This window comes from Chryseobacterium sp. 2VB (assembly GCF_005503635.1).
Classification (GTDB): Bacteria; Bacteroidota; Bacteroidia; order Flavobacteriales; family Weeksellaceae; genus Chryseobacterium; species Chryseobacterium cupriresistens.
On sequence record NZ_SCNC01000004.1, the window covers coordinates 1 to 57,671 of the forward strand.

Sequence of the window (57,671 nt, forward strand, 5' to 3'; positions counted from 1 at the left end):
TTTGAAGTTTTAAACTTAAACTGTAATCCTTCTGTGTACGTTTAATGTACGTGGATGTTAATGTTTCTGCCATAACGATTCTTTTTTGTGTATCGCTATTTCAGGACGAGACAGATCCAGATAAAAAGCGACCACCTCTTCTTTTATCGCCTTATCTTTTGTTTTTTCAAATTTTAAAATCAGCATAAAAAGAGCTGTCAGCCTATGCTCGTGATATGTTGAAGAAAGTAATGAGCTGAGTTCTTTTAAGCTTATTTTTGAGTAATATTCTTTGGCCACAGAACGTTGATCCGGAACTTTTACGCCCAGAAACAAGTCACCTTCGCCATATTCTCCTTTTCCTGTTTTGAAAAATCTCGGAAAAAACTCTGCCTTTTCGGGAATGGATAAAACAGCAAGGGCTTCCTGTATTTCTTTAACGATACTCATATTTATAATTGGCTGTCAGATCTACACTTTCTCCTCTACTGCAATATTCTCCTGTTCTTCTTCCTCTTTCGCGATCTTATTCGGATTGGCCACTTTAGCAATGGTAAGTCCCTGAACAATGATTGAGAATACGACAACACAATAGGTAATACTTAAAATAATTTCACTGTATTCACTTTTAGGAACAGACATCGCCAATGCAATGGAAACTCCGCCACGAATTCCTCCCCAAACAAGCACTTTCACCGTTTGCGGACTGAAACTTCTTCTCAGGGAAGTAAATTTTGTAGGTCCCCAGATCGAAATAAATCTTGCCAGCAAAACTACCACAATGGCCACTAAGCCCGGAATCATGAAATGTCTGAGATCTTTAATCATCAAAAGTTCAAACCCAATAAACAGGAATAATACAGCATTCAGGATTTCATCAATCAATTCCCAGAATTTGATCAGATAATCCTGGGTAACAGACTTCATTTTGAAACTTCTGTTGAAATTTCCCATAAATAATCCTGCCGCCACCATAGTCAATGGTCCTGAGATATGCATCTGACGGGCAATAAGATAACCTCCCATTACCACTGAAAGCGTTACTAATACGGAAATAATATAATCATCCACTTCACGCATCAATCTTGAAGTAACCCATCCTAACAGAACCCCGAGTAAAAGACCTCCACCAGCTTCCTTAAGGAGAAGCAATCCTATCGTTTCAACACTCAGATCCACTTCTTTTCCGATCGCCAGCTGCAAAATCACTGTAAAGACCACAACTGCCATACCGTCATTGAAAAGAGACTCTCCGGCCACTTTTGTTTCCAGTGATTTGGATACATTGGCTTGCTTCAGAACACTCAGAACCGCTACCGGATCGGTAGGAGAAATCAAGGCACCGAAAACAAGACAGTAGATAAAAGGAAGTTTAACACCCACATAAGGAAGCAGATAAAACATTCCAAATCCTACTACAAAAGTAGAAATCACAACCCCTACTGTGGAAAATATTACTACAGGTCTGAACTGTTCTTTGAGGTCATTAATATTAATATGAATTCCTCCTGCAAAGAGCAGAAAATTAAGCATGGCACCCATCAGAACTTCTGTAAAATCAATTCCGTTCATCAGGTTATGAAGATGTCCGAAAGTTCTGGGAAGAACCGTTTCTCCGAAAAGGACCAGAAAAATGGAAACCACAATGGCAATGACCATAATTCCGATGGTACTCGGAAGTTTTAAAAACCTATAATTAAGATAGGCAAATATGGATGCTAATACGATTAATGCTGAAAATGAATAATATAATTCCACTAAGTGTTTTTATTTTAAGATTAATTGGTGAGTTCCAAATAGAGTATTTTGATATAAATCTGCTTCCCGTCCTTTTCCCATATATCAAACATCGCATCTTTAGAAGCTTTTGAACTCCTGGTATAATCCTGTCCTATATTCAGAATGTTGAGCAGAATATACTCATCTCCTACCGAATTGACGATATAGGCTGTTTTCTCGGATTTTCCGTCTCCGGAACTTCTTATTCCTTCGGTAAGGGTACGGAACTGGTTCAGATGGTGTACAAAGTTATTTCCATCTTTTACCGAATCATAGGCCCTAAGAAGGATCAACAGAATATCCAGGTTGGTAGGATCTTTACCATACAAAGCTTTTCCCTGCTTGATACAGTCTGCAAAATTATTTTGCTTAAAGGCTTCTACAAGACTTTTAAAGCTGTCTCCCGATGTGCTTATTTTATCGCTCCTAAAATTTCTTCCGTAATACAGATATTGAGCTTCTATACTATCCAGAGACTTTGGGTATCCTTTAAATTTGAAAATAAGCTTCTCGTAATTGTACGGAGAATCGGAAGTCCTGAGACTTTTCTCAATAGCTTTTAAATCAATTTTTGATTTCTGGCTGAACCCAAAAACCGAAAATAGGGTGAATAAAAGGAAAAAGTGATACTTCATTAATTGTTGCTTTCTTCTTCGTCGTTGTCGAAATATTCGAAAAGAAAATCGTTGTATGGAAATCTGGAAATATGAATCTTCATGACCTCATCATAGATCATTTTCTTCATTTCCGGGAAGTTTTCTTTCGTTAATGCAGAGATGAAAACTGTCGGATACTTTGACTTTGCCATCCACGTCTTTTTCCATTCCTCAAGAGAAATATTTTTACGGGTTGAAGGCGTAAGATCATCTTCATCCTTTTTCTCATAGCTGAAATCGTCAATTTTATTGAAAACCATGATCATTGGCTTCTGATGAGCGTTGATTTCCATCAGGATATGATTTACAGATTCTATATGATCTTCAAAGCTTTCGTGAGAAATATCCACCACATGAATCAAAAGATCAGCTTCACGAACCTCATCCAATGTAGATTTAAAAGATTCTACCAACTGAGTAGGAAGTTTTCTGATAAACCCAACGGTATCTGTCAACAAAAACGGTAAATTTCCAATTACTACTTTTCTTACCGTGGTATCCAGCGTAGCGAATAATTTATTTTCGGCAAAAACTTCAGATTTTGAAATGGAATTCATCAGGGTAGATTTCCCTACGTTGGTATATCCTACCAAAGCAGCACGAACCACTTTCCCACGGTTGTTACGCTGGGTAGCCATCTGCTTGTCTATCGTCTTCAGTTTCTCTTTCAGCAATGTAATTCTGTCACGGATAATACGACGGTCAGTTTCAATCTCCGTTTCTCCGGGACCTCTCATCCCGATTCCCCCTTTCTGACGCTCAAGGTGGGTCCACATTCTTGTCAGTCGTGGTAAAAGATACTGGTATTGTGCCAGCTCCACCTGAGTTCTTGCATAAGAAGTCTGTGCTCTCTGGGCAAAAATATCAAGGATAAGATTGGTACGGTCCAGGATTTTAACCTCCATTTCCCTTTCCAGGTTTTTAAGCTGTGAAGGAGAGAGTTCATCATCGAAAATTACAGTTCCGATCTCGTTTTCTTTTACATATTCTTTTATCTCGATGGCTTTTCCGCTACCGATAAAGGTTTTGGAATCAGGCTGAGTTAATTTTTGGGTAAAGCGCTTTTGTACGGTTGCTCCTGCTGTGAAAGCTAAAAACTCAAGTTCATCCAAATACTCCGTCAGTTTTTCTTCATCCTGATTCTGGGTAATAACACCCACCAGGACAGCTTTCTCATAGTTATGTTCTTTCTTTTCTAACATTAAATTCTGTCTATGTTTATGATTTTTACAAGTTAATATTTTTCAGAAAAAAAACAAAATCAATTTTTATTTAATAACATATTTTAATATAAATTTAAGTTTACTGATGAATGATTTATAAAAAATCAATAACTTTATATAATAAATTTCTGATTTTTAATTATTTAAATCAAAAACTAATCTCCGGAATATCATGGTTACCCATATCAAATGTATGATTATTGATGATGATGAACTGGACAGGCTGGTTCTTCAGCATTATATCAGGCAATATCAAAACATTGAAATTGTTGCCACTTTCGACTCTGCTGAAAAGGCAGTTCCCTATCTTGACATTCCTGTTGATCTCCTGATTACCGAAACCAATTTAAAGGGGATGAACGGTCTTGAGTTCAGAAAGCTGGCCCATAAGATCCCTGCCTGTATTTTCGTAAGCTCTCATCCCGAACTGGCTGCCGGCGCTTTTGAGATTAATACTTTAGATTTTATTACCAAACCGCTTACCGCAGAACGCTTTCATTATTCCATGGAAAAGCTTTTTGATTTTTTTGAAGTAAAAGAAAAATGTGAATGCTATGATGCCATGGTGGGAGAAAACTGCATCAAAATAAAAGAAGGTGGTCATGTTTTTCAGATTAAAATGAAAGATATTCTCTACCTGGAAGCTCTGAAAGATTACACCAGAATCATCACACTTGAAAAAAATCATTGTATTTTACATTCGCTGGGAAATCTTCTGCAAAAAAGTTTTTTTAATTCTTTTGTCAGAATACACAGAAGCTATGCTGTCCCACGTCATCTTATCCGCGGAAAAAGCTGTCACGAAATAGAACTTCCACATCGTATAAAACTTCCTATTGGCCGAACTTACAAGGACAATCTTTCCTTTTTTAATCCTTAAAAACACATCATAATAATTCACCAATGCCATTGGTCGATTATTTCTGCCGTTGGTCTATTTTCCTGCCAATCAATGGAGATAGGTGGTAATTTAGTCTTCCCAAATTCCCCAAGAAAACACATCTATTAATCACCAAAACTGTTATCCATGGAAAGAATATCTATTTACTGTATTATTCTGTCTGTCTTTTCCATCCCCATACTGCACGCACAATCTGCAGTTTTGGCAACCGGACTGGATGCATCAGCAGCTAATGGTTTTGTTTCTTACAGTGTGGGCCAGACAACCTACCTCGAAAAAGGAACAGGACAAGTTCTCGAAGGTGTTCAACAGCCTTACGAAATCATCACACTTACCACTCTGGAAAATTCCTCTGAACTCAAAGACATTTTGTTATATCCTAATCCTTTTAAAGATTATCTGTATTTGGATTTTACTTCAAATAATTTTAAAGGGTCAGAATATCAGCTATTTGATGCTCAGGGCAAGCTGGTAAAAAAAGATAAGATTTCACAATCAAAATCTGAGCTTAATTTCTCCTCACTTCCTTCTGCTATGTACATTATCAGAATTACCCAAAATGGGGAAAATATCAAAACTTTTAAAATCATTAAAAAATAAAATGCCATGAAAAAAATATTATTACTGTTTTGGATTCTGATAGGTTTCTTTATGGGACTTTCTCAGGCTCCGGAAAAAATGAGCTACCAGGCTGTCATGAGAAACGGATCCGGACAACTATTAGTCAATCAAGCCATTGCTGTAAAAGTAAGCATATTACAGGGATCTCCTGCCGGAGCCGCAGTCTACTCTGAAAGACTCACCGGAAACACAAATGCCAACGGGCTTATCAGCCTTGAAATAGGAACCGGAACTGTACTTACAGGAACATTCGCTACCATCAACTGGCCTGCAGGAAGCTATTACTTAAAAACAGAAACAGATCCTGCCGGAGGAACCAGCTATACCATAGTAGGAACCAGCCAGCTGTTAAGTGTTCCTTATGCAATGTATGCCAAATCTGCGGGTGGCGGTGGCGGAAGCTTTGCCATTCCTTACAGCACAACGGTTAATAATGCTTCGGCTCTGTTTTCATTGATCAACGATGGAGATGGTACTTCCCTGGAGGGAATAAATAATACTACCACATCCAATATTTCTGCAGTAAGAGGAATTGTAAACAGTGCTTCTCCCGGTGGATTTTCCAGTGCTGTACGCGGTATTAATAATGGAACAGGAGGACTTGGAGTCGGGGTTTACGGAAGCCAGGCCGGAAGTGGCTGGGGAGTATATGGTGTTACTCCGAATGGACTGGGTGTATATGGTAATGCCAGCGCCAACGGAACCGGGGTTTATGCCAACAGTAATACAGGAACGGGTCTTACCGCTACCAGTAATAACGGGATTCCCGCAAGTATTTCAATCTTTAATAATGCGAATAATAATGTTGCCCTTAGTGCATCCAGTGTAGGAAACGGTACGGTTATCAATGTTACCACTTCAGGAAACGGAACCGGAGTCAGAAGCTCTACAGGAGCCGGATTTGGGCTGCATGGAATAACTTCCGCACAGACTTCCGCCGGTGTTGTAGGTGATAACAACGGTGGTGGTGAAGCTGTAGTGGGCAGAACCACCAGTGATATTGCCGGAGCAGTCGTAGGCCGTAATGACGGAGGCGGATATGGAGTAAGAGGATTTGTAGCTACCAATACATCCGGAACGGGTATCGGTGTTTACGGTCAGGTAGGTTTAAATAACAGTACCGGACGTGCGGGAAGATTTGAAAATTTCAACAATACAAATACTGATGCTAATACTTTTGAAGTGGCATCTAACGGAAATGGAAACATCCCTGATAATACCAAAGGGAATGCTGCTTCTTTTGTACTCAATAATACCAATAGTGTTGGAGCTGCTGTAAGAGGGGAAGTCAATACTATTTTTGGAAATTTTGGTGCTGCTGCTATTTTTGGTGTTTCATCCGGAACCGGAGGACGAGCCGGACTATTCTACGCTTCCAATCCTGCCGGAAACGGAGCATCACTGATCGCTTTGACAGACGGTAACGGTAACGCCATTACAGCCAATGCGGGTAAAGACGGCAATGGGGTTGAAACCAATATTGACGGTGCCGGAAATGCGCTTTATGCATGGGTTCCTACTTTTGCTACAGGACGTGCCGGAAGATTTAATATTTTCAATGAATCAAACACCAGCGATGTTATCACTGTAACCACTGTTGGAAACGGTATTGCAGGTAATTTCAAGGTAGATAAAGTGACCGGAACCTCTCCTGCAGTAAGAGGAGAAGTCAATTCACAGTTTGCCAACTTCGGCACAGCAGGAATTTATGGAGTATCTTCCGGAACCGGAGGATATGCAGGCCTTTTCCACGCATCCAATCCTGCAGGAAACGGCCCTGCCTTGATTGCCATTGCAGATGGTAACGGTAATGGTATCACCGCCAATGCATCCAACACGGGAGATGGTGTAGAAACTACTGCAGACGGAACAGGAAACGCTATTTATGCCTGGGTTCCTAATTTTGGACAAGGACGAGCTGCAAGATTTGTAAATTACAATACAGCCAATACCAATCCAGCACTTACTGTTGAAACCCACAGCAACGGATCTATTGCTTTATTTAAGTCCGGAAATCCGGGTACAGTGAATGTAGCAAGAATCAATTCTGCAGGACGTGGATTTTTTAACGGCGGAACTCAAAACAGCGGTGCTGACGTTGCTGAAGCGTTTGATGTAAACGGAAGTATTGTCCAGTATGAACCCGGTGATATTCTGGTCATCTCAACCAGCACAGACAGAACCGTTGAAAAATCATCAACACCTTATTCCGGTCTTGTGGCAGGTGTATATGCTACCAAACCTGGTGTACTTCTCACAGAAGAACATATTGACACTGATATTTCTGATAAAGTTCCAATGGGCGTCATTGGTGTCATTCCGACCAAGGTATGTCTTGAGAACGGAAAAATAAAAAGAGGAGACCTTTTGGTAACTTCATCTAAAGCAGGTGTTGCCATGAAAGCAGATATCAATAAGGTAAAAATAGGACAGGTAATCGGAAAAGCGCTTCAGGATTATGACCAAAAAGAGATTGGAAAAATTCAAGTATTAGTCAACATAAAATAAACCGTCATGAAAATAGCATACATTATCCCGTTATTATTTTTAAGCACTATTATCTATGCTCAGGAAAATAAAAAGGCAGCTCAGACAGAGGAAGATCAGACATTGGTTGTAAAACAGGCACAGGAACAGCAGGCTAAACTGATGCAGGAAGCTAAGGAAAATAATGAAAAGAAAACTGTCAGCTCAGGTCTTGCTTCTGATCAAAGCCTTGAAGTAAAAAAACAGGAATCCAAAACCAAAGCAGCTGCAGACAATTCAGGCAAGCTTCTTCCCAACACAGCTAGTCTTGAAGACCTCAAAAAAACAATTCCCAACAGACAGGCATATCACAATACTACAAATTCTAGGAACACAAAAATGAATGTTACCGGGCTGCCTAACACAGCAACTCTGGAAGAAATAAAAAAAACGATTCCCAAAAACTAATAACTCTCAAAGGCTAATAACCTCAAAAAGCTGATAACCAAACTAGATTTTTCAATCAAAGAAGTCCGCTGCAAGGCGGACTTTTGTATGGTAAGGGAGCTTCATTAATCCCAATCAGCAGCTACAAATTTTATTGAATTTCCATGATCATCGGATAAACTCAAAAAATGCCCGTCAATAGAATAATGAGTCATCGTTTCTATTTTCTTCTGAAAAGACATTTCAAGATTCATATCCTGACAGGCTTTCATTGTACTCACTCCTTTTGAGATTTTCACATTTCCTCCTGTTTTAAATTCAGTCATAAAAGACATCCGGTTGCATCCCATATAAGAGCTCGCCTGAATTTTACCCTTTACCTTATTGGCTGTCAGATTGAATTCGGCTTTATTAGCCATTAATTGGTCTTTTGAAAAACCATCAAAAGAAACCAGCATCCATTGCCTTTGAAGAAAGGGATCTTTGGCGGGTACTGAAGAACAATTTAAAACAACTCCTAAAAGTAAAGCTGTAAAAAGTGGTAATAGTATCTTTTTCATGCGGATTATCATCCCATTTTCATACCATTCCGGGACAGAATCTCGTAAAAATTAGTAAATTAGCAACACAAAAATTATTTTATAAAATGAAAAGACTATTTCTACTATTCACTTTCTTACTGGGCTTTGCCCAGATGAGGGCGGATGAGGGGATGTGGCTGCTAATGCTCATCAAAAGACTTAACGGTGTTGATATGCAAAAAGAGGGTCTGCATCTTACGCCTGAAGAAATTTATTCAGTGAACAATTCAAGCTTAAAAGATGCTATCGTAAGTTTCGGTGGTTTCTGTACAGGGGAGATTGTTTCTGATAAAGGACTTATATTTACCAACCACCACTGTGGTTACGGTGCTGTTGCTGCGGCTTCTACACCAGAAAAAGATTATTTGAAGAACGGTTTCTGGGCAATGAAACAGAAAGACGAGTTCAATGCAAAGGATCTTTATGTAAGATTTTTAGTAAGAATGGATGATGCTACGCAAAGAATCAATTCTAAGCTAAACAACAATATGACCGGAGCAGAGAGAAAAGCTGTTATCGATGCTGAAACTAAGGCTATCCAGACAGAAAACTCTGAAAACGGAAAATATACGGTAGTCGTAAAAGATTTCTTCAACGGAAATGAATTCTACTATTTTGTATACCAGGATTATAAAGATATCAGATTGGTAGGTGCTCCGCCTTCATCATTAGGAAAATTCGGAGGAGATACAGATAACTGGGAATGGCCAAGACACACTGCAGACTTTACCGTTTTCAGAGTGTATGCTGATGCTGCAGGAAATCCTGCTGAATATTCTCCAAGCAATACTCCGCTGAAGCCTAAGCATTTCCTTCCGGTTTCTCTTAAAGGAATTAAGCCTGGTGACTTCTCAATGATCTTAGGATACCCTGGAAGAACAAACCGTTACCTGACTTCTTACGGAATTCAGCAGATGGTAACTAAAGATTACCCGGCATGGGTTGAAGCTTCTAAACTGGCTATGGATGTTATGAAAAAATACATGGACAAGGATAAGGCCACTCAGCTTAACTATGCTTCTCAATATGCTTCTGTAGCTAACTACTGGAAAAACAGACAGGGAACTATTGATGCCGTAGAGAAAAACGGAACTATTTCTGACAAACAAAAGATTGAGGAAACTTACAATAAGTGGGCTGCAATGCCAGGAAATGATCAGTATAATGGCGTTTTAGAAGATATTGGTATATACTATAAGCAGGTTTCTGATAGAAATGTTGAAAGAAACTATGCTACTCAGTTTACAAGAAATGCAAAATATATTACCCTTGCTGCTCAGGTCGGATCTGCTCTTAAAGCGTATGCTGCTCAGGATATGCAGGGAAGATTAGCGATGAAAGCTAAAACAGAAGCTGCTATCAAAGCTGCTTATGAAAACTTCAATCCTGCTTTGGAAGGAGAAATGCTTGCTGCTATGACCAGCCTTTACCAGGCAAGAGTTAAAAACCCGGAAGTTGCTTCTGCTACTATTTTAGGACTGGATGCTAAAACGGTTTCTAATTTGGCGTATTCTTCAATCTTTGCTAATAAGACTTCTGCAACGAACTTCTTATTGAATCCGGATGCATTGAAGCTTGATGCTGACCCACTTTGGAAGGCAGCTAACGGAATTGTTGCTGATCAAAAGATAAGCACAGACAGATTTGTAAAAATAGATGACAACTTTGCAAAAAACAACCGTCTGTTCTTAGCGGGATTAATGAAAGCTATGCCTGAGAAGAAATTCTACCCGGATGCTAACTCGACAATGAGATTAACTTACGGTACTGTAGATAAATTACCTATCAGAAATGACAGAAACTATTTCGGAATTACGGATAACTACTATACAGATATGACTGGTCTTGTTGGAAAATACAAGAAAGGTGATGAAGAATTTGATCTTCCTCAAAGAGTGATTGATCTTTACAACCTTAAAGATTTCGGTCAGTATGCTGATGCTGCAGGTTATATGCCTGTAAACTTCCTTTCTAACAACGATATTACAGGGGGTAACTCCGGTTCTCCGGTAATTGACGGAGACGGTAACCTTATCGGTATCGCTTTTGACGGAAACAGCGAAGCATTAAGCGGTGATATCGTATTCGAGCCTGAATGGCAGAAAACCATCAACGTAGACGTTCGTTTTGTTCTTTGGACAATCGATAAGTTTGCAGGTGCAAGAAGATTAGTTGACGAGCTGAAGCTTGTAAGAGATGCCAATACTCCGGCGGATACAAAAACTAAAAATTCAGGTACTACAACAATGCCTAAGAAAGTTAAAAAATAATCATCTTATCTGATATATTTTTGAAACCGTGAAATTTACTTTCACGGTTTTTTTATTTTTGATTATTAAAATATTTATCATGAATCCTGAACGTATCGAATTTACAGCCATTATCCAGCAGAACGGAGCAATGAATGCTGCGTTTGTAGAATTTCCATTCTCTACAGAGAAATTGTTTCACAAAAAAGGACAGGTAAAGATAAAAGTCCTGTTTGATGATAAAGTTGAATACCGCGGAAGTCTTGCCAAAATGAAATCCGACTGTCATATTTTAGGTTTGACACAGGAGATCAGAAAGCAACTTGGTAAAACCTTCGGAGATGAGGTTTCCGTATCCCTTATTGAAGACAAGGAGGAAAGAGTGGTTGAAATTGCAGATGATACTGCCCTTGTTTTTAAAGAAAATCCGGGAGCAAAAGCCTTATTTGATGCAATGAGCTACACCCACAGAAAGGAATACATCCGCTGGATTGAGGAAGCCAGGAAACCTGAAACCAGAGAAAACCGAAAGATAAAAATGATCCGGATGATTCTGGACGGAAAAAAGGGAATATAATTGATTTTATTTTTCATTCTAAAAAACTATACCTGAAAAAAAACTGAATTAAGAAAATATTTTTTTGTCAGGATCACAAAAAGTAGCCGACTATAGTTACAGATATCAATTATAACTATAAAAATTTACTTTTATGAACAGGTTTATTTTCAGAACATCAGTTTTAGCAGCGGCTACTCTAGCTGCATTCACTCTTTCTTCATGCCGTGATTCGGATAATGCCATGATGACGGATACGGCTTTTCAAAGAACTATTACTTTTGAAAACGTTGTAACTCCCAAAGATTTTGTGCAAAGCGGAAGTTTTCAGGGAACAGGAACCCCTCCTGTGATTATGCCCGGACAATCGGTTTCTGTTACATTCAGTGCAGGAAAAACTCAGGCTTTAATGTTTGCCACCATGTATGGAGCTTCAAAAGACTGGTTTTTTGCTTCGCAGCAGCCAGGTATCAAACTGTTTGATGCCAATGGAAATGCTATTACCGGAGATGTTTCTTCAAGCGTCCGGTTATGGGATAACGGAACTAAAAATGATACCACCGGACAAGCTGAAAGCAAGCCTGTCATGCAGGTTCCTAATGTCAATGCTTCCCAGCTTATGAAGCTCAATCTCTCTTACAATGATGTAAGTTCGGAATTTACCCTCACGATTACCAATACATCCGGCGGAACGGCCAACGAAACTCCTTTTTCTCCAGGTGTATGGGCGGTTTCCAACTATAACGGCTCTCAACTGCTGAACAGTGCTCCGTTTTTTACTCCTGATGCTTTATCAAATCCTGAGATTACAGATATTGCTCAAATGGGAAATATAAGTAAAATGATGACGAAACTGAACGCCAACACAGGAATTATGACCGGGCTTTCTCCTGCCCTGGTGGTGGTTTACCGCGGGGATAAAAATCCAATTTATGAATTAGGAAAATCAGACAGCGGAATAGGCCTGAAAGACATTGCACAGTTCGGAAACGTAACCAAGCTTCAAAATAGTCTGAAATCTCTATCTGATGTGAAAGGTGTATATGTTGCGGGGAGTGCTCCTGTAGCACCGGGAAGCAAAGTAACAACAAGTTTTAATGCTGAGCCGGGCGATAAAATTGCCTACGTAACAATGTTCGGATTTTCCAATGACTGGTTCTATGCCAATGAACAAAATATTGATGCGAATACTAAAGGAGACCTTAGTTCAAAAACTTCATTATTTGATTCCGGAACTGGTATTGATCAATATCCGGGAGCGGGAAATCACCAGGCGCTGTTTGGCGGAACTCCACAAAGTGAAAACATGAGTATTTCCAAAGTAGGAATCCAATATCCTGTTCCTGCTGTACAGAATGTGATTAAAGTAACCATCAACTAATCTTCAGATAAGAAAAGGTCAGACAATATTGTTTGACCTTTTTTATTATGCTGTTCGGAAAATAAAAGTGTATACATTTTATTATTGTTTCAGTGCTCCTTCCAGATATTGTTTTCCTCCTCCATTGGTAACGGTTATAAAGCCTTCATAATGGCTTACCTTCACTCCCAGGTCGTTATTTATTTCTTTAAAATATCCAGCATTTTCTCTGTTATAGAATGTATCTCCCTGCCATAGAAATTGTGCAGACTGTCCTGTTTTGTTTTGAAAGGTAAGAACTCCCAATGGATTTACAAATCCCCGGGATTTAATATCCACCACTGCACTTTCATTGGCAGCGAAATCTTTTGACAATACAATAACGTTATTCATCTATCCTGTTTGGTTTTCAGTTAATTAAAAAAATGAAATAAGATTTTTTCATTATCCTGATACAAATATCCTCGTCCACTGCGACAAAACCTGACGTATTTGCCGAATAAAAATTAAAAGCCCAAACATATTCTGTCTGGGCTTTTTCAATGATTCAATACTATTCAACCGGAATTCCGAGATATTTTAAGTAGGAGTCCAGCATTTTTTTATCAAATACCGGTTCCTGAATGCCTGATCCCTCCAGATACTGAATAACATTGGAACAATCCCATATATAAGTATTCTGGTAAAGTTCTACAGTGGATAAGCCTTCATGAATATTGTCCCTGAAAAGACTTGTTAATGGATACAACCTGTTCTTACTGTCATCTTCCCACTGCTTTCTCCATTCTTTATAAGGAAGATTTTCGAGTGTGAAAGGATAATATTTTTTCAGAAGTTCAAAGAATTCTTCTAAAGTGAGATCGGTTTCCGGACGGGCAATCAGATTGAATTTTTTGCCTATCGCGTCTTTATTTTTTGTGATATGAGCCATGGCTTTGGTCATATAATCTACGGTGATAAGACCTTCTCTAAGCTCTGTAAGTGCAGGGTAAGATTTGAACTCTATACAGTTTTTCACCAATCCGGACCACCATTGGTAAGATGCACTTGCTCCTGTTTCACTATGGCACATAGCATATCCGAGACGGTAAGTAATCAATGGCAGTCCTTCTTTTGCTGCTAAATCGGCAACCGCTTCCATCACCCATTTACTTCTTACGTATCCGATATCTTTGCTTACAGACATCAGGTTTTGCTCAATATCATCAGATTCAAGCACTACCTTTTTTCCGGTAAAAATGTGTCCCCAGCTGTATACGGAAATAGTTGACAGCAAGGCGAGACATTTTGTTTTTTCTGCTCCCGCCAGTTTTATAACTTCCCGTAATCCTTCTACATTGGGAGCTTTCATATAGGAATACGGTTCGATAAAGTTGACGGAACTTCCGGAATGATAAATCAGATCGGTTTGCCTGGCAAGCTTTGTAAATGTTTCCTGAGACAATCCTAAGGATGGCAAGGTCAGGTCTCCGATAACAGGAATGATCCGTGATTTCTGTTCAGGATTATGTGGAATATGGTATTGTTTAAAGCATTTGTCAATCTTTTCCATCGCATAAAATTCATCCTGAGCTCTTACAAGGCAGTAAATATCAGCATTTGTAGTATCCAGAAGTTCCTGCAACAGGTGAATTCCTACAAATCCTGTAGCTCCCGTTAAAAATATAGCGGCAGGATTTTCCACCTGCTGAGGATCAAATCCGCCGGCAAAAACAGTTCCGGGGGCGAGATACACATCTTTCTGAAGTTCTACATAGGGCTCCACATCTTCCGCGGGGATGGCTTCTCTGGTTTCTCCGGATCTCTCAATAAGAACTTCCGACAGCTGCTGCAGTACCGGATACTGATAGATATCACGCAGATACACCTTCACATCCAGCTTTCTTTGTAAAGCTACTGCAACAACTGCAACCAGCAGTGAGTTTCCTCCGATATCAAAAAAATTATCTGTAATATTAATAACAGGCCGCTCCAAAGCAGACGACCAGACATCTGTAATAATTCTCTCTGTCTCGTTAGTTGGCGGTTCAGATGAAACCAATTCTTTTACTTCTTTATCGGCCAGATCTTTTAAGACCTGAGTATCTGTTTTACCATTTGCTGTTAACGGGATTTTATCTATAAAAATAATCTGTGCAGGAACCATATACCCTGGAAGCTCTGCCTTGAGAGCATTCCGGATTGATGAAATATCTGTTGTCACGTGGGGTTTTAATACAACAAAAGCAATCAGGTATTTGGTACTTCCTTCCGTTTCCTTACCAATAACCACAGCTTCTTTAATATTTTCCTGCCGGATCAGTGAACGTTCTATCTCCCCAAGTTCAACCCTGAATCCCCGGATTTTTACCTGATTATCAATTCTTCCCAGGAATTCAATCTCACCATCCTGTTTCCATCTGGCCAGGTCTCCCGTACGGTAGATTTTCTCTGCTTCATTGAATGGATTCGTAATAAATTTGGCATCCGTAAGTTCTTTATTATTAAGATACCCTTTTGCTAAAAGATTTCCTCCAATACAGAGTTCTCCAACAGCTCCTACGGGCAGCAATTCCTTGTTTTCACCTAAAATATAGGCTTTTGCATTGGCAATGGGTCTGCCAATAGATGATACATATTTCCCGTTAATATCTTTCACTTTTTTATAAGTAGCGTATACGGTACATTCTGTGGGACCATAATAATCCACCAGCTCATAGCTTAATTCTGAAGTAAGTACCGGCTTTAGCTTCTCACCTGCTGTAAAGAGATATTTGAGCTTCAGGTCATTATAATTGCGGGTAATATCCACTGCAGAAGGAGCGAGAACAGTAGGCACAAAGCCATGGGTAATATAATTTTTTCTGTAGTAATCTACCAACGCCTGAGCTTCTGTTCTATCCTCATTGTCTGCAATAAAAACCGTTGCACCTGAAGTAAGGGCCGACCATATTTCCCACACAGAAATGTCAAATGCCAATCCCGCCACGAGAGTCAGTTTTGAACTGTGATCCACATGGAAATGATGGTTGTGCCATGTTACCAGATGTTGTATGGCCTGATGGCTAACCATTACACCTTTGGGTTTACCCGTCGAGCCTGAAGTATAAATGGTATATGCAAGGGCATTCTGATGGATATTAATTCCTGGATATTCTGATGATAACTGATTAAGATTCTCCATATTGCTCAGATCAAATACTTTTACCTTTTCGGTTTCTGATAAAAGTTCTCCAAGAATTTGATTGGTAATGATAAGATCGGCAGTGGTGTCGGAAAGAATATATTCAACTCTTTTGACAGGATAAGCAGGGTCTATTGGAACGTAGGCCGCACCTGTTTTGATAACTCCAAGTACAGCAATGATCCATTCTAAAGAGCGGTCCAGCCAGATGGGAACATATTTTCCTTCTTTGATACCATGGCTCAGTAATAAGTTGGCTACCTGATTGCTTCTCTGATCCAACTCTCCATACGTAATCTTCTGATTCTGATAAACCGCAGCAGTCTTATCAGGATGAAGGATTGCCTGTTTCCGGAAAAGAGATTCCAGGGTTTCTTCATGATGATAATCCCAACTGGTTTTATTAAATCCGTTGAGCAATTTTTCTCTGTCTTCAGAAGACAGTAATACCGCTGAACCTATCGATAAGGTTCCTGATGAGGGAATTGTGTTTGACATAATAATTTGATTTGGATTGGTTTAAAAATTTGTGAGTGGAGTTTCAACTATAGAAAGCATTTAAAAAGTAAAGACATGAGGAATAACCACCGTTTATTTACTACATGTGTTTTCTTTATTAGTTTCTCAAAACTGAATGATACAGGTTATACACCGACCTCTGTATGAGTGGATCGGCATTCTGCATTCAAACATTATGTATTTATTCAAAAAGAAGTAAGAATATATTTCTTCTATCCTTATAAATGAGGTACGCTTTCTATGCAGTATTTATGAATTTGACTTCCATAATATGATATTATAAATAATTTGGTAATCAAACTTAACATAATATTTCAACCTATGTGTTACATAATTCCTATGTTAAACTCACAGGTAAGAATTAAACTTATGAAAATAAAACTTAGTATTTAGTTTTAAATCAACGAAATAGAATAAAATCAACCATTCCAGAATTCACGGTCCAGACTTCTGTATTGTATGGCTTCAGAAATATGATGCGACAGGATATTTTCAGATCCTTCAAGATCTGCTATTGTTCTGGCGACTTTAAGAATCCTGTCATAAGCCCTTGCCGAAAGATTGAGCTTTTCCATAGCTAATTTGATAAGACCGAAAGAAGTTTCGTCCAGTTCACAATACGCTTCAATTTCCTTAGGCCCTATTTGCGCATTACTGCTGATATTGAGGTTTTGATATCTTTTATTCTGAATATCTCTTGCTTTAAGTACACGGTCTCTGATATCTTTACTCTTTTCACCTTTTCTTTTTTCGGAAAGCTGTTCAAATTCTACTTTCTGAACTTCAATATGAATGTCTATCCTATCTAAAAGAGGCCCTGAAAGTTTGTTCATGTACCGCTGCATTTCATAAACGGATGAGGTATTATTAGGGTCATCGGGAAAGAACCCGCTAGGGCTGGGATTCATAGAAGCTACCAGCATAAAACTTGCAGGATAGTTGACCGTAAACCGGGCTCTTGAAATTGTTACTTCACGATCTTCCAGAGGCTGCCTCATTACTTCCAGCACCGTTCTTTTAAATTCAGGCATTTCATCGAGAAATAAAACTCCGTTATGAGCAAGGGAAATTTCTCCGGGCTGAGGGTAACTTCCTCCTCCCACCAGGGCAACATCAGAAATAGTATGGTGCGGAGATCTGAAGGGACGAACAGTCATCAATGATGTTTCTGTTCCTATTTTCCCGGCTACAGAGTGAATTTTTGTTGTTTCCAGCGCTTCTTTCAATGTCAGAGGAGGTAAAATACTGGGAACTCTTTTGGCCAGCATTGTTTTCCCACTTCCCGGCGGGCCGATCAGAATAATATTATGTCCGCCTGCTGCAGCTACTTCCATCGCTCTTTTGGCTGTTTCCTGGCCTTTAACTTCAGAGAAATCAAAAGGAAAATCATTGATCTTTTCATGAAATTCTTTTCGGGTATCCAGTGTCACTTTTTCAAGCGCTTTTCCTTCGTTGAAAAAGTCGATAACCTCTCTGATATTTTCTACTCCGTACACGTCGAGGTCATTTACAATGGCTGCTTCTCTGGCATTTTGTTTTGGAAGAATGATTCCTTTAAACCCTTCTTCCCTAGCCTGGATCGCAATGGGCAAAACACCTTTAATCGGCTGTAAACTTCCGTCCAGGGAAAGTTCTCCCATAATAATAAAGTCTTTAACGTTCTCTGCCAATATCTGATCTGAGGCGGTTAGGATGCCAATAGCAATACTGAGATCATAAGCAGAGCCTTCTTTTCTAAGATCTGCAGGAGCCATATTAATGGTAATTTTCTTTCCGGGAATTTTAAATCCTACATTTTTCAATGCTGCAGAAATCCTGTAACTGCTTTCTTTAATGGCATTATCAGGAAGCCCCACAAGATGGTATCCTACTCCTCCGGTATCTACATTCACTTCAATAGTAATTGTCTGTGCGGCCACTCCATGAATGGCACTTCCATAAATTTTGATCAGCATGGTGTGTTTTTGAAGTAAAAGTAATGAATATACTATTTTGAAAATCCGGGTTTTATATTAACAGTATTCTAGCCAGACAGATATTTAAAAAAAGATTTTAAGAAAACAGATCCTCAGATATTTTTGTAGAAGCACGATGATGATAATAAAAAAACCGGTACAAATTTCTTTGTACCGACTCAACCATTATTAAAAACTAACGAAAAAGATTATGCCATCTGAATTACTGAACATTAAGTGTAAGTCAGGAAGCGGATGCCGGAAAGAGGAAATTCCTTTTTGGGGTAATTATGATCGTCATTAGATTAACAAGGATGAAAATGTATCTATGAGCGTAAAGTATTAAAATAAATCACTTCAGTTCTTCTTCAATACAAGGAACATCCCTCCTCAGACATCCAATCTTCCTTCCCACAATCAATATTTTAGCATCTTCAGATTTTATAATCCTATTATTTTTTTATAAATCTGTTTTTATATTCTGTTCCGTCTGTGCTCCTGGAAACAATGATATAATTCCCGGGAACCAGACCGCTTACATCGATCGGCTGATTATACCTGTGATCATTTTTCTTCAGAACAAGTTTTCCGGACATATCTATAATGATAACTTCTTTATAGATTTTATCAGATTCTTTACCGATATAAAGGTGCTGTGCCGTAGGGTTAGGATAAATTTTCAGATTATTATCTTTAATTTTTGTTTCTCCAGTTCCCAGATTGCTACAGAATTCCCAATCTCCGAAAGTCACTTCAACAAAAGCAAACGGATCTAACATCTGGCACTGATCCGGACAATATTCCGTACATGCATAAAATCCGTATTTCCCTGAGCTTGTTGCAACATAGGTGTCTCCTACTACACCTGCAATAATACAAGGATCTCCTGCTACCGGTGGATTGCTCCCTGGCACACATTTGAACCAGGTATGTTTGCCATATACTAAAGGAAATATATTGTCAAACTGTACAGAAGCTCCGTTGCAGACCTTCACTGTTCCCATATTTTCTTCATAGGTGCCTGGAGTATAAGTAGTCATCATTGCCGGCAGCCCATATACAAAGCCATCTGCAAATGCTGTAGGACTTTCCGCTGTACAGTCGCCTTGGGAAACAACTACCTTAAAATAATTCAGCTGGTCATTGCCACTAATGGTTAACTGTTGTGATGTCGCTCCCGGAATGGCTACCCATGGATTGTTATTAGGTGTCTGCCAGGTCCATTCCTGTTTATACCACTGATAACTTGCGTAAGTCTGTGTCGTGGAAAGAACTTCATCTTCCGTATCACAGAATAAGATCGTTCCCGGATATTTTTGTCCGAGTCTCGCACTGGTAATTGTAGGCGTGCATTGTGCTTTTATATCCAAAACGGAGAATAATAAAACCACTAAAAAAATTAGTTTTGTTTTCATATATCAATTATTAAGTTTGGTGTTTTAAAATGGGCTGCATTAATCCAGCAGCACTCTGATTCCGAATTTCATATTAAAATGAAGGGGCTTTTCTTTATAAATGGTATTCGGAGCATTCTCTTCTTTAAAATGATATCCTATTCCCGGTTCTGCATAAATTCCAACCTTGTCAATGAGTTTCACCTGCAGGCCTGCTGCCGCATTAACAGAAAACTGGAAAGGTTTTGGGTCCAGCCGTTCCTTCGAGGATTCCTTTATTTCATCATTCACAACATACGTTGTTGTAATATTTCCTGCTATCGGTTTTTCTACCAGGGCTCCGCCTGTAATATATCCTGTGAATCTTCCTTTTTGAATGACATTATAATTAACCTGTACCGGAATTCCCAGATAATGAACCGTCTGATCTCCTTTAATATAATTGTTGTCACTTCCGGAATGCAGTTCAGAAGACAGCTTGGTATAATTCAGTCCTGTTCCTATTCCCCATCTTTTCCCTAAATTATAGTATACAGAAAGTCCAAATGTAACCGGCACTTTATGTCTGATTCTTGCTTCTACCGGCTGACTTTGATTGGCCAGTAGTATAGCCGTAAGAGGATCATCATGATATTCGGAAGTCATCCATACCTGCTCAACGTTCATCGCTTTTCCTGTGATTGAAGCATAACCCGGAAACTGCTGTTCTGCAGAATTGGAAGCCATATTGCCTGTAAGCATACCCAGCATCCATGATTTTTTGTCTCTGGATTTTCTGGTATGATGGGTTGCATTTCCTGCATATACTTCTTTTATTTTTTCCTGCTTAAAAAGAACCTCATCATTTTTATTTTCCACAAACTGCTCTTTCGCTGTATCATCAACAGGAGATAATTTCTGAGCGATCTTACTTTCCTGCTGAAAAGATTCTGAAGCCGTTGGCAGTTTAATTATATCCTTTAGCTCATTTTTCCTTACGGGTTCAAAATATTTTCGGGTCTGTTCTTTCAACCAAGGTCCGGTATTCACTATATTTTCAGTTAATGGAGCTTCTGACACCGATGTCATTTCTTCTGATGAAGCATGTTCGGCTCGTACAGGTTTTAAAGAATTTTTCTCTTTCTGCACGTTTGTCTGTATCTGAGACAGCATTGTCTCTGTATCATTCTGTGGCCATAATTTTGTCAGCAAAAACAGCAATGCAATAGCAGCAGCAATTCCTCCGATACGATAAAACAGGGATTTTTGACCTCTGCCAGCTATCTTTTCTGCCTTTTCCTTTTCTCCTTCATGCATTTCAGGAACAAATGCGGGAATGCTTCTATTTTCTTCTCCTGAAAATAATTCATCTCTGATGTCATCCCACAACCCTTCCGGAACGTCCTCTTCATGGTCATCCATTCTGCTTCGCAGATTATTTAGCCATTCGTTATTCATATTGTGCTTTTTTTGACATTTTAAATTCTTTTATTTTCTGAACAAGCAATCCTTTTGCACGGTGAAACTGTGATGCAGAAGAATTCTCTGCAATTCCCAGCAGCCCGGCAATTTCTTTATGGCTTTTTTTCTCAAATACAAACAGGTTAAAAACAGTCCGGTAGCCATCAGGAAGAGCTCTGATCATCATCATAATATCATCGCGGGGGATTTCTTCAAAATCCGGTTCTTCTTCATTAGGGATATCCGGAAGATCATTTACTTCAATTGCTGATTTAAAGTCACCTTTCTGTTTAATATGCTTCAAAGATTCATTGACTGTGATACGGGTCATCCAGGCTTTTAAAGAACCACTACCTTTGTACTCAAAAGATTCTATCGAACGGAACATTTTGATAAAACTGTTTTGAAGCACATCATGAACATCTTCTTTTTCTGCCAGATAACGGGAGCATACATAGGACAGATTTCCGGAATAAGCTCCAAAAAGCTCTTTCCAGGCAGCCTCTTCCTTTTTCAGAAGGTGCTTTACCAAAATCTGTTCTTTACTTTCTTCCATATGATGCAACTGCCTCCGTATCCACCGGGATGTTATAAAACTGTCAGGCAAAAATAGATTGCATCTTTTTAATAAAGTGCAATCCATTGATGATACTATTTATTAATTTTTTATACAGAACGGGAAATTATAATCGATCACTTCATAAGGAGTAACCACTGTTCCGTCTACTGTAATTTTTTCTGCTGTGAGCGCATATCTAAGCGTTCTATCCATCCCTACATAATATCCTTTTTGCTTAGAAACGAATTCCACAACCGTTTTTTTGTTGACTCCATCTACCGGAATCTGAAGCTCCATTGTTTTTGGAGTAAGAGTAAGCTCTATCACATTATTTGCGGTATTGATCACTGCTGCATATTTAATATCATAGTTCACTTTTCCAAGTGATTTTATGGCAGTTTCAGCTTTTGCAGGATCCTTTACCACAGTTTTTACGATTTCACCTATTGGAAATTCAGCAAAAGAGATCGTATCTTTCTTTACTTTGAATTCTTTTATTCCTTCTCTTTTGGTAGTTCCTTGTACAATAATCATTTTTCCTTTATAGTTTCCTGATAATTCTTCCATTTTTACAGGCGGAATGTCCGGTCCTTCATTATCATTACATGAGAATAGGGTCAATCCTGCCAAAACCATTAAAACTGTCATAAAAAATCGGGGTACTGTCAATTTTTTCATTGCATTACATTTTCGTTAAACATTAATTATTTTCGAGTACTCATCTATATAAATCCTGTTTTCTGAAAATCTTGCATCCTTTTTTAGAAAAAAGAATAAAAAAAATTATAACCAATTGATTTTGTGAACGTAAAATTTCATCTCTTCATTGCAAATTCCATACCTGTTAGATAATAGAGTTATATTGATGCGTCAAAACAGCAAAAAGGAAACTACATGTATAGCTTCCTTTTCATTATTTACCCGTTGTATTTTATTGTATTCCTCCTCCAAGTGCTCTGTAAAGATCAACCTCAGCATTTAGTTTTTCAAGGGTAACATTGATGGTTTCCAGATCATTCTGCAGTTTATTGTTCTGGGCAGTGATGACTTCCAGATAGGTTGCCATACCACTTTTATACAGCTTCAACGCATCATTGATTCCCTTGTCCAGAATTGCTGTTCTCTGTTCTAAAAGCTGTAATCTTTCTGAAGAACCTTTAGACTTTGCCATAGCATCGGAAACCTCTCCCACAGCTGTCATTACAGATTGTTTAAAATTGATGGCTGCTTTTTCCTGTTCAATCAAAGCTGTTTCATACGCTGTTTTCAATTCTTTTTTCTGAAAAACAGGCGCAGCAAGATTAGCAGCAATCGCTTTGGTAATAGATCCAGGAATATCAAACCATGAACTGAATTTATTGGAATTGACTCCTATTTGCGGGCTTAAACTGATACTCGGATACATGGCTGCTTTTGCCAGTCCGGTTTTTGAGTTCAGGCTAATTACGTTGAACTCTGCCATCTTCAGATCCGGTCTACGGCTCAGCAGTTGTGCCGGTAATCCTTCAGACAGTTTGTTTTCGGGAATCATTGTTTTAAGGGTTCCTTCTCTTTCTATCTTCGCGGGATATTCTCCGCAAAGGATGCTCAAAGCATTTTCCTGAATCGAAATATTCTGTTTTGCCAAAGGAATCAGCAGCTCAGCGGTTTTCTTCTGTGCTTCCGATTGCTGAACCGCCAATGAATTGATCTGTCCTGCCGCAAACTGAAGATTCGTCATTTTAAGGGTATTGTCACTCAGCTCAATATTCTGTTCGGCTATTTTCAGCTGTTCATCAAGACTGATCAGATTATAATAAGCCTGAGCTACCTGAACGACGATTCTGCTTTTGATGGCATTTAAATTTTCTTTTTGTCCAAAATATTCTGCTGCCGCGGATTCTTTCTGCATTTTCGCTTTTCCCCAAATGTCTACTTCCCAGGAAAGCCTCAATGCAGCACTGAAATCATCCATATATTTTGTGCCGACAAACTGTTCGTTCAGAGAGCCGTTAAGGGTATTTTTGGAAGCCCAGCTTCTGTTGGCACCTGCTGTAAGATCTAATGTTGGCATCAGACCCAGCTTAGCTTGTTTATAAATCAGATCCAGCTGTTCTATATTTTTCAAAGCGACATTCACTTCATTGTTTCTTGATAGGGCTTTATCTATCAGGCCTATCAACTTTGGATCTTTGAAAAATGTCTTCCAGGGAAGAATTACTGTATCTCCTGTCACCTGCACAGGTTCTTTGTAGGTTTCAGGAATCTGAAGGTCTGTTCTTGTATATTTTTTCCCTACGGCACAAGACATCAGTAGTGATGCCATTGCGCCTGAAATAAGGAAATTCTTTATATTAAATAGTGTCATTTGTCAATTGATTTTCTATCGTATTGTACTTCTTTTTGGCAGAAAATTTCTCATCCAGATACTGAAAGAACATGTAGAGTACAGGAATGACGAAAACTCCTAAAACCACTCCGCTCAACATTCCCATGGCAGCACTTGTACTGATGGATTTGTTTCCAGAAGCCATTCCTCCTGAAGAAATCATCAGTGGAACCATTCCCACAATAAAAGCTAATGATGTCATGATAATCGGACGTAACCTTGCTTTTGCCCCTTCCAATGAAGAATCCAGAATAGAAAGTCCTGCCTTACGCCTTTGTATGGCAAATTCTACAATAAGAATGGCATTTTTGGCCAATAAACCTATAAGCATGATGAGTCCTACCTGTACATAGATGTTGTTATCCAGTCCGATGGCTTTTATTCCTAAAAATGCGCCTACAATTCCTGTGGGGATGGAAAGCATTACCGCCAGAGGAAGAATATAACTTTCATATTGAGCGGCCAGCAGCAGATATACAAAAAGTAAACACAATCCGAAGATGGCAATCGTCTGGTTACCTGCTGATTTTTCTTCCAGACTCAACCCGGTCCATTCGTAGCTGTAGTCAGATGGCAGTTTGCTTAAAGTCTGTTCCAGTTTACCCATCAATTCTCCATTACTTACGCCTGGTTTTGGAGATACGTTGATATTTAATGAATTGTAAAGATTGTATCGCTGAACGGATTCCGGACCGTAGACTTTTTTCAAAGTAATCAGCGTATTCACTGGTACCATATCCCCTTTTTCATTTTTTACAAAAATATCATTGAAGGCCTGTTCATCCATTCTGAAAACACCGTCAGCTTTAATATTCACTCTATAGAACTTCCCGAATCTTGAAAAATTCTGAGACTGATCTCCCGAGAAATAGGTCTGAACAGTTCCCAACAGATTGGAAATGCTTACTCCCAGCTGTTTTGCTTTATCTTCGTTCACTTCCAGCTCCATCTGAGGATAATCTGCCCTGAACATGGTGTAGGCAAATGCTACTTCCGGAACCTGCATCAGCTGGCCGATCAGTTCATCTGCTTTCGCTTTAAGAACCTGAGGATCTCTTCCCATACGGTCCTGAAGTACGATTTCGGCATCATTCGTCATTCCGTATCCTTCTACCGGAGGCATTCTGAAGGTCATTACACTTCCTTCTTTGATCACTCCCAATTTTGCCGTCGCCATGTCTACCACTTCCTGGATATCCTGAACATCACCTCTTTCTTTCTTAGGCTTCAGCTTAACAAATCCCATCGCATAAGCAGGTCCCGCACTATTGCTGAGTAAGTTGTATCCTGTAATGGAAGTATTTTCCTGCACAGCCTCTACTCCTTTTAAGATATCATTGATCTTGTTGGAAACCTCTGTCGTTTTGGTCAATGCTGTTCCCGGAGGCATGCTTAAAGTGTACATAAAGAATCCGTCGTCTTCCATTGGTACAAAACTTTTTGGCGTACTTGACATCAGCCATCCTGCAACCCCGATAACGGCTATGATTAATCCTCCTGCAATCCATTTTCTTCCTATTAAAAAGCGTACTCCCTTTACATAGCGGTTGGTCATATTATTGAAGCCCGCATTGAATGCTACCGCAAATCTTTGCCCGAATCCTTTTGGTTTTTTGCCTTCTCCCGAGTGATTGTTTTTCAGAAACACGGCACACAAAGCCGGAGTTAATGTCAATGCGTTAACCGCTGAAATAATAATGGCTATGGCCAATGTATACGCAAACTGCTTATAGAATAATCCTGCTGAACCGGACATAAATCCGATCGGGATAAATACCGCCGACATCACCAGTGTAATGGAAATAACCGCTCCTGTAATCTCGCTCATTGCCTTATGAGTAGCTTCTCTTCCGGAAAGGTCCGTTCCTTCCATATTACTGTGAACGGCTTCCACCACTACAATGGCATCATCTACTACAATCCCGATGGCCAGTACAAGGGCAAAAAGCGTCAGTACATTGATGGTAAATCCCAAGACCAGAAGGAAGAAGAAGGTACCTATAATCGCCACCGGAACCGCCACTGCCGGAATAATGGTAGATCTGAAATCCTGCAGGAATATAAATACCACAATAAATACAAGAATAAATGCTTCTATTAAAGTAGATTTTACTTGTCCTGTAGCCTCATCCAATCTTTCTTTGGTACTCATTACCTTCGTGTATTTGATACCCGGAGGAAATGATTTCGATAATTGATCAAGAGCTTTGTTTACGCCTATTTCAATCTGGTTGGCGTTGGATCCTGTAGTCTGCATAATCGCTACAGTAACCGCATTTTTTCCATTGGAAAGGTTATCTCCGGTATTTGAAATCGCTCCGAATTCTACACGGCCAACATCTTTTAACCTAATAACCTGGTTTCCTGTATTTTTAACAATGATATTTTCATATTGCTCCGGTTTGTTCTTTTTTCCTTTATATCGGATTACATATTCCAAGGCTGCATCAGATTCCTCCCCAAGCTTACCGGGAGCCGATTCCAAACTGTGGTCTGCAATCGCTCTGGAAACATCTGCCGGTTCAAGCCCGTACGATGACATTTTCTGAGGGTTTAGCCATATTCTCATGGAATAATCTTTCAACCCGAAAACCATGGCCTGTCCTACCCCTTTTACTCTTTTGACCTGAGGAATAAGATTGATATTCGCATAGTTCTGAAGGAAGGTTTCATCGTATTGCTTATTATCTTCCGTATAAATATTGAAAATCAACACCATACTGTTCTGCTGCTTGGAGGTGGTCAATCCCATTCTCACTACCTCCTGCGGTAGTATCGGGGTGGCCTGCTGTACTCTGTTTTGCACGTTTACGGCTGCCTGATCAGCATTCACTCCCTGTTTGAATATAATGGAGATCGAGAATGTTCCGTCATTACTTGCCGTAGATTTCATGTATTCCATATCTTCCACTCCATTGATCTGCTCTTCCAGCGGTGTTACCACAGAACGGATCACGGTTTCACTGTTTCCTCCGGGGTATGATCCTGAAACGGTAATCGTGGGCGGAGAAATATCCGGGAATCTGGTCACCGCCAGCTGGTTTAATCCTATAATCCCTAAAATAACAATGATAAGGGATATTACCGTCGCCAGTACAGGACGGTCTATTATCTTTTTTAACATTTTTGAATTTTCTAAGAAAGGTTATACAACTATTTCAAAGGAACAGTGTGTGCCACCACCTGTGCTCCGTCTGTAAGAGCATCAATTCTGTTAATGGCAATCTTATCTCCTGCCTTCACGCCTTCTTTGATGAAGTAATCCTGGGAGGTACTTCCTGAAACGGTAATCTGGGTCATTTTCACTTTATCCTTACCATTCAGTTTATAAACAAAGAATTTGTCCTGAATATCTTTTACAGAGGTTTTCGGAAGTTTAATCACACCATTCAGGGCATTATGAATCATCACTCTGGCTGTTCCTCCGGCTCTTAATAATTTATCCGGATTCTGGAAAACAGCTTTCATCTGAATACTTCCGGTATTTCTGTCGAAATTTCCGCTGGCATTTTCCAGTTTTCCTTTAAGAGAATAAGTGGAACCGTCTGCCAGGATAAGCTCTACATTTTCTGCTGTATTTCCTGATGCTGCCGCTCTGCTGTGCGCAATAAAATCAGCTTCATTCATGGAGAAGTACACATTCACGGTGTTGATGCTTGAAAGCGTGGTTAGTGGTGATGGATCAGACGGGCTGATAAGATTTCCTACTCTGTTCGGAATTCTGCCTATGTATCCGCTCACCGGTGCTTTGATATACGTAAAATTGGCGTTAATCTTTGAGGATCCCAATGATGACTGTGCCTGTGCAACTTGTGCTGATGCCGCTTTATAACTCGCCTGAGCGGTTTTCAGCTGCATATCGGAAACTACTTTTCCTTCTACAAGAGGTTTCAGTTTTTCCACTTCAAGTCTTGCTGTTTCCTGTGCCGCCAACGCTGATTTCAAGGCTGCTTCATTGGTATTGACCTGCTCGTTGTACACCGATGGATTTATTCTGAAAAGGGTCTGCCCTTTATTTACATACTGCCCTTCTTTGATATATACTGCCTCCAGATATCCCGTTACCTGTGCTTTGATATCCACATTGTCCTGTCCTTCTATGCTTCCCGGATATCCTGTAGACACGTCAGCATCTCCGGATTTTACCTGAATAAAATCTGTAGGCAATGCCTGCTGCATCTGATGGGCATTCTCCTGACCGCTCCCGGAACCACACGAGTACAATATCGCTGCAGCTGTAAGTGAAAGTACCAGATATCCTTTTCTATAATTCATAACATTGGTTTTTAAATTTTACAGGAGCAAAATAACTTCATCTTATAGTGATATTCATTCAGAAGTTGGGTGAAGTGTCATTAATCGCAGATGAAACGTATGATAGGAAAAATGAAAAGAAAACCGCTATTTTCCTTTGTAATTATGACAAAAAAGAGATTTTTATGGGGAAATAAGAGTGAAACCATTAAGGATAAACATATGGATTTCACAAGTAAAACGAAAAAGAGGATGTCTCAAAAATGTCATTCTGAACACGGACTGAAAGTCTGCAAACGAAGTTCATAAATGTAGTGAAGAATCTCATGTATTGGGATATTGATGAGATTCTTCCTTCGTCAGAATGACATAGGTCAAATTATTTGATTTTTAAGACAGCTTCCTCTGTATTTTTTTTAGAATTAATAATCCATCCAGGATTTGAAAACGGAAGCTTTTTCCCGGCTTACAATCACTTCCATATCAGGCTGTTTCCTTAGTTCCAGCTTCAGTTTCCCATTAAAATGATTTAAAATCTGCTTAACGGAATTGATATGAATGATAAATTGTCTGTTGGCACGGAAAAAGAATTTAGGATCCAATTGTTTTTCAAGCTCTTCCAGGGTTTGCGGAACATTCTCCACCACTCCGGTATTCAGCATGGCTTTGCTGATTCCCAATTCGGTATAAAAATAGAGGATATCTTCTGCCAGCACGGTCTTATATCCATCTCTATGGGCAATGAGAAAACGTTTTCTGTAGTCTTTCGGCTGGATATAATTTAATAACCCTTCAATAGCTGTTCCTACTACCGGGACGGCTTCCATAAAGGTTTCATAGCGTTTTAAGGCGGCATCCAGCTCTTCTTCTTCAATAGGTTTCAGGAGGTAATCTACACTATTGTATTTGAATGCCTGGACAGCATATTCATCGTATGCTGTTGTAAATATGACGGCACTCTTAACTTCATGTTTGTTAAATATTTCAAAGCTGAGACCATCTGCAAGGCGCACATCCATCATAATAACATCCGGAACGACATTATTTTCCAGCCAGTGTACTGTTGAGGTAATCGAGTCTTCCACAGACAGAATTTCGATATGGGGTCTTAACTTCAACAACAGTCTTTTTAACCTGTCTGCATTGGGTCTTTCGTCTTCAACAATTAAAACTTTATTAATCTTCATATCAATGGGAGTTTTACTATAAATTTATCTTCAGTTTTTTCAATCACAGGTTTAGGATATCCTAAGATTTCGTATCGTGCAATGATATTGGTAAGTCCTACTCCCGAGGAATCAGGCTTGTTGATCAAAGGCAGAAATGTATTAGAAACTACCAGCTCTCCTTCAGGGTTTGTATAAACGTAAATTTCCAGAGGGTTTACTTTGGATGTCTGATTATGCTTAATAGCATTTTCAACCAGCAACTGTAAAGACAGCGGAAGGGTAAATCTGGATCTGTACTCTTCCTGAATATCTATTTTGAATATAACGCCTTCACCTATTCTTTTTTCAATCAAAAAGATATAGGATTCTAAAAATTTGAGTTCCTCTTCTACGGCGATAATGTCTTTTTTGGAATTTACTAATAAGTATCTGTATACTCTCGCAAATTTCTCGGAATACTCATACCCCAACTGCTGATCTTCGAGGATGAGTTCTGACAACACACTTAAGTTATTGAAAATAAAATGCGGATCTATCTGAAGCTTAAGTGCCTGAAGTTCTGCCGCCATTGCAGCCTGCTTGTGTTTTGATGCCCTCAGTTTGTGCTGGGCAGCTTCTACTGCTGTTTTTTTCCAGTTTTCCAATAAATAATCAACGGTATTAAAAGCACTGATAATCAACGATATGACAATATTAGTAGCAATCCATTGTCCCAGAAGTGTATATTCTTTGCGGGAATCCATTTCAGGTAATGTGACTGAAGTGCCATCCACGATTGCATTAATAATAATCACAATCAAAACACTTCCCACGATCTGAAGCAAACACTGAATGAATAACCGCTTTACGGTCCTGTTTCTCCAGGGAAGCCACTTATTGAGTGTTCTGTCTATAAATATACTTACCTCAGAAATGATAATGGAAAAAAAGACAATCCATGTGGCGTCTTCCAGAATCATTTTTAAAGGAGCATCAAGGTAGCCTTTCCAAACGGGATCAAAGGGATCAATAAGGTAGGAAAAAACACAGAAAGTGACCACTGCTAACGCCCAGATCACCAGCCTTCTTTTCATGGTGGAAAGAATCTTCTTATTCCGTACTATTTTTTTCCTGATGGCAGAAATGCTGTTCATATCCGGGACTTTATGAATGTAAATATAGAAATAGATTTTATATGAATATCTTCTATTTTGGACGAGACCGCCAAAACAATACCTGAAACGTAAAATAGCAGAGTTAAAATGAATGTAACGGTTCATCACCTGAAAAAGACATTTCATCATCATTTTATGCAACATCACAGTATTTTTATAATCAGGGAATAACTGTCTATCATAGTTTTGTGGTATTAAATCCGGTACAATGAAAACAATAATTGTCTGCACAGATTTTTCCCACGAAGCTGAAAATGCCACTAATTATGCAGCATCTATGGCTAAAGAAAACAAATACAGGATTGTGCTTTTCAATCTTCAATCCGTTTCCATCCATGCCCTGAATGCACAGGTTTCTGCTGATTTTTTCTACACTCAAACGCTTAAAAATCAGAAAAAAATGGAGGATAAGGCGGCGGAGCTTAAAAGATTATATACTGTCGAAACCCAGCATCATCTGGCTTCCGGCAATTTTATTGAAGAGCTTGAAAACTGTATGCAGATTCACGATTGTGATTTTATTGTAATGGGAATGGCTGAAAAAACTCTGGAACAAAAGCTTTTAGGAAACAGTGTAACAAGAGCTATCCACAGAATTAAAAAACCGATACTCATTGTTCCTGCCCACATAGAATATACTGGAATCCAAAAAATACTTTTTGCTTATGATACGCACAAAAGCATGACCTGGTCTGCCATGAATGATATTTACCACTTTATTAATGAATTCAATGCTGAGATTGAGGTTTTCAATGTCAGTGAAAGATTAGAAGATTTTGCTGAAGTTATTCATGATATTGATCTGAACTCCGGATATGATCTGGATGATATTAAGTATAGCTTTAAAATGATTCAATCCATTGAGGTCATCAAAGCTATTGAAGAGGAAATAAGACTGACGGGGCCAGACCTTTTAACCATGATTCCTTATAAATATAATCTTGTAGAATCTCTTTTCCATCGAAGCAAAACAGCCATAATGGCCTATAAAAATAAAATACCATTACTATCAATTCCCCTAAACATAGATTAAGAATCAATAAAAATCTGTTCACATTTGAATTATCCTTTTTGCCTGCAAAGGCTAAATTTTACACTTAATCTTGTTTGACAGGACCGGGAATAGATTTCCGGTCCTGTTTTTATTTTACAGATTTACTATTACTTTTCCTGCAACGCGGCTGGTCTCAACCTCCAGGTGTGCCAGTGCTATGTCTTCAAACGGGAAAGTTTTATAAACAAATGGTTTCAATGCTTCCTGCTTCAATAAGCCCGCAATTGCTTCTGCAGTTTCTTTTTTAGACTGTACCATCATAAACTCAATATTCACCTTTTTCTGCCTGGCTCTCAATGCAATATCCTCAGGAATCTCAGGCGTCGGAAGTGTTATGATAATACCATTCTCTTTTACAATATCTACCGAATCCGACAGCGTTTTTCCCTGAAGGGTATCTATGACGATATCTGCATCCTGCACCTTTTCATAAAAGTTTTCCGTTGTATAATCAATATGTTCATCAGCTCCAAGCGACAAAACAAATTCTTTATTTTTACCGGATGATATGCCGATAACATACGCTCCGAAATGCTTCGCCATCTGAACAGCAAAATGACCGACACCACCTGAAGCGGCATGGACCAGAACCCTGCTTCCTTTTTTAATTCCGGCAACATCCACTAAGGCCTGATATGCCGTTGAAGCAGCCATTGAGGCCGCGGCAGCCTGCTGATGGGTAATATTCTTAGGCTTTAATGCCAGATGAGCCGCCGGGGCAGCCACATATTCTGCATAGGCATTTCCTTTTCCAAAAAAATTGACCATTCCGAAGACTTCATCTCCCGGTTTAAAATCAGTTACACTTTTCCCGGTTTCTACGACTTCTCCCGAGATATCCCATCCTAAAATAACGGGCCTCTTTTCTTCAAAAATCCAGTTCAGAACTCCTTCATATGCTCTGGACTTTACATCTACAGGATTAATGCTTACCGATACTACTTTTACCAATACTTCATCATTTCCTATGACAGGCTTATCTATTTCCGTAAATTGAAGATTTTCAACGCCTCCTGCTTCGTTTACAATAACAGCTTTCATTTTTTTTGATTTTAATTATCGGGCAAATGTAGTCTCATCATATCTTTGCAGCAAGTATGTACTTTTTGGTAATCTACATACTAAAAACATACTAATACTGATTATCAAACCATTGAAAAAATGTTAAAAATAAAAAAAGTTACCAATGAGCCATCCTGTCCTGTTGATTATGCCTTTAAACGGATTGGAGGAAAGTACAAAGGCCGTATTTTATGGTATCTTCATCTGAAGACAGTTATGCGGTATGGCGAACTTCGTAAAACCCTTTCTGATATTACTCCTAAAATGCTTACCCAGACTGTCCGGGAGCTGGAAGATGACGGGCTTATCCATAGAGAAGTGTATCACGAAGTTCCTCCTAAGGTAGAATATTCTCTAACGGAAACCGGTGCCGAGCTCATTCCTTTTATTGATTATCTGAGGCTATGGGGTGAAAAGCAGATTGAAAAAGAGAGAATAAAAAGGTAAACCATTTCCTTCAAAACCATGAATGTTCATCATGGTTTTAATTTTATTACTGAAGGAGTACCATTGGATATTTTTAATTAAAAAGAACAAACCTCATAATTCATATTCAACTGAATATCAAAAAGTCGTAAATTTAGTAAAGGATAAAAACAGTGTTTTCACCCTTTTTTATAGTTGTGCCGTTCGCTAATTTTGTTCCATAAAATTAAAACCATAAAAATGAAAACTTCCTTTTTTACTAAGATTTTAAGTCCCTTATGTGCAGCTCTTATTCTGGCATTTTGTCTGCTTAGCTGCACCGAACCTCCTAAAGAACCTGTAAGCAACAGTTATAAAAAGAAACTGATCAGCTACCGTGAAGGGCGAGTTCTTTTTGATGAATACACCAGAACCAATCATGAAATTCTCATGAAGTACAGAAACGGTGAACCCGATTCGAGATGGTACTGGTTTTCGCTTGAAGATATGGAAGGCTATATTAAATATGTAAAAGAAAATGCCAGAAAACAAAAATTAAAAAATCCAGGAATCAGGATCTACATGGGAAAATATCCAATGAATCATCCTAAAAACAGAATGGCAAAACCTGAATATGCAGGTTACCAAACTATATTTTTAGTACCTACTGCCCAAAAAAGAGAAAGAGAGAAGGCCATGGCCAGATCAGCCACCACCGAAGAAAACACAGACGTTACTTCAATAGAATCTATGAATATGACCAATCTGGCCCCGCCACCAAAAACGTTATCGGAAACAATGCCTTAAAAAACACAGCATTATGAACTGGAATATTGAAACAGGGAAACAGATATCGATGACCATTTCCATTGTAGTGATGATTCTAATGGTCATAAAATACAGAAAAACCGGAAAGGAGAATTTATTTTTTATCATAGGATATCTGTTGTTTTCCCTGATTGATATTTCCTGTTATTTCTATTTCAAGCTGACCAATCTGCCTACGGACATCTTCTATGTAATTGGTTTTTTAATGATTGTATTTTTTCTGTACTTACTGTATTATTACCAATTATTATATGTTCCGCTGCTCAAAAAGATACAGACCATCATCCTGGTTCTTTTTGTCCTCAATATTGTTGTGATGTTTTATACGGAAGATGATCTGCTTCATCATTTTTCTTTTAATATGCTCTATGCAGATATTCTTCTGTTGTTGTTTTCAATTATTTTGTTCCTGTATCAAACCTTTAATTCTGACAAAATATTAGAAATTAAAAACTATTTACCCTTCTGGATATCAGTATCTCTAATGATATTTTTTATCGGAAGCATTCCGATACTTTTTTTCAGAACTACTGTTTCAGAGACTATTTATTTTTTTATTTTATTTATGCTGAATCTGATCAGTAATGGCATACTCATATTGGGTTTAATCTGGAACAAACAGGAAAGAACAAGATAAATGCTTTGCAGATATGGAAGAGAATAATCTGGTCATCATCTTTACGATTACTTTATTCATCGTTGTTTTGACAATGGTCTTCATCTATGCGGTTTTTATCAGGAAAAAAACAACCCTGCTGATTGAGCAGAAGGAAAAAGATCTTCGGTTTGAAAAGGAACTGGCGACTTCCCAGGTAGAAATGAAAGAACAGACTCTGAATTATATCGGGCAGGAATTACATGATGATCTGGGTCAAAAACTATCCGTAGTCCGCTTACGCCAGAACCAATTGATTACCAAACTCCAAAATACAGAAAAAGAAGATCTCATCGAACTCAATGAATTATTGGGAGAATGTATACAGGATATCAGAAACCTGTCTAAAACATTGATTACTGAACAGATTATTCATTTCGGACTGGCAGAATCCATTGAAAGAGAAGTTAAGAGAATTAAAAAACTGAAATTATTAAAAATAGAATTCATCACACAAAAGCAGGATATTGATATTTCGCCTAAACACGGACTGATCCTTTTCAGAATTATCCAGGAAAGTATCAATAATATTCTGAAACATTCCAAAGCCAAAAATGTTTCCATACACATGGAGGATGACTGTGAAAAATTACATATCAGTATCTCGGACAACGGAAGAGGCTTTGATATCAATAGTAATCAGGACGGCTCAGGATTAAAAAATATGGAACTGAGAGCCAAACTGATTCACGCTGAACTATCTATACATTCAGAACTGAATAAAGGAACACAAACTTTGATAACCTATCATAAAAATTTATTATGAAAACTATTCCCATAGCGATCGTTGATGATCATACCTTAATCTCCAAAGCACTGGAGAATATGATCACAGAAAACACTCAATATCGGGTCATTATGAATCATCCCAACGGAGAAGAATTTATTGCAGGCGTGGAAAAAGCTTCTGAATTACCCGCTGTAGTCCTGATGGATGTCAATATGCCTTATAAAAATGGTATAGAAACTACAGAATGGCTTACAGAGCATTATCCTGATATTAAAGTCATTGCCCTTACCATGGATGATGATGAAAGAATATTGATTAAAATGCTGAAAGCAGGCGCTAAAGGCTATCTGCTGAAAGACATGCAGCCTTCTATCCTTTTCCAGGCTATTGAAACGGTATTTGAGAAAGGCAGCTTTTATACTGATTTTGTAGCCCAAAAGTTATTGAAAGTAAAAACAGAGGAAGCGAAAAATGCCTCCCTGCTTTCTGAGCTGAGAGACCGGGAGAAAGAATTTATCAAATGGGCCTGCAGCGAACTTACTTATAAGGAGATTGCTGACAAAATGTGCCTCAGTCCTAAAACCATTGATGGCTACAGAGATTCGGTTTTTGTGAAACTGGATATAAAAAACAGAGCGGGTCTGGTACTTTTTGCTTTGAAGCATGATTTGTGCTGACTTAATTTTTAATCCTATTTATTCCCTGAAAAAATAAACATCTTTACATTCTTTTTATGTATCCGGCAGCTTTTCAAGCTGCCGGATTTTTATTTCATAACTCACTCATATACAAACAAAAGGTGTTTTTCCTTTTTCAAAATACGGTTTTCTCCTCTGTTTTTGCTCTTCTGAAAGATGGAATTTTGTCATAGAAAAAAACACAAAAAGGCAGCACCCGAAAAGCCGGAACAGAGTAGGGAATATTTTTTAAAACTAATACAATGAAAAAAGCACTTATCGTAGGAATTAATGATTATGCACCCATCGGATACGGAGGTCCGGATCTTAACGGCTGTGTAAATGACGCGAGAGATATGGCAAACACATTGGTGATCTGTGGTTTTAGTCCGGCAAAGATTAAAATCCTGACCAATCAGAATGCTACAAGAGCGAATATATTGAACTATCTGAAATCCATGATCAGCACGAGTGTAAAAGGAGATTCTCTTGTTTTTTATTATTCAGGGCACGGAACCAGAGTGGCCAATATCGGATCGGATCTTGAACTGGATGGTTTGGACGAGGCTATTTGTCCGCATGATTATGCCAATAACGGTGTCATTCGTGATGATGATTTTAAAACCGTTCTCAGCAAGCTAAAAGCCGGAGTGAATATGGAAGTCATTTTCGACTGCTGCTACTCCGGAACGGGAACCCGAAAAATGGATCTGGGGCTGGAAGCTGATCTTCTCAACGAAACAGCCCGCTATATTCCTCCAATGCTTGAGGATGAATTTTATCTCACTTACGCCAGTGAAATGGAAACCTCTAAAAATTCAAAAAAATCAACCGTTCTCACTAAAGCGCTTGTGCCTGTTGCCGGAATGAATCATACGTTATGGGCTGCAGCAAAAGACAATCAGGTATCCATGGAAGGAAATATCAGCGGACAGATACGAGGCTATTTTACGTATCATTTCTGTAAAATATTGCGTGCTACCAACGGTAATATTGTAAGAAAAACTCTTGATAAACAGGTTGCCATTGCCTTAGCGGCTATGGGAGCTGCCCAGATCAACCAGACAGAAAGCATCACTGCAGAATTTTCACAAAAAATATTCACTTAACTAATAACCATTACCGGCGGAATCCGAAAAGCCCTCAAAAGAGTAGGAATTTACCAGATTAAAAATAATAATCATGTCAAAAATCGAAAACAACAATCCAATGACCGCTGAAGAAGTGTCAAGACTTAGAGCTGTCAAAGCAAAATCAACTGAAAAACCAGAAGCAGTTGAAAAACTATTTAAGCAGGCTCCCGCTATGGAAACCATTAACGGAAGAACTTTTCCTAAAGGAATGAAAACAATAGGAATGCCTATGGACGAAAAAACAGCAGAAAACCGGGCACTGGAAACCGACCATTTCTATCCTACCCATGCTGATTTCGAATACAATCCGAAGCTTGAACCGAAAAGAGACCGTAAACCTAAATTTATCGACAGAGATTCTTTCCTGACTCCTGAAAATGCAAGAACCATTTTTGGAGCCGATCAGAGAAAAGTATACAATTCTACTGCCTATCCATGGAGATGTGTCGGCAGAGTAGAAAGTTCTCTGGGGTCTGGAAGCGGTGTGATGATCGGACCAAGACACCTTCTTACCTGCTCTCACATTGTAGACTGGCAGCCTAATAATACAACGGGATGGCTGAAATTCACCCCAATGTATTACAACGGAAGCGCTCCTTACGGAACTGCCTGGGGTACCTTAACGTATTACAAGTATAAAGTGGCAGGACCTTCTATTGATTCTACAGAGATACAATATGATTATGTGGTAATTGTATTGGACAGACCTATCGGAAACAGTACAGGCTGGTTAGGTTCAAAATCCTATTCAGATTCATGGGACGGAGGTGCTTACTGGACTCACGCAGGCTATCCGGGAGACCTTACCGGAACGCAAAGACCTACCTACCAAACAGGTATCGCACTGGATGGAGATTTCTGGAGTGCTGATGACAACGAAAGCATGAGCCATAAAGCTGATATATGGCCTGGACAAAGCGGAGGTCCTTTCTGGGGATATTGGGATGGTTCTCCGTATGCTGTAGCGACTCAAAGCGCGCATAATCCAAGTGATAATTTTGCAAGTGGCGGCTCGGATTTAGTGAATCTGGTCATCAGAGCGAGAAATGAACATCCTTAATTTATTTTTTTAGTTTAATAACCCCGGCCGCCTTTGAAGGCGGCCGGGGTTTATTTCGGTTTAAAATGTTTCTAAAACTATTCCAAGTCATTATAAATTTGGCATTGGACTTGGCTTTGCCGCTTAACTTATTAATCGCGTTTTCATATCTCGGAAATATTTTATGTCTCCAAAAGTTCCATCTGAAAATTCTTCCTTATAATCTCCATTTCTTAATGTATCATGTAGAAACATTGGAAATACTTTATCCAAGTTTTGTTTATTTTTAGAAGAAACTCCCGGATCATTTTTATACAAACTTATACTATCTATACGTATCCAGTTATATAAAAAACCCTCGCTGCCGCACGAATCCTTTCGTGTGGTCTTCTCACAAGCCAAACATTCTAAAAACAACAATATTATCCAAAAGTCCTTTTTCATCAGAATAATCTACAGCACTACTATATCTGTAATCTTCTGCACGGAAAACCAACCCTGCTTCAACAGGGTTTTGATGTACATAATTTATTTTTTGCATGATTATATGATTGCTCCAAAGCTCAATTGGTTTATTGTCATGTCTCCAAAACTGATATTGATTCACATTGGATGTCTTTGCACCTTCCTGAAGAAAGAAATTCAACAGAAATTCTTTTCTGCTTTCCTGAGGATTTTCTTTAATAGCTTTTACAACAGCCTTGCTTGTAAATCTTTTTAAATCACCAATGAGAAGTTCTGGTTTTTGCCCTTGTGTGCTTCGAAAAACTAAATGTACATGGCTTGACATAATACACCATGCGTATATTTCTAATCCTTTATTCTTTTGGCAAAACATTAAACTTTCTAAAAGAATTTCTTTATATTCATTTCTAATAAAAACATCTAACCAGCCTACTACAGCGAAGCTTATAAAGTATAGTCCTTCAGGGTTATAAAAAATTTGTAGTTTCCGCTCATCTTTTATGTTTTTATAAAGATAAAAACTTTTGAGAAAGTTGGTAACAAAAGCCACACGATACAATCGTGCGGCAGCGGGGGAAATTAAAAATATATTTTATTTCACTATCATAATTTCTTGGTTTACCTTCAAAATCACTTGCTCCTTTCACAAACGCTTCAAAATTATCATAATCACTTAGGATATCAATGGTGTTTTCAGGCAAATCTGGTGGATTACCAAAATGTTTAGCTAATTTATCAATATCCCCCGACAACGAAAACTCTACGACTTCCTCTACTTTTTGTCCTTTGTTTAAGATGGTGGTTTTAAATTCTGCCTGATTAAATCCTCTCCTCAATCATGGAAATTCTTCCAAATACTTAAGATACAATTTTCTTAGGTTAGTTGGGAAAAGAAACTTGTTTATAATTTTTCCTTTCCACAGCTGGTTTACCAAATTTATATTGTGAAACTTCGGTCGGGTTTTCATAAAGTCATCCATATGTTGGTACACTTTTTTCAATCCTGCTATTTTATAGAGTTAGGCAAAAAGTTCAGGATGTTTTACACGCAATGCTCTGTAAGCTCTTCTACCGTTTTTCTTTTGCGAATTTTTTTAGTAAAATTAAAGGCAGTTTATAATTTAATCGTCAGAATATTTTTCCTTCAACATTTTTTCATATTCTAAATATTCTTTCTTTTCTTGAGGTGACATTGAATCCCATTCTATGTCTTTAATTTGTTGTTGAACCTCTTTTAGTCTTTTTAATTCATTTTTGTTAGCATTAATATATGCTTTTGCCTCTTCTTCATTCCTGAAAGATTTATTACCATATTTTTTGAGTAGATCATTTCTTTCATTTATCAATTTTTCTAAATTATCCATTTCTTTCATAAGTTTTTATTTTTCAATTAAAGTTATTTCTCTAATAAGTTTCGTAAAATCATCTGGATCTTTTGGATCAAGTGTATAACCAACTTTTTTTACATAGAATTTTGTTTTTGATTTAAACAACACTTCTCTTTCTCGGTAAAATGTAGAAACATTTTCAATTAATCTTCCATTCTTCCCTTCAATGTTAATTATACAGGTATACTTTCTAACCCATGCTGCATCTCTAAGAGCTTTTATATCGTGAGTACTAGAAGTAAAGTGCTTATTTGTAACTGTTTTCCCTTCTATATAATAGTTTTTGATTTGTTCTTCAGTAAGGTTTTCTATCCTATATAATATTTTATCTGTATTATATGCAGGAAGTTTATCTAAGGCTTGATTTAAAAGTTTTTCTTGAGCAATAAACTCTTCTGTAGTACTTATTTCTCCACGAAGTGCTTTATTAAAACGTTCATATCCCTCAGTTGTTGTATAATGTTTAATTACAGCTTCTTCCTCCAACAATAAAACATCACGCATGACACGTTTTATTTTCTTACTTGCTAAGCCTTTATAAATTTCTTTAAATTTTTCATTCTTTAAAAGAATCTTCAATTCTTTAGACATCCAAAAAGATACCTCCTGAATCTCCTCATAAAGAAGTGCTTTTTCTTTTACCTTTTGTTCAGCTTCTTTTACAGCCTGCTCTGTTGCTTCCTTGGTTTTTCCTGTTTCCAGAGCTTCTTTGGCAGATTGAGAGATGTGTTTGGCTTCCTGTTCCGTAAGTTCTTCCGCTGTTTCTTTTACTGTCTTTTCTATGGTTTTTTCCACAGCTTCCTCTACCGCTTCTTTTTCTACTACTGCACCTATTTTTGCTGCTTTAGAGCCTTTTAAAACAGGAATAAGAAACATTATAATGTCCGGAACCAGTTCCCCTAATTCTTTCAGCAAAAAGTAGCTTTTCCCCTCATAAGCAAGATACCATTTACCAAAATCCAACACTATTCTGTAAAACTTTTTGCAAATTTTATCCAGTAATTCAAAAGTATTATAAAAAAGGGCAATAACAAAATTTTCAAATTTTTCAGTGAGCTTATCTGTCATTCTAAAGCCTATTTCATCTCTCAATATCAGAATAATGATCGCAACGAGATCACATAAAAGAGCTAAAAACTCCAGTATTCCGTTATAAAGACCCACATAAAATGCATGATAATGTTTTATGATGGTTTGTAAACTTCCATCAGGAATATAGATTTTGGCAAGACCTTCAAGATATCCGTCTGTTATCTTTTGGCACTCATCTATATTTTGATTGATCCATTTTTTTACCACTTTGGAAACGGGATCGTCGTGAGTAATCTTCTTATTAATCTCTGATTTCAAAGCATCATAAGGCTTATGAAAAGACTCTTTTAATGACTTCACCCGGTCTTCCTGCTTGTCATAAAAAAAAGAGTTCGGTAAAAAAGCAGGAGTATATTCTTTTTCAGGCAAATCACCATTCCAGTATTTATCTTCTTTGTATTTTTTGGTTCTTAGCCAATGTCCAATTCCAAAAGCCCAATTAGGAAGATTAAAATCCAAATACTCTCCGCCTTTAATAATCACCATAAACCAAGAGAAGTCATCAAATTTGTGATTATCATATTCATACTGAATCGCTTTTATCATCAAATTTTTAAAGTCTGGTGTATTTTCTTCCTGCTCCACTGCGTTTACCGTTTGTGCTGATACACTCGTTGCCCATGCTCTTTTAATATAGGCTTCAGCAATATCTTCAGGATCATTATCTTTCCAAGGTAATTCTCGGAAGTACTTATTTTTTAAATCATCTATTACAGCTTTCCCGAATTTTACCCGAACAATTTTTCCAAAATCAAATTTACCATCATCTGTTTCTATGAAAACTAATACCTCAAAAGGCTTTTGGGGAATTTTATTAGGGTCTTCATACATTTTTATAACTTCTTCTCCATCAGGATGTGAATATACTACAAAATTATACTTTGAAGTATCAGAGAATTCCCCGTAAGCATATGCTTGACTATACGATACCCTTTTTGACAAATCTGCAATGGTAAGATTCTTTTTTTCTATTATTTTTGAAGCTCCGAAGATATCTTTTGCCCATTCATGAATATTCTTCTCCCAATACTGCCCAAAAGGACTATTCTTGAAAGCGCTCATTTCCTCAAAAGAATTGCTTGTTATTCCCTGCAACGGATTTTTGCTGCCTTCAAACCCTTGGGTTATTTCTTCAAAAGACAATATTTTATATCCGGATAAATCACCGAATTCGTCATCAAATTTTTCCATTTTCTTCGTTTTTAGTTGTTAAACATTTCAATTCATTCAAAGGAAAAAGTTCTTTGGTGGTCATATTCTCGGTGAATTTTTTGGTTTGGCTTTCGCCCAATATCAAAAACTCCAAATAATATTTTTCATTCAACAGAAGCCCTGCATTTTTAAGTTTGTGCTGTGCCTGTACCAGATCAACAATCTTAGTATTCTTATTGAGATATGTTTTTAATCGGATGATATTCTCTTTACGCCATTCTTTACTGGTGGTTTCTTTAAGTTCAAGTGTTTCCATAATTTTTTCTTTTTTGAAAAAGGCAGGGCTTTAAGGCCCTGCCAGTAATTAATAATTCTTAAGAAAGTGCATCTAGGTTCTCTTTGTGTTTTTCCACAAATTCATCCAGATAGGAAGCCAGAAGTTCTGTAAAACCAGCTTTATTGTTTTTCAACAGCCAAAGCATATACTGATAGCTTGGTACTTTTACCAGATCGGTATTCATATTACCTTCGGGTTCTGCAACAGGAAGCTCTATAAGATGATTGTCTCCATCACGAAGATAGCTCCACGTATCTTTATAGATTACCCATTCCGGAGAAGGAAGTGAAATATTAATATCTTCTCCTGTTTCCTTGTCTTTCAGTATCTGCTTATATCTGAAACTGATGAACTGTTGTTCAGATTTAGCATCAATATCCAATACACGAATACTTCTTTGAAATTGTGGAAGCTTCGGATGTTCCTGAAGCGGGAGTTCTGCCAGGCTTAATGAAATATTCTCTACATTATTAAGGATTTCTTTAATGTTTTCCGGTATAATTAAATGTTCGTTCATAATTTTTGTTTTTAAAATTTGTATAAATTGATAATATTTAACGATGTTGTTGTATTCCCTCCCATATTGTTGACGGCCATATTCAGACTGTATTCAACGTCAGGAACAGAAATAATGGTCAGTGATGTAACTCCCCTTGCTGTCATAGAAACAGTCATAGAGGTTCCGTTTTTAACAATAATAACATTGATGGTCTCATTGGTTCCGGTAGTTCCTGCACTAACAGCGCCCACTACTGTATTATTAAGATAATGAACTCTGTATCCTATACTGTTTCCCAGTGTTCCTACTGTTTTCAGGCGGGTAATAGTCTGATCCAATAATTCTACATTCGATGCATTATTCATCAGTCCTACATATTGTGTTTTTGAGGTCATATTAGCTGCATGCTGATAATTGACAGAAAATTCCAGATAAAAATTTTCTCCGGCATTATTAAGCTTTGAAGATTTAAGTGCGGCTACGATAGTAGGATCATCCGTACTGTAAGCTTTTACAGCAGAGTTACTTTGATAAATAGCTGATCCTCCGCTACCAAATGTGTCGGGATTAGATGCATCATTATAAATCTTTTTGGTCCATGTCAATGCTGATACATCTGCAATCTGTAGATTCTGCACTACTGAAACTGTAAGGGGTGTCACATAATAAGCGACTCCATTCCATAGTCTTATCTTATACTGTCCTATGGGTAAATCCTTAAAGTTGTAATAGAATGTCAGGTCTAATCCATTGGTATATAATTGTACCTGTGAATTAGGAACAGTCGCTAATTTCGTAGAGCCGCTTTCATCCATGATATCTATGGAGAAAGATGTGGGAGGGAGGTTAAGGTTGGCTCCTCTTAAGCTGATCCAGTAGTTTTTATTCTGCTTATCTACAACAGGAGGAGTGATAACAGCAACACTCATAGTATTAGTAGTCCATCCTCCGTTCATTGCTGTTTTCCATGCTGTTTTTTCTGCTTCGGAAAGAGTAGCAGGCAAGCTTAAGAACGGCTGCTTTCCATTTGTTTTCCCTACACGTCCTGAAGAGTTCTGAGATAAGAAAGTGCTGAAGGTAGCATCATTGGAAACATCACTCAATCCTGTGATCGAATAATAAAGTCCTGAAGTATCTAACGTCCAGTTGGCTCCTAATTTCAGTCCTGCTCCCACAACAGATGTAAGTGATGAATTGGCTATATTTTTTCCCAGATCACCGGCGGGAAGTTTGGCAACACTTCCGTTATCATTCATTCCTATGATTTTAGGATAATCCTGAGCCGTTCCGTCTGTCAAGGGAATTTCTAATTTCTTCGCTAACTCTTCTCTTGTAGTAAGGTTATATTGAGCCTGGCTTGCCATTCCTTCTGCTACAAGATCAGCATTTGAAATACTGACGTGATTATCAGCTAATTTCAGGGGAATGGTTCCGTCAACAACGGCATGGGTTTTTAAATCTCCGTTTTCGTCAACGGCATAATCTGTGTAAGACAGAGAACCCGGCGCTGCTACCTGATAAATAGCATTAGTTTCCCTTTCTCCAATGGGAGGTAATTCATTGACACGTATAATTTTTCCTATAATTGGCATTTTTTTATTTTTTAAGGTTAATAATTATGTTATTTCCAGTCTCCCAAAATCACTTTTTGCCCTTCCAGCGATTCTACTCCAAGAAGATTGTCATTGGGTTCAAAATTGGTTCCGCAGATTTCTCCCAGTTCATCATCAAACTTCACTCCTGGTTCACAGTTGCAAGGCAAAGCTTTTTCAACTTTCAGTCCAATAGATCCTGCCTGAAGAATGGTAAGGGAAGTAGGAATTTTCTCTCTCCACGGCTCTCCTTCTTTTGTCGCTTTTGGTGAGCGTAATTCATCCACAATGGATAAGAATAAAGGATCATCAATGACAGGAACTTCACCTCCATTCCAAATTTGTCCTGTAGCAAGGAAATGTCTCACTGCTTCTTCAAATCCTGGTCTTACCGTAACAATAACTCTTGCCATACCTGACTGCATAAATGCTCTGAACGTAGGATCATTATCATCAAACTGATATAAATCTGCCCATGATTTTCTTTCACCCCAATAATAGGGGTAGAAATAATAACTCATGATTTCCCATTCAAACGCCTGCTCCATAAATTTGATAAATGCAGCATATTGATCCAGTTTTTCATCCACCTTAATATCTGTATTCTGAAAAGTTTCTGTAGAAGCATTATCATTGGTATAATATCTTTTTTTACCGAAAGTGAGTAATGCATCAGGATTCTGATTCAGCATATAGGAAATACAGTTTCTTCTTAAAATGGTATTTTCAATTTTTCTGTAGAATCCCGGATTAGATCCTTTGATCTGAGCTCCTACAGCTTTTGCATCTGCCAAGGCAGCTTCATACTTGCTCAACTCCACTTTATAGGCTTCAATAATTTTATTGAATGCCTTCTGCAGCCAGCCATTTTTATATTCTTCCTGCAATACACATTTGATATTAACCGTTGCATGGAAATAATGGGCATTTGTTGTCGCAATAGTAATAGGAACCTCCCTCACAAATTTCAAAAATGCATTAGACGAACTATCTCCTCCTACTAATAAGCTGGCCCCATTTCCCCAACCATTGTAACCAGGGAAAGAATTACTGCTTTTAACAACATAAGATTCAGTGATATAATGTTCCGGGATCGCAATAAGGTCAGATTTTGAAGACGCTTGTTTTGATTCAGTGGATGAGTAATCAATGGATTTTCCTACATACACAACTGGTTCCAGTCTTTCATCAACTTCAACATTGTAATAACCCAGCCAATATTTTAGTTTTGTGGAATCTGCCAGAGCACTCCAGTCTTTGATCTGCATCCCGGCAGATTCTCTCGGATCAATAGGCTTTACCAATTGATTTTCAACAACATTACTTACCTTCATTCCTAATGAATGTAATTTGGCAGGCTCCGGAATCATAAACTCAAACATCATACGCTTTCCATAGTTAAAAATCTGGTTTTTAACTACTTTGTCTACCCAACGGTAAACTCCTACAACATGATTGCTGCCTTTGGTGTTATCAAAACCATGTTTGTTATTTTCCTCATATTCCTCAAGGATTTTATCAATTCGTTCTTCTTTCACTTTAGTGACAATCCTTTCCAGGGCTCTTGCTGTAACATCTTTAGCCTCGGTAACGGCCTGTCTGTTACTTTCCTCTTTAGAACTATGAGTAGCATAGTTGGCAGCAGTATTTAGCATATACTTTGCTCCCGCTCCCCATGATGCATTAAATCCTGCCTGCGCTGCAAAATCCTTAGATTCCTGAAGTACTTTAGAAATTTCGCTTTGCATCTCATTTCTTTCCGTAGAAGTAGTATCCGTCAATTTCTCTTTTTCAGATTCCGTAGATTTGGTTGTTTGGGATTCGCTTCTCTTTAGTCTTCGTGAAGATTTTTCTCTGTACTCCCTTGCCATGATATTTTCAATGTGTGAAACATCTCCTTCTACATAACAGTAAGTACTTTGTTCTACCTTTCGGTAATCTGCAATCCCAATATTTTTCATTCCAAAGCCTGATGGGATGAATGGTTGATCATCCTCAGGTGTTGTCGGAGTATCTTTAATTTTCAGACAAATACTTCCTTCACCTGTCAGATTATAGGTTTTTGTTACTGAATCTATTCCTCCTGCAGTAAATATCGTCATAGGAATTTTGCAGGTATATACTTTTCCGTCGTCAAGGGTAAGTTCTGCTTCAAGCTGACAACCATTCTTTATAGCATCTGTAATATGTAATTGAGGTAAAACACCATCGCTAAACAAGGATAAATAATCTCCTCCACCAGCAACTTGTAATTGATTTGAGGTTTGAACTACATTCCCATTATTATCCAATATTTTGATGGTTCCTGAAGCTGATGAAAATAATGATGTAGTCTCTTTAGGCGTCATACTTAATAGCCATCTGTCCGAATAGTTCTGAAAAGATCTGGTCCTTAACAAAACAGGCAGGCAGCTACCGGTTCCTCCTTCACCTCCGGTGCCTTTATTTTTTAATGTAAATATTCCAGGTCCTTCAAATCTATACATTCTGTTTGCCGTCCACAATAACTTCGCTTTCATTGTATAGGCAAGTCCATCATTAAGAATAACTTCTCCTTCCAATAGTAAAACTTCATTTTTATCTATAACAGCAGCGGGAATTTTTTCCGGAGTATTGAATAAAGATGTTACGTTGGGAGCATCAAATGTATAAGCCAGGGTTCCACCTGCTAAAAGTTGATCATCATATGACTTTATATTGTAATTTCCACTTACAATGTGCTTAGGAGCATTGATATCAGTTGTCAGAATCATGGTATGATCCCCCAATCCCATATTACCACTCATTGTTCTTGCAAAAAAAGGAATCTCCTGAGTATTTACAGATTGCGTTACAGGAATAACAACACCTCCTACTGTTGCAGAAACCTGTGGAGTAAGATTTGTATTATTTAATATCGTTTGCTGCAGCTGCTGGCTGTTTTGTTCAATGGTCTGAAAAAGCTCTGTAAAGGTTGAAACATCATTTAATGAGTTTGATGTCCCAAAAATTCGTTGTAAAGATTCGTTATTTTCTTGGCTTAATTTTCTTTGCAGATCATCTGCCTGAATTTCAGGACGAAAGTTAAATGTAAAAGTCTTTACTTCCGGAACCGGAATATATTTTAAACTTGATAGTCCTTCACGATTATCTGCTGCCAGGAAAATTTCTTTCTGATATTCCTGTTCTTTGACAAGAGCATCGTATCTGGACTGCTCAGGTCTTACCTCTTCTTGATATTGTTGGTAGGCAATATCATAAGCCGCTCCGTATTCTTTTTGATAATTCTTCTCAAGCTGTTCCAAAGTTCTTTTAAGCTCCTCATTTCCTTTTAAGTTTACTGTAGCTTCTGCAAACTTCAAGGCACTATCACTCAAAGGATGACTTTGCATACTGTTTCCCCCTCTTGAAGCAACTGTATTTGAAGAAGCAGACTTTGCACTAAAGAGTTCCTTAGGAAGAACAACTTTGGCTTTAATAACATCTTCATACTGTGCTTGAGTAGTTCCATCATAATTGGAAAGAATATGATCCAGATGTAAAAATTGCATTAAAGTTTCCTTTGCATAAAAATCTTTTTGGGTGACCACCTGGTAAATAAAATTATCCCAAATGTTAGAGTCAATTTCAACGATAGGTTTTGGAGTCTCTTTATAAGTTTTGATTTTAGCATCAAACTCCTCTTTGGTTGCTTTTGCTTTATTCTTTGCAACCCAAACTGACAATTCATAAAATTGTACACTTTTAGCTTTTAATGATGCTTCTGTTTCTATGGTTAACCCTGTGATCTTTTCACAGACGTTTTTCAAAGATTCCCCAGCTTCTACTCGTGGATCAATTACTCCCTTTTGTCTTAGATAGTTTCTGAAAATAAATCTTTTCTCCCTATTCTTTGGATCAGACAATTCTGCGCTGCGCATCGTCGCAAATCTGAATAAAGTTTGTGAGCTATTATTTTGATTAATTGCTTCCATTTTTTAATTTTGTTTTGGTTTTTATAAAGGTTGAGATCTGAAGCTCTTTTTAGTAGAATGTCTTCAGGTTTTAGCCTTATTTTTTTAGGTGGTTTCCGGCAAAAGATGTCCACCTGGAATTTTTAAGTCAAGTTTCATATTGTGTTTTTTTCTTGAAGCAAAGATCACCCCCAGAAGCGACAGAACTCGTCGTATAAAAAAAAAATTATTTTTCTACTCTAAACCTTTGGAACAAAAACTATTGGTATTCTCAATATTTTAATACATTTGTTTAAAACATACTTCAGATGAATTTCGAGCAGATCAACTTACACCTTGAGGCTTACAAAGAACACAACCAGATTCTGGATGCAGCAAAATATCTGATCCATTCTTTTAATCTGGAACATGAAAACTTTGCGGGATTCGGGTTCAGGGAAGAGCTTTCTCCCACCTCGATGCTTCTGACAGCAGAAGGAGACCTGGGAGGACCCCAAACCGTAATGATCCCACGAAATTTATTTGACTTTGACCTGAACCTTGTTCTGAATATGGTTGCCCACGAAATGCTTCATGTAAGACAAAAAGCACCAGGACAAGTTATTGAAGACAAAAATGAAAGGGAATTTCAGGCGTATTATGAAATGCTTTTTCACAAGGTTTTCCCACAGATTCCTGAAGTTTCGGATTTTCATAAAAAATTCTTTGGAGGAAAAGCATTGGAATACTACAAAAGAATGGGTGAAGGCTCAGTATTGCAGCAAAAGTATGCAGAACAGAAAACAGAAGTAGAACATCTAATTAACGAATTACCATGACAGTAAAACCAGACATCACCTGGACAGATTTTGAAAAAATAGACATCAGATGCGGAACTATAATCTCAGTGAATGATTTTGAAAAAGCAAGAAATCCATCGTACCAGCTCGAAATAGATTTTGGAGACTTAGGAATCAGAAAATCATCTGCACAAATTACTTCTCTCTACGAAAAAGAAGAGCTTATTGGAAAACAGATTTTAGCCGTAGTGAATTTTCCTAAAAAGCAGATTGCTAATTTCTTCAGCGAATGTCTTGTGTTAGGACTTTATGGGGAAGACAAAAAAGATGTCACTCTTTTAACGCCATCATTACCCACAAAAAACGGAATGCAGGTAGGATAGCCTGCCAATTAAATAAAAAAAAACCTTAGGAAGACATTCACTAAGGTTTTTTTATTTGATATTATTACTTATTGATGGAGGGTTTTTACCCCAAGATTGGTAACCTGACCAAAGCTTACTGATATATTGGATGTATTTTCATCCATATATCCAGTGCTGTTTCCGGCATCGTAAGAAACGGTATAACTTCCTTGTGGAAGCCCTGAAAACATGAAAAATCCGTCAGGGTTAGGGATTGCAGTAGAAATCGTATCTGAAGCCATAATGGCGTGAACAACTGCCTGAGCCGCCTGAGGCTGCACATATCCTTTAATCTGCCCGTTGGTAAGCTCAGAGAATGCCCGTATCACCGGTTTTAAAATATATGATCCATTCCCTGTCGTTACAATAGATCTTCCGGCATCAAAATCAATCCACACGGTATATGCTCCGTTTGCTGATAATGTCTGATTCCAGTTGAATTTCAGTCCGCTCTGTTGAGCCGATGGGGTTTGCAGCGGATAAGTTACTCCGTTTACAACCACACTATTATTAGGACCCAGTACCATTCTCATCTGCGAAACATTTCCCTCAGGGAGCGTAGCCTGTCCTAAAACTACATCAGTTCCATTTTTAAAATTAAGAAGATTATAAACTCCCGGATTTGGAAAGTTTAATACTGTCCATTCTCCATTGCTTTTAATTTCAATTTTTTGAATATCAATATTAACGGCATTATATGCAGCAGGGCCGTCTGTAAGCCTTACATTCACTGTAGCAGAACCTTTTTCATCGGAATCATTACATGATGCCAAGGATAATAAGCAGATACTGCTTCCTATAATGAATAAATTCTTCATAAGCTTAAAATTTATGTATAATAAAAAACGTTTTGGATAATTGATTTATTATGTCATATATTTCGGTTATAAAAAACAAAAAATGATCCAAAATATTCCTTTAGAAAGAATTTTATTTCTTGATATTGAAACGGTTCCACAATCCGCCTCCTGGAACGAGTTATCAGAAACAGAGCAATATCTGTGGGATAAAAAAACAAAATTTCAGAGAAAAGAAGATGTTACGGCTGAACAATTTTATGACAGAGCCGGTATTATGGCCGAGTTTGGAAAAATCATCTGTATTACCATTGGAATGGTTGAAAAGAATGAAACATTAAAAATAAAGAGTTTTTCCGGGCATGATGAAAAGAAAATGCTTCAGGAATTTGGAGAAATCTTCAACAGCCCACGGCTTTATAATGTGATTCTCTGTGCCCACAACGGAAAAGAATTTGATTTTCCCTGGATTGCCAGACGCTATCTCATCAATGGGATGCAGCCACCGGCACCGTTTCAGATGTTTGGGAAAAAGCCCTGGGAAATTCCGCATATAGATACTATGGAACTCTGGAAGTTCGGGGATTATAAAAGTTTTGTCTCCCTGGAATTACTGGCGCATGTTTTTGGTATTCCTACTCCAAAAGATGATATTGACGGCTCAATGGTTTCATCAATTTACTACATAGAAAAAGACTTGCAGAGAATTGTTGACTATTGTGAAAAAGATGTCTTAACTTTGGCAAATATTTTCCGGCGCATGCGTCAGGAAGATTTGTTGAAAAGGAATATCAATCTAGATTAAAAAATGAAATTTACAGACAATCAAATTGCTGACATTGGTGAGGAAATCATTGGTGTATTAAAAACCGTATATGACCCTGAAATTCCGGTAGATATCTACGAATTAGGGCTGATTTACGATGTCCAGATCTCCGATGATGCTGACGTAAAAATTATCATGACACTTACTACTCCCAACTGTCCTGTAGCAGAAACACTTCCTCAGGAAGTAAAAGATAAAGTAGCTGAAGTAGAGCATGTAAAAAGTGTAGATTTAGAGCTTACTTTCGAACCGAGCTGGAATAAGGATATGATGAGCGAAGAGGCGAAGTTTGAGCTGGGAATGCTTTAGAAATTACCTTTAACAATATAAAACCCCGAAGAAGTATTTTCGGGGTTTTTATTTTTAAATATCTTTTGCGATTTCCTTGCCTTCTCTCCTGCTCCATTCACTCCATGAACCTACATACAGATCCGGAACCGGAAATCCTGCATAATCCAGGGCTAAAATTGTATGGCAGGCTGTAACACCTGATCCACAATGAATAATAAGGTGTTCAGGTTTATCTTTTAAGAATTGGCTGTATTTTTCTTTTAAGATTTCCGGGCTCAGAAAATTTCCGCTTTCATCAAGGTTTTCAGAAAAAGGAATATTGATCGCCCCCGGAATATGCCCCGCGACCAGATCAATAGGCTCAGATTCACCTTTGTAGCGGTAGGCATCTCTTACATCAACAACTGTAGAAGAATTGTTTGTTAATTCATTTTCAACTACTTCCAGACTTGAAACCGGAAGAATCCAATGATCTTTTTTAATTAAAGAAGCTTTCTCAAAGATCTCTTCTCCTGAAGCAAATTCCAAACCTGCTTTTTCCGCTGCCTGCATTCCGCCATCAAGAACCTGAACATTTTCCAGTCCGAAAGATCTCAGCATCCACCATGCTCTTGCTGCTGCATTGGAAGCATTTTTATCATCATAGACAACAATATGAGCATCTTCTGATATTCCAAGATTTGAGAGAGTTACAGCAAACTTGTCTACCGAAGGAAGAGGATGCCTTCCACCAAAAGCTGCATTTTCTCCAATTTCAGCCAGATCTCTGTCCAGATCAATAAGCCTTGCTCCTTTAATGTGCTTGTCAAGGTAGCTTTGTTTTATATCCTTTCCTGTTCTTGCATCAAGAATAACAAGACTTTCTGTCGGAATATTTTTAAATTCGGTTGCTGAGATGATTGGAGACATTTTGTTGATTTTGATTAAAATTAATATGTTTTGGCTAAACCCTGTTGTATTTTAATATAGTGAAGCGGGCTAAAGCCCGCTCCTATTGATAGTTTTCTCGCAGATTCTGCTGATTAAGCAGATCTACTTTTCTATCTGTGGGATCTGCAGAATCTGCGAGAAATTCATTCTTCTTAAAAATGAAAAATATCCTTCGCCTTGTTATAAGAACTTTCAAAATTCAGAAGGTTCAGCTTATGTTCAGCTTTTTCAACGCTCATAAAGTTGATCACCTGTTCTGTAGGCATATTTCCTACAAGATCATCCTTAGCCATTGGGCATCCTCCGATTCCTTTGATCGCACTGTCAAATCTTCGGCAGCCTTGATCGTAAGCGGCTTTTAATTTTGAATAGGAATCTTCATAGCGGTTATGAAAATGCCCTCCGAAGTTGATATCCGGATATTTTGAAGGTATTTTTTCAAACAAAAGGGCAATGGTTTCAGGAGTAGCCACTCCGGTAGTATCTGATAATAAGATATCTTTTACTCCGATATCTGAGAATTTTTGTGCCCACTGGTCAACATCTTCCCATTTCCACATTTCACCGTACGGATTTCCAAAAGCCATAGAGAAATAGATATTTAGCTGCTTCCCTTCACTTTTTACCAGTTCAAGCATTTTAATGATTTCATCGAATGCTTCTTCCTGACTTTTGTTGGTATTTCTGTGCTGGAACGTTTCAGAAATAGAAAACGGAAAACCCAGAATATCTACTGACTCATGTTTCAATGCTTTTTCGGCACCTCTGTAATTACCTATAATGGCAGAAACTTTAGTCTTGGAGCGTGATTTGTCAATATTTTTTGCCACCTCATCAGAGTCAGCCATCTGCGGAATTGCTTTTGGAGAAACAAAACTCAGACAATCCAATACATCAAAACCAACATCCATCAAGGAGTTGATATAATCTATTTTTTTATCGGTAGGGATAAATTCTCCCCATCCCTGCATAGCATCTCTAGGACATTCGGTAAGAAACATTTTTACTTTTTGATTTTCTCAAATATAATAAAACTAAACTACTTGGTATACTATATGTACAAAGCTAACACTATTTTGATTTTCAAAGATTTATATCTGATTCATAATTTCAATAACTGATATTAAATCGCAAATAACGTATTCTCAGCATCAAATTTGCTAACTTTGTTAAAATTTATGATATCTGATGAGTACAATAGAATTCAACCCTTTGTGGAAAGAAAAATTACTGAACCGTTTTCTTAGCTATGTAAAAATATATTCAACCAGTGATGCAGAAAGTGAAACTACACCTTCTACCGAACGTCAGTGGGATATTGCTAACTATATTACTGAAGAACTGAAGACCATCGGTCTGGAAGATGTTTCTATAGACAGCAATGGTTATATTATGGGCTATGTTCCTTCTAACCTTGAAAATGATGACAGACCTACCATCGGATTTATTTCACATTATGATACTTCACCGGACTTCAGCGGAGAAAATGTAAGACCTCAGGTTTGGGAAAACTATGATGGAAATGATCTTCTTTTGAACCAGACAACAGGATTCACTTTATCTCCATCAAGATTTGAAAGCTTAAAAAAATATGTTGGTCAGACCTTAATTACTACGGACGGAAATACACTTCTTGGTGCCGATGATAAAGCCGGCTGTGCAGAGATCGTAACAGCAGCTGAATATCTTATCGCGCATCCGGAAATCAAACATGGAAGAATTGCTATAGGATTTACTCCGGATGAAGAGATTGGAAGAGGAGCGCATAAATTTGATGTTGCTAAATTTGGTGCAGAATGGGCTTATACAATGGATGGCGGAGAAGTTGGAGAACTTGAATATGAAAACTTTAACGCCGCCGGAGCTGTGGTAAAAATCCATGGATTAAGTGTTCACCCCGGTTATGCTTATGGAAAAATGATCAATGCTGCTCTTTTAGCTGCTGAATTTGCTCAAATGCTTCCTGCGAACGAAACACCTGCCACAACAAGAGGTTTTGACGGATTCTACCATTTGATGGACATTACAGCGGATATTTCTGAAGCTAAACTTCAATATATCATCAGGGATCATGATGCAGATAAATTTGAAGCCAGAAAGAAATTCATGGAAGAAAAAGTAGCTGAGTTCAACCAAAAATATGGGGAAGGAACTGCTGAAGTAGAGATTAAAGAGCAGTACAGAAACATGAAGCAGCAGTTTGAAGGTAAAATGCATATTGTAGACCTTGCTGCAAAAGCAATGACTGAAGCAGGCATTGAGCCTAAAATCAAGGCAATCAGAGGAGGTACAGACGGCGCTCAGCTTTCCTATATGGGACTTCCCTGCCCGAATATCTTCGCGGGAGGAATCAACTTCCACGGACCATACGAGTATGTCGCTTTGGAAAGCATGGAAAAAGCAACTGAAGTCATTATTAACATTGTAAAAGCTTAATACATCATGAAAAAGGTCTTAGCATCAGCATTCATTTTCACTTTTATTTTCAGTAGTGCCCAGATTTCTGAATTTCAGAGGGCAGACTCACGCTATGAAAGAAAGAAAACGGCTCTGTATAATAAATATCCTAAGCCTAATGATTTAAGAACCAAGAAAGAATGGCTTTTGACAGAGGATAAAATAACAGCTTACAAGACCGCTTTGGATAAAGCTTCTCTTGAGGATCAGAAAATGATCTCGGCAAACCCTCCTGTAAAAACAAAAGTGAGTAAGGACGCAGAATATGATAAAGGTAAGGCCGCTTTTCAAAAGCTTTTATATGAAGCTGTAGATCTTGACTTTTTGAACTTTTCTTCGGAAACCTACAAAGCAACAATAAGTTTTGTTGTAGATTCCAAAGGGAACGCTCTCAATCCCAATGTAAAAGGAAATAATGAAGATGTAAATGCATTCATCGAAGCCGCTTTTTACCGGATTAAAGATAAAGGCAAGTGGAAACCGGCAGAAGACAAAGGGAAACCAGTCTCCTCAAATGTTTCTGTTCCTTTAACAATGTCCTTTAAAAAATAATATACAGAACCCGCTATGATAGCGGGTTTTTATTTTTCATATAATAAAAACATAATTAAAGATCATTATGTTGTTGATATTAATTTAACACAATTCTTTTGTAAGTTTTAAATAATTCACCTAATTTTGATTAAAACTTAAAATCACTTTATATGAAAATGAAATCCAACCCTTTCAAAATCAACAGAAATTTTTGTTTTTCTTTCCTTGTATCTATTTTCTGTTTGTTTCTTTTAACGTCTTGTTCTCAGGATGATCCTGCCGATCTGCCTGCTGAAAAACCTGCAGAGACTGCCCAAATGAAAACGTTGGGAAATCTGATTTTACAGAAAAATGTTATTATTCTGAATGATGAATCAGTGAATGCAATTTCTGCTCATAATAACGGAGAAATTACATTTAACCGTCCAACTCCACAAACAGATAGCATTTCTGTAGGAACTGTTATTGTTGGGACTAAGATAGAAGGTGATCAGGTGAGCACCATTCTTTCAAAAGTAAATTCTGTTTCAAAACTGAATAACCAATTCACCGTACAGACTTCCAGTGCAAAGCTTGAAGAATTTATCTACAGCGGAACTCTGAGCGGCGTGTATGATCCATCTGGCAAAGCTCCTGTCAATATTGATGGAAAAATGGTTAATTATGTTCCTGTAGAAGGCATGGTTTCTGAACAAATCAATCAAAGAATACTTTCTATTGAAGCTAAAAATCTTCAAAATCAGAAACTAATTACCTTCAACCGTTATAATTTTAATAAAACCTTTTCGTTTCCTTTGACTTCAGCAGGAACATCCAGTGTTAATGTACAGGGAGGTTTTACACCCAAAATTGATTATAATATCACCTTCTCATGGGGCCATTTGTCCAACTTCTATGTTAATCTCATCATGGATGACATCAAGCTTCAGAGCTCCGCAACCATTGTAGGAAGCGTGGGCTATACAGCCAGTACCACAGACTACCTGAATATTCCTATTGTTCCAATTGTATTAGGCCCTACAGGACTGGTCTTAAGCCCTACTCTTTCTGCAGGTCCTTTCCTGGGAATACAGGCTACAGGAAAAGTACAGGCCCAGCTTTTGGATCTTGAAGGAGACGCCAACTTCTTGGTAAGCAAAACCCCGGAAATTAATATCAACCTTCAAAAAAAATCTGACCCTGCCATTACAAGCGCAGAAGGAAACTTATCTACTGAAGCTGGTTTGGAAGCAAAAGGAGCTGTAGGATTAATGTTCCTTACCATTCCTATTGCCAATTCAGGGCTGAAAGGAAGAGCTTCTGCCCTTTCGTCTTTAGGATTAACATTTGTTCCTCAAAGAAAAGGTGTAATTTCTGTAAAAGGTAAAATTCAGGCTGAAATGTTCTATGGTTTTGGGATTGCTCCATTGCGATACGAAGGAACCATTCCTCTTTTCAAAAAAGAACGTATGCTGTATCAGAAGGAGTTCAGTTTTTAAGATATCTTTACTAATCAACATAAGAAAGCCACTTTTACAGTGGCTTTTCTTTATTAATGTTCCACATGAAATTCATTTACAACACATTAAGTCAATTTTATTATATTTACAGTCAACTACAATTGTAAACAATAACATTAAAACCAATTATCATGAAAACAATGAAAAAACTTTTGAGAAAAGATTTATCTGCCATTCTGGGCAGCGGAGGAAATGAGTGCCATATGGGCGGAGATTCCTATAACTGTCAGAGTGACTGTGAGTGTGCATGGGGAAAAGCCTGTGAAATGTATGAAGACGGAACACCGGGGCAATGCATCGCTGTTGGCGGTGGTGGAAATC

The 57,671-nt window shown here is 38.0% G+C and carries 52 protein-coding genes (1 of these 52 running past the window's edge); 23 read left to right on the forward strand and 29 right to left on the reverse strand.

The window, feature by feature from the left end; all coding sequences use genetic code 11:
• Positions 1-57 precede the first annotated feature (57 nt).
• The 4 genes from FFS26_RS05385 to hflX are packed head-to-tail and all read right to left on the reverse strand — an operon-like array spanning position 58 to position 3,616.
• Complete coding sequence (locus FFS26_RS05385; protein ID WP_228449394.1) at positions 58-429, reverse strand: DNA alkylation repair protein; 372 nt, start codon at positions 427-429, stop codon at positions 58-60.
• Positions 430-450: 21 nt separating this feature from the next.
• Complete coding sequence (locus FFS26_RS05390) at positions 451-1,737, reverse strand: cation:proton antiporter (protein ID WP_110009083.1); 1,287 nt, start codon at positions 1,735-1,737, stop codon at positions 451-453.
• 20 nt (positions 1,738-1,757) lie between these two features.
• Positions 1,758-2,393: a DUF4919 domain-containing protein gene (locus tag FFS26_RS05395; protein ID WP_110009082.1), complete on the reverse strand. Its 636-nt coding sequence runs from the start codon at positions 2,391-2,393 to the stop codon at positions 1,758-1,760.
• Positions 2,393-3,616, reverse strand: coding sequence for a GTPase HflX (hflX, locus tag FFS26_RS05400; protein ID WP_062673053.1), 1,224 nt, complete (start codon positions 3,614-3,616; stop codon positions 2,393-2,395). The genes FFS26_RS05395 and hflX overlap by 1 nt, the downstream gene beginning before the upstream one ends.
• Before the next feature lie 193 nt (positions 3,617-3,809).
• On the opposite strand from hflX, the gene FFS26_RS05405 reads away from it, so the two are divergent.
• The 4 genes from FFS26_RS05405 to FFS26_RS05420 all read left to right on the forward strand — a co-directional run bounded on the left by FFS26_RS05405 (position 3,810) and on the right by FFS26_RS05420 (position 8,093).
• Positions 3,810-4,517, forward strand: a complete 708-nt coding sequence (locus FFS26_RS05405; protein ID WP_228406453.1) for a LytR/AlgR family response regulator transcription factor — start codon at positions 3,810-3,812, stop codon at positions 4,515-4,517.
• 147 nt (positions 4,518-4,664) lie between these two features.
• Entirely contained in the window at positions 4,665-5,138 is a 474-nt protein-coding gene (locus FFS26_RS05410; protein WP_110009081.1) for a T9SS type A sorting domain-containing protein, read from the forward strand.
• Between the two features lie 6 nt (positions 5,139-5,144).
• Positions 5,145-7,667, forward strand: coding sequence for a beta strand repeat-containing protein (locus FFS26_RS05415; protein WP_137904485.1), 2,523 nt, complete (start codon positions 5,145-5,147; stop codon positions 7,665-7,667).
• A gap of 6 nt (positions 7,668-7,673) precedes the next feature.
• Complete coding sequence (locus tag FFS26_RS05420) at positions 7,674-8,093, forward strand: hypothetical protein (RefSeq protein ID WP_137904486.1); 420 nt, start codon at positions 7,674-7,676, stop codon at positions 8,091-8,093.
• Between the two features lie 104 nt (positions 8,094-8,197).
• On the opposite strand, the gene FFS26_RS05425 is transcribed toward FFS26_RS05420, so the two are convergent.
• Positions 8,198-8,632 (reverse strand): META domain-containing protein, encoded by a 435-nt coding sequence (locus tag FFS26_RS05425; RefSeq protein WP_137904487.1) that lies wholly within the window; start codon positions 8,630-8,632, stop codon positions 8,198-8,200.
• Between the two features lie 86 nt (positions 8,633-8,718).
• Here FFS26_RS05425 and FFS26_RS05430 point away from each other — a divergent pair, with 86 nt between their 5' ends.
• The 3 genes from FFS26_RS05430 (at position 8,719) to FFS26_RS05440 (ending at position 12,839) form a co-directional block, all read left to right on the forward strand.
• The gene (locus tag FFS26_RS05430) at positions 8,719-10,923 is read left to right on the forward strand and encodes a S46 family peptidase (protein WP_137904488.1); all 2,205 of its coding nucleotides are present in this window, start codon (positions 8,719-8,721) and stop codon (positions 10,921-10,923) included.
• A 79-nt stretch (positions 10,924-11,002) separates the two neighbouring features.
• On the forward strand, positions 11,003-11,479 hold the full coding sequence (locus FFS26_RS05435; protein WP_137904489.1) for a YdeI/OmpD-associated family protein: 477 nt from the start codon (positions 11,003-11,005) through the stop codon (positions 11,477-11,479).
• Between the two features lie 133 nt (positions 11,480-11,612).
• Positions 11,613-12,839: a spondin domain-containing protein gene (locus FFS26_RS05440; RefSeq protein WP_137904490.1), complete on the forward strand. Its 1,227-nt coding sequence runs from the start codon at positions 11,613-11,615 to the stop codon at positions 12,837-12,839.
• An 81-nt stretch (positions 12,840-12,920) separates the two neighbouring features.
• Here FFS26_RS05440 and FFS26_RS05445 read toward each other — a convergent pair whose 3' ends face one another.
• The 12 genes from FFS26_RS05445 to FFS26_RS05500 form a co-directional block, all read right to left on the reverse strand.
• Positions 12,921-13,211 (reverse strand): hypothetical protein, encoded by a 291-nt coding sequence (locus FFS26_RS05445; protein ID WP_110009075.1) that lies wholly within the window; start codon positions 13,209-13,211, stop codon positions 12,921-12,923.
• A gap of 160 nt (positions 13,212-13,371) precedes the next feature.
• On the reverse strand, positions 13,372-16,479 hold the full coding sequence (locus FFS26_RS05450; RefSeq protein WP_110009074.1) for a non-ribosomal peptide synthetase: 3,108 nt from the start codon (positions 16,477-16,479) through the stop codon (positions 13,372-13,374).
• A 440-nt stretch (positions 16,480-16,919) separates the two neighbouring features.
• A complete protein-coding gene (locus tag FFS26_RS05455; RefSeq protein WP_110009073.1) occupies positions 16,920-18,455 on the reverse strand; it encodes a YifB family Mg chelatase-like AAA ATPase in 1,536 nt (511 codons plus the stop codon).
• 452 nt (positions 18,456-18,907) lie between these two features.
• Positions 18,908-19,870, reverse strand: coding sequence for a T9SS type A sorting domain-containing protein (locus tag FFS26_RS05460; protein WP_110009072.1), 963 nt, complete (start codon positions 19,868-19,870; stop codon positions 18,908-18,910).
• Positions 19,871-19,909: 39 nt separating this feature from the next.
• Complete coding sequence (locus FFS26_RS05465) at positions 19,910-21,286, reverse strand: porin family protein (RefSeq protein ID WP_137904491.1); 1,377 nt, start codon at positions 21,284-21,286, stop codon at positions 19,910-19,912.
• On the reverse strand, positions 21,279-21,845 hold the full coding sequence (locus FFS26_RS05470; RefSeq protein ID WP_110009070.1) for an RNA polymerase sigma factor: 567 nt from the start codon (positions 21,843-21,845) through the stop codon (positions 21,279-21,281). Before FFS26_RS05470 ends, FFS26_RS05465 begins: the two co-directional genes overlap by 8 nt.
• 102 nt (positions 21,846-21,947) lie before the next feature.
• Entirely contained in the window at positions 21,948-22,526 is a 579-nt protein-coding gene (locus FFS26_RS05475; RefSeq protein WP_137904492.1) for a DUF4840 domain-containing protein, read from the reverse strand.
• A 253-nt stretch (positions 22,527-22,779) separates the two neighbouring features.
• On the reverse strand, positions 22,780-24,195 hold the full coding sequence (locus FFS26_RS05480; RefSeq protein WP_137904493.1) for an efflux transporter outer membrane subunit: 1,416 nt from the start codon (positions 24,193-24,195) through the stop codon (positions 22,780-22,782).
• Complete coding sequence (locus FFS26_RS05485; protein ID WP_137904494.1) at positions 24,182-27,340, reverse strand: efflux RND transporter permease subunit; 3,159 nt, start codon at positions 27,338-27,340, stop codon at positions 24,182-24,184. Before FFS26_RS05485 ends, FFS26_RS05480 begins: the two co-directional genes overlap by 14 nt.
• A 29-nt stretch (positions 27,341-27,369) precedes the next feature.
• Positions 27,370-28,491 (reverse strand): efflux RND transporter periplasmic adaptor subunit, encoded by a 1,122-nt coding sequence (locus tag FFS26_RS05490; RefSeq protein WP_137904495.1) that lies wholly within the window; start codon positions 28,489-28,491, stop codon positions 27,370-27,372.
• Between the two features lie 401 nt (positions 28,492-28,892).
• Complete coding sequence (locus FFS26_RS05495; RefSeq protein ID WP_110009065.1) at positions 28,893-29,657, reverse strand: LytR/AlgR family response regulator transcription factor; 765 nt, start codon at positions 29,655-29,657, stop codon at positions 28,893-28,895.
• The gene (locus FFS26_RS05500) at positions 29,654-30,772 is read right to left on the reverse strand and encodes a sensor histidine kinase (RefSeq protein ID WP_110009064.1); all 1,119 of its coding nucleotides are present in this window, start codon (positions 30,770-30,772) and stop codon (positions 29,654-29,656) included. The genes FFS26_RS05495 and FFS26_RS05500 overlap by 4 nt, the downstream gene beginning before the upstream one ends.
• 229 nt (positions 30,773-31,001) lie before the next feature.
• Here FFS26_RS05500 and FFS26_RS05505 point away from each other — a divergent pair, with 229 nt between their 5' ends.
• The gene (locus tag FFS26_RS05505; protein ID WP_137904496.1) at positions 31,002-31,826 is read left to right on the forward strand and encodes a universal stress protein; all 825 of its coding nucleotides are present in this window, start codon (positions 31,002-31,004) and stop codon (positions 31,824-31,826) included.
• 114 nt (positions 31,827-31,940) lie between these two features.
• Here the strand turns inward: FFS26_RS05505 and FFS26_RS05510 are convergent, their stop codons facing one another.
• The gene (locus FFS26_RS05510) at positions 31,941-32,888 is read right to left on the reverse strand and encodes an NADP-dependent oxidoreductase (RefSeq protein ID WP_110009062.1); all 948 of its coding nucleotides are present in this window, start codon (positions 32,886-32,888) and stop codon (positions 31,941-31,943) included.
• A gap of 120 nt (positions 32,889-33,008) precedes the next feature.
• Here FFS26_RS05510 and FFS26_RS05515 point away from each other — a divergent pair, with 120 nt between their 5' ends.
• The 7 genes from FFS26_RS05515 to FFS26_RS05545 all read left to right on the forward strand — a co-directional run bounded on the left by FFS26_RS05515 (position 33,009) and on the right by FFS26_RS05545 (position 38,397).
• A complete protein-coding gene (locus FFS26_RS05515) occupies positions 33,009-33,356 on the forward strand; it encodes a winged helix-turn-helix transcriptional regulator (protein WP_137904497.1) in 348 nt (115 codons plus the stop codon).
• Positions 33,357-33,575: 219 nt separating this feature from the next.
• Positions 33,576-34,121: a hypothetical protein gene (locus FFS26_RS05520; protein ID WP_137904498.1), complete on the forward strand. Its 546-nt coding sequence runs from the start codon at positions 33,576-33,578 to the stop codon at positions 34,119-34,121.
• Between the two features lie 13 nt (positions 34,122-34,134).
• Complete coding sequence (locus FFS26_RS05525) at positions 34,135-34,779, forward strand: hypothetical protein (protein ID WP_110009059.1); 645 nt, start codon at positions 34,135-34,137, stop codon at positions 34,777-34,779.
• 13 nt (positions 34,780-34,792) lie between these two features.
• Positions 34,793-35,563: a sensor histidine kinase gene (locus FFS26_RS05530; RefSeq protein WP_137904499.1), complete on the forward strand. Its 771-nt coding sequence runs from the start codon at positions 34,793-34,795 to the stop codon at positions 35,561-35,563.
• Entirely contained in the window at positions 35,560-36,204 is a 645-nt protein-coding gene (locus FFS26_RS05535) for a response regulator transcription factor (protein WP_062672986.1), read from the forward strand. Before FFS26_RS05530 ends, FFS26_RS05535 begins: the two co-directional genes overlap by 4 nt.
• 263 nt (positions 36,205-36,467) lie before the next feature.
• Entirely contained in the window at positions 36,468-37,313 is an 846-nt protein-coding gene (locus tag FFS26_RS05540; protein ID WP_137904500.1) for a caspase domain-containing protein, read from the forward strand.
• Between the two features lie 73 nt (positions 37,314-37,386).
• A complete protein-coding gene (locus FFS26_RS05545; RefSeq protein ID WP_110009056.1) occupies positions 37,387-38,397 on the forward strand; it encodes a trypsin-like serine peptidase in 1,011 nt (336 codons plus the stop codon).
• A gap of 370 nt (positions 38,398-38,767) precedes the next feature.
• Here FFS26_RS05545 and FFS26_RS05550 read toward each other — a convergent pair whose 3' ends face one another.
• The 8 genes from FFS26_RS05550 to FFS26_RS05585 all read right to left on the reverse strand — a co-directional run bounded on the left by FFS26_RS05550 (position 38,768) and on the right by FFS26_RS05585 (position 48,854).
• A complete protein-coding gene (locus tag FFS26_RS05550; RefSeq protein ID WP_228449395.1) occupies positions 38,768-39,391 on the reverse strand; it encodes an REP-associated tyrosine transposase in 624 nt (207 codons plus the stop codon).
• A complete protein-coding gene (locus FFS26_RS05555; protein WP_137904501.1) occupies positions 39,348-39,677 on the reverse strand; it encodes a hypothetical protein in 330 nt (109 codons plus the stop codon). Before FFS26_RS05555 ends, FFS26_RS05550 begins: the two co-directional genes overlap by 44 nt.
• A gap of 285 nt (positions 39,678-39,962) precedes the next feature.
• Positions 39,963-40,214 (reverse strand): hypothetical protein, encoded by a 252-nt coding sequence (locus tag FFS26_RS05560; RefSeq protein ID WP_137904502.1) that lies wholly within the window; start codon positions 40,212-40,214, stop codon positions 39,963-39,965.
• Positions 40,215-40,220: 6 nt separating this feature from the next.
• On the reverse strand, positions 40,221-42,512 hold the full coding sequence (locus FFS26_RS22745) for an ADP-ribosyltransferase (RefSeq protein WP_228449396.1): 2,292 nt from the start codon (positions 42,510-42,512) through the stop codon (positions 40,221-40,223).
• A complete protein-coding gene (locus tag FFS26_RS05570; protein ID WP_137904503.1) occupies positions 42,499-42,789 on the reverse strand; it encodes a hypothetical protein in 291 nt (96 codons plus the stop codon). The genes FFS26_RS22745 and FFS26_RS05570 overlap by 14 nt, the downstream gene beginning before the upstream one ends.
• A gap of 58 nt (positions 42,790-42,847) precedes the next feature.
• Positions 42,848-43,327: a hypothetical protein gene (locus tag FFS26_RS05575; RefSeq protein WP_137904504.1), complete on the reverse strand. Its 480-nt coding sequence runs from the start codon at positions 43,325-43,327 to the stop codon at positions 42,848-42,850.
• 11 nt (positions 43,328-43,338) lie between these two features.
• Positions 43,339-44,901 (reverse strand): hypothetical protein, encoded by a 1,563-nt coding sequence (locus tag FFS26_RS05580; protein WP_137904505.1) that lies wholly within the window; start codon positions 44,899-44,901, stop codon positions 43,339-43,341.
• A gap of 29 nt (positions 44,902-44,930) precedes the next feature.
• Positions 44,931-48,854 (reverse strand): hypothetical protein, encoded by a 3,924-nt coding sequence (locus FFS26_RS05585; protein WP_137904506.1) that lies wholly within the window; start codon positions 48,852-48,854, stop codon positions 44,931-44,933.
• Positions 48,855-49,141: 287 nt separating this feature from the next.
• On the opposite strand from FFS26_RS05585, the gene FFS26_RS05590 reads away from it, so the two are divergent.
• Positions 49,142-49,651 carry a hypothetical protein gene (locus FFS26_RS05590; protein ID WP_131436986.1) on the forward strand — a complete coding sequence of 170 codons (510 nt, stop codon included), beginning with the start codon at positions 49,142-49,144 and terminating at the stop codon, positions 49,649-49,651.
• Complete coding sequence (locus FFS26_RS05595) at positions 49,648-49,995, forward strand: tRNA-binding protein (protein ID WP_137904507.1); 348 nt, start codon at positions 49,648-49,650, stop codon at positions 49,993-49,995. Before FFS26_RS05590 ends, FFS26_RS05595 begins: the two co-directional genes overlap by 4 nt.
• 68 nt (positions 49,996-50,063) lie before the next feature.
• Here FFS26_RS05595 and FFS26_RS05600 read toward each other — a convergent pair whose 3' ends face one another.
• Complete coding sequence (locus FFS26_RS05600; RefSeq protein ID WP_137904508.1) at positions 50,064-50,834, reverse strand: DUF4382 domain-containing protein; 771 nt, start codon at positions 50,832-50,834, stop codon at positions 50,064-50,066.
• 82 nt (positions 50,835-50,916) lie between these two features.
• On the opposite strand from FFS26_RS05600, the gene FFS26_RS05605 reads away from it, so the two are divergent.
• Together FFS26_RS05605 and FFS26_RS05610 are read left to right on the forward strand one after the other, a co-directional pair.
• Positions 50,917-51,618, forward strand: coding sequence for a 3'-5' exonuclease (locus tag FFS26_RS05605; RefSeq protein WP_110009046.1), 702 nt, complete (start codon positions 50,917-50,919; stop codon positions 51,616-51,618).
• Positions 51,619-51,621: 3 nt separating this feature from the next.
• Positions 51,622-51,948, forward strand: coding sequence for an SUF system Fe-S cluster assembly protein (locus FFS26_RS05610; RefSeq protein ID WP_137904509.1), 327 nt, complete (start codon positions 51,622-51,624; stop codon positions 51,946-51,948).
• A 54-nt stretch (positions 51,949-52,002) separates the two neighbouring features.
• Here the strand turns inward: FFS26_RS05610 and FFS26_RS05615 are convergent, their stop codons facing one another.
• Complete coding sequence (locus tag FFS26_RS05615; RefSeq protein WP_137904510.1) at positions 52,003-52,839, reverse strand: sulfurtransferase; 837 nt, start codon at positions 52,837-52,839, stop codon at positions 52,003-52,005.
• A 173-nt stretch (positions 52,840-53,012) separates the two neighbouring features.
• The gene (locus tag FFS26_RS05620; protein ID WP_110009044.1) at positions 53,013-53,861 is read right to left on the reverse strand and encodes a hydroxymethylglutaryl-CoA lyase; all 849 of its coding nucleotides are present in this window, start codon (positions 53,859-53,861) and stop codon (positions 53,013-53,015) included.
• Between the two features lie 187 nt (positions 53,862-54,048).
• Here FFS26_RS05620 and pepT point away from each other — a divergent pair, with 187 nt between their 5' ends.
• The 4 genes from pepT to FFS26_RS05640 form a co-directional block, all read left to right on the forward strand.
• On the forward strand, positions 54,049-55,296 hold the full coding sequence (pepT, locus tag FFS26_RS05625) for a peptidase T (RefSeq protein WP_137904511.1): 1,248 nt from the start codon (positions 54,049-54,051) through the stop codon (positions 55,294-55,296).
• A gap of 6 nt (positions 55,297-55,302) precedes the next feature.
• Positions 55,303-55,869 (forward strand): hypothetical protein, encoded by a 567-nt coding sequence (locus tag FFS26_RS05630; protein ID WP_110009042.1) that lies wholly within the window; start codon positions 55,303-55,305, stop codon positions 55,867-55,869.
• Between the two features lie 152 nt (positions 55,870-56,021).
• Positions 56,022-57,329, forward strand: a complete 1,308-nt coding sequence (locus tag FFS26_RS05635) for a hypothetical protein (RefSeq protein WP_137904512.1) — start codon at positions 56,022-56,024, stop codon at positions 57,327-57,329.
• Positions 57,330-57,481: 152 nt separating this feature from the next.
• Positions 57,482-57,671 carry the 5' portion of a hypothetical protein gene (locus FFS26_RS05640; protein ID WP_041461961.1) on the forward strand. The gene runs 62 nt beyond the window's last position, so the window shows 190 of its 252 coding nt (coding positions 1-190); its start codon is at positions 57,482-57,484; the stop codon falls past the right edge of the window.

Bases quoted from the DNA above. Each gene is read 5' to 3' on its own strand.
- FFS26_RS05455 (WP_110009073.1), bottom strand. From the start codon at position 18,455: ATGCTGATCAAAATTTATGGAAGTGCCATTCATGGAGTGGCCGCACAG.
- FFS26_RS05590 (WP_131436986.1), top strand. From the start codon at position 49,142: ATGAATTTCGAGCAGATCAACTTACACCTTGAGGCTTACAAAGAACAC.
- FFS26_RS05500 (WP_110009064.1), bottom strand. From the start codon at position 30,772: ATGAACAGCATTTCTGCCATCAGGAAAAAAATAGTACGGAATAAGAAG.
- FFS26_RS05535 (WP_062672986.1), top strand. From the start codon at position 35,560: ATGAAAACTATTCCCATAGCGATCGTTGATGATCATACCTTAATCTCC.
- FFS26_RS05495 (WP_110009065.1), bottom strand. From the start codon at position 29,657: ATGAAGATTAATAAAGTTTTAATTGTTGAAGACGAAAGACCCAATGCA.
- FFS26_RS22745 (WP_228449396.1), bottom strand. From the start codon at position 42,512: ATGGAAAAATTTGATGACGAATTCGGTGATTTATCCGGATATAAAATA.
- FFS26_RS05480 (WP_137904493.1), bottom strand. From the start codon at position 24,195: ATGACACTATTTAATATAAAGAATTTCCTTATTTCAGGCGCAATGGCA.
- pepT (WP_137904511.1), top strand. From the start codon at position 54,049: ATGAGTACAATAGAATTCAACCCTTTGTGGAAAGAAAAATTACTGAAC.
- FFS26_RS05600 (WP_137904508.1), bottom strand. From the start codon at position 50,834: ATGAAGAATTTATTCATTATAGGAAGCAGTATCTGCTTATTATCCTTG.
- FFS26_RS05465 (WP_137904491.1), bottom strand. From the start codon at position 21,286: ATGAATAACGAATGGCTAAATAATCTGCGAAGCAGAATGGATGACCAT.
- FFS26_RS05490 (WP_137904495.1), bottom strand. From the start codon at position 28,491: ATGAATTATAGAAAAGGATATCTGGTACTTTCACTTACAGCTGCAGCG.
- FFS26_RS05570 (WP_137904503.1), bottom strand. From the start codon at position 42,789: ATGGAAACACTTGAACTTAAAGAAACCACCAGTAAAGAATGGCGTAAA.
- FFS26_RS05560 (WP_137904502.1), bottom strand. From the start codon at position 40,214: ATGAAAGAAATGGATAATTTAGAAAAATTGATAAATGAAAGAAATGAT.
- FFS26_RS05540 (WP_137904500.1), top strand. From the start codon at position 36,468: ATGAAAAAAGCACTTATCGTAGGAATTAATGATTATGCACCCATCGGA.
- FFS26_RS05575 (WP_137904504.1), bottom strand. From the start codon at position 43,327: ATGAACGAACATTTAATTATACCGGAAAACATTAAAGAAATCCTTAAT.
- FFS26_RS05420 (WP_137904486.1), top strand. From the start codon at position 7,674: ATGAAAATAGCATACATTATCCCGTTATTATTTTTAAGCACTATTATC.
- FFS26_RS05395 (WP_110009082.1), bottom strand. From the start codon at position 2,393: ATGAAGTATCACTTTTTCCTTTTATTCACCCTATTTTCGGTTTTTGGG.
- FFS26_RS05615 (WP_137904510.1), bottom strand. From the start codon at position 52,839: ATGTCTCCAATCATCTCAGCAACCGAATTTAAAAATATTCCGACAGAA.
- FFS26_RS05610 (WP_137904509.1), top strand. From the start codon at position 51,622: ATGAAATTTACAGACAATCAAATTGCTGACATTGGTGAGGAAATCATT.
- FFS26_RS05510 (WP_110009062.1), bottom strand. From the start codon at position 32,888: ATGAAAGCTGTTATTGTAAACGAAGCAGGAGGCGTTGAAAATCTTCAA.
- FFS26_RS05440 (WP_137904490.1), top strand. From the start codon at position 11,613: ATGAACAGGTTTATTTTCAGAACATCAGTTTTAGCAGCGGCTACTCTA.
- FFS26_RS05585 (WP_137904506.1), bottom strand. From the start codon at position 48,854: ATGGAAGCAATTAATCAAAATAATAGCTCACAAACTTTATTCAGATTT.
- FFS26_RS05545 (WP_110009056.1), top strand. From the start codon at position 37,387: ATGTCAAAAATCGAAAACAACAATCCAATGACCGCTGAAGAAGTGTCA.
- FFS26_RS05470 (WP_110009070.1), bottom strand. From the start codon at position 21,845: ATGGAAGAAAGTAAAGAACAGATTTTGGTAAAGCACCTTCTGAAAAAG.
- FFS26_RS05410 (WP_110009081.1), top strand. From the start codon at position 4,665: ATGGAAAGAATATCTATTTACTGTATTATTCTGTCTGTCTTTTCCATC.
- FFS26_RS05515 (WP_137904497.1), top strand. From the start codon at position 33,009: ATGTTAAAAATAAAAAAAGTTACCAATGAGCCATCCTGTCCTGTTGAT.
- FFS26_RS05415 (WP_137904485.1), top strand. From the start codon at position 5,145: ATGAAAAAAATATTATTACTGTTTTGGATTCTGATAGGTTTCTTTATG.
- FFS26_RS05580 (WP_137904505.1), bottom strand. From the start codon at position 44,901: ATGCCAATTATAGGAAAAATTATACGTGTCAATGAATTACCTCCCATT.
- FFS26_RS05430 (WP_137904488.1), top strand. From the start codon at position 8,719: ATGAAAAGACTATTTCTACTATTCACTTTCTTACTGGGCTTTGCCCAG.
- FFS26_RS05425 (WP_137904487.1), bottom strand. From the start codon at position 8,632: ATGAAAAAGATACTATTACCACTTTTTACAGCTTTACTTTTAGGAGTT.
- hflX (WP_062673053.1), bottom strand. From the start codon at position 3,616: ATGTTAGAAAAGAAAGAACATAACTATGAGAAAGCTGTCCTGGTGGGT.
- FFS26_RS05630 (WP_110009042.1), top strand. From the start codon at position 55,303: ATGAAAAAGGTCTTAGCATCAGCATTCATTTTCACTTTTATTTTCAGT.
- FFS26_RS05435 (WP_137904489.1), top strand. From the start codon at position 11,003: ATGAATCCTGAACGTATCGAATTTACAGCCATTATCCAGCAGAACGGA.
- FFS26_RS05620 (WP_110009044.1), bottom strand. From the start codon at position 53,861: ATGTTTCTTACCGAATGTCCTAGAGATGCTATGCAGGGATGGGGAGAA.
- FFS26_RS05605 (WP_110009046.1), top strand. From the start codon at position 50,917: ATGATCCAAAATATTCCTTTAGAAAGAATTTTATTTCTTGATATTGAA.
- FFS26_RS05460 (WP_110009072.1), bottom strand. From the start codon at position 19,870: ATGAAAACAAAACTAATTTTTTTAGTGGTTTTATTATTCTCCGTTTTG.
- FFS26_RS05445 (WP_110009075.1), bottom strand. From the start codon at position 13,211: ATGAATAACGTTATTGTATTGTCAAAAGATTTCGCTGCCAATGAAAGT.
- FFS26_RS05505 (WP_137904496.1), top strand. From the start codon at position 31,002: ATGAAAACAATAATTGTCTGCACAGATTTTTCCCACGAAGCTGAAAAT.
- FFS26_RS05530 (WP_137904499.1), top strand. From the start codon at position 34,793: ATGGAAGAGAATAATCTGGTCATCATCTTTACGATTACTTTATTCATC.
- FFS26_RS05485 (WP_137904494.1), bottom strand. From the start codon at position 27,340: ATGTTAAAAAAGATAATAGACCGTCCTGTACTGGCGACGGTAATATCC.
- FFS26_RS05520 (WP_137904498.1), top strand. From the start codon at position 33,576: ATGAAAACTTCCTTTTTTACTAAGATTTTAAGTCCCTTATGTGCAGCT.
- FFS26_RS05450 (WP_110009074.1), bottom strand. From the start codon at position 16,479: ATGTCAAACACAATTCCCTCATCAGGAACCTTATCGATAGGTTCAGCG.
- FFS26_RS05525 (WP_110009059.1), top strand. From the start codon at position 34,135: ATGAACTGGAATATTGAAACAGGGAAACAGATATCGATGACCATTTCC.
- FFS26_RS05385 (WP_228449394.1), bottom strand. From the start codon at position 429: ATGAGTATCGTTAAAGAAATACAGGAAGCCCTTGCTGTTTTATCCATT.
- FFS26_RS05405 (WP_228406453.1), top strand. From the start codon at position 3,810: ATGGTTACCCATATCAAATGTATGATTATTGATGATGATGAACTGGAC.
- FFS26_RS05595 (WP_137904507.1), top strand. From the start codon at position 49,648: ATGACAGTAAAACCAGACATCACCTGGACAGATTTTGAAAAAATAGAC.
- FFS26_RS05475 (WP_137904492.1), bottom strand. From the start codon at position 22,526: ATGAAAAAATTGACAGTACCCCGATTTTTTATGACAGTTTTAATGGTT.
- FFS26_RS05635 (WP_137904512.1), top strand. From the start codon at position 56,022: ATGAAAATGAAATCCAACCCTTTCAAAATCAACAGAAATTTTTGTTTT.